Consider the following 57,671-nt stretch of genomic DNA (forward strand, 5'->3'; position numbering starts at 1 on the left):
TATTGCTTTGATACGCTGCTGGAAGGTCATTAAACTTTTGCACTTGGCCGCCACTGTATTGGGTTGTGATCAAACCATAAGTAGGGAAACTGGCGCTGGCTGTTTTTAATGGCGTACCACCCACCGTTGGATACCAAATTTCAGGATTGGTATCACGCGTGTTATAGAACTGAATTGCTTGCAGTAAGGACGTAATGACCCCATTGTGGAAGAAGACATTCCGTGTCGCGACGTTACGTAAAGTCGGCGTTTTAAACATGCCGCAAAATGCGTCAGGTGCATTGGCTGATGCGGGTAAGTGGTCTGTCCGGAATGGACCACAGATCCCCTGATCCATGTACTTCGGGTCTTGGTTTGCTGCAATGGCATTATTGCGTGGCACACCAATCGCTTCGTAAGAAAAATCTGTAAATAAGCCCGATGTACCACCAAAACCAGCTCCCTGATAATGGCACGATGCGCAATTTCCGGTGTTCGGGTCGGCAAATATCGTCAAGCCGCGCTCTTCTGCTGGTGTGAGGGTGCCCCCGATTTTGTTGGAGATGTGTAAATCAAATTTGCTGGTGTAGGGATGGAAGCTGGGATCTTCCATTTGAAATGCTTGTAGAGCCGCAGTGGCGTTGGTAAATGCAGCATTACTATCAGCGAAGGCATTCGCTCCAAATGCTTGAATGAATAGTGGTGCGTAACTCGCTGCTTTAATTTTTGAGACCACGTCAGCAGCGCTGGTATTGGCCATTTCGATAGGGCTCAGCAGTGGAATTGCTGCTTGTTGTGCCAGCGTATCGACTCGACCGTCGGCGGTAAAGCCACCACCCGGACCCGGAGCACTCACGCCATCCGGATTGTCGAGCAAATCTGCATAGGCAGGCGTGACGTTCTTGTAACGCAGTGAGGGTACCGCGCGTGTCCCTGGCAAATTAAGACCGGGACCGCCTAATTGCACCGCCAGATTGTTCGATGGCGCATAAGCGGAATTGGGATCGTGGCATGTCGCACAGGACATTTTTCCAGATCCAGATAAATTCTGATCGAAGAACAACTTTTGTCCCACTTGGGCAGCCAGACTGAGCGTTGTCGCAGGCGTCGATGTCCCTGTTGTTGGGCCAGGCTGAGATGGGCCTGTTGTCGTTGATGTCGTTGTTGACGAACTTGAGCTGCTATTCGGACCACCGCAAGCAGCCAATGTCAGTGCGAGAAGACTGACGGCAAAACGTATATTCAGATGCATATATTGACCAATTTTCTAAGCAAACCTAAACAACCTCTGAAACAAGGGCGGGGTGGTTCCTAAGGAACGCCCCCGCCAGGTCATTGCTACCTTATTTTGCTACTTACTTGACTGCCCAAACGTTAGTCTGTGTCGCATCAGCACCCACTTGTGCAGGTGTTGTCACGTCAGCAGATTGTTTCTGGACATAAGTCTTCGGAATCACAAAGGCGTGATTGATAGGACGTACAGAGTCAAAGTGCGTATCAGCGCTGCCAGCATATTCCGGCAAGTTCAGGATGTTTGCAGAGATGAATTTTTCTGTGTACTTAGAACGATTCATGTAGCTCGAATCAACGGCAGGATCCGCCAATTGGAACATATCTTGCAGCGTACGAACGAATGAGAAGTGGCTGTAAGAATCGCTATCTGACACGCCTTTTGGACCACTTGTGTTTGTCAGAATACCGAAGATACTTTGACCGTGACCACGGTTGCCGTTGGCGTAGTTGTTGACGCTACTATCTGGAGACCAGCTGCCATCCGCATTTTGTTTCAACGGCTTCGCAACAGTGCTATTAGCGACGTTCCAACCACAGCAAGAGTTCAAGCCGCTTCTTGCGTTACCTTCGTCAAACATCAACACGATAGCAACACGTTTTTGCGGATTTTTCCAGAGCGGTGACGCCTGAATTTTTTGAACAATTTTGTCAACGTAGTTGTCACCGCGAGTGATAATCGCGCCACCTGTGGCGACTGCGACGTTATTGGCAACGCTGGAACAGTCACTTGCCGTTGTCACGACACCATTGACAGTACCAGTAATGGTGATGCCATGCATATCGTCGCATTGGTCTGGCATCAAGAAGTTGATGTTGCCGACAGTGCCTGCGGCCAGATCAGTGCTAAATTGGTCGTAGTCATAGCCTGATGGAATCGTGTAAGCAGTACTCTTAGACAGTGCTGCATCCCACTGACCGCCACCCAGTGTACGGTTGCTGAATTTCCACTCAGGAGCGCTACGAACGTTTTGGTAAGCCATACCAGGGTGATGCTTCGTTTTGTACAGGCTTGCTGGCAATGTCAAATTCAATTGTGCATTACCGATGGTAGTGGTGTTGCCACCTGCAGTACCCGGCGCGTAGACATTGTCCTTTGCAACAACGGCCGCATCAGCGACGCTGTCAGTACGGAAGTCTTGACCTGGGTTCATGGACTCCGAGTAGGTTCTCCATGTCAAACCTGCACTTGTTAATGCATTGAACAAGTTTGGTTTGCCCACGATATTGTGGTTGACTGCCGCTGCTTGTGTGCACGTTGCTGCAAATGGTGAGCTGGCGAGACCAGGTTGTGTTTTGTCTGGAACAGGCAAATCTTGTACTGCATTTGCACCTGTTGCATCACAGTTCCATTGGCTGTCGTCAGTAATACCGAAATCATCAGCACCGCCCAATGCAGTGTAGTTTGGCTCACTTGGATAGCCTGTCGCGTAGTAGCTAGTCAGCTGATTACCCGCTTTCAGATAGCCGTTGATTTTCGGTGCAAATGGCGAATTCAGAATAGACGATGTCGCTTTGTTTTCCAGCATAACGATAAAAATATGATCGTAACGTGGGATACCTTCGACGTTGAATGCTGCTTGTTGCGCTTGTAAGAAAGTGATCGGTGTACGTGTATCTGCCGTTGTTGCTGTTAAGGCAGTGACGTTTGTCAAACCTGTCAAACGTGGGTCGCCACCTGGAACTGCCAGTGCATCTGGGTACAGATCACCACGATCCAGCTTGGTGATCGCGTATGCAAAGCGGTTGCTCAGTGCATTGGCTTCGGTCAGCATCGCAGCTTGCGTTGTACCTGTTGCTGTATTGACGTCGGTCAGTAGTGTTGCGACAGGAACGCCAATACGTGTTGCCAGATTTTGTTTTTCTGTGGCGTAGGTACTGCTATTTGCTTCCGTCAAACGCGCAACTTCGGAAGACAATGGGCTCAGAACGATCGTACCGCCAACTTGTTCATTGACTTGATCAATCGTCGCGCGGAAGACGTTACGCGTTGTTACTTTCTGACCTGTCGCGGTATTTGTAGCTGAGGTACCAATGTCAGCGATCAAAGGTGCCGTTGCGCTAATCGCGATCGCAAATTTGCCATTGCTATCGGTGGTAACTGGGTTTTCACTTGGATCACATTTACCATTGTTATTGGCATCGACGCACACCATCGCGCCTTGATAATAACCTGCTTTGATCGTTGGGTTTGTTGCTGATCCTGGTACAAAACCACTGGCGGAGACGACACCATTAAGCGTGATATTGTTTGGAGAGGAGCTGCCAGAACAAGCAGATAAAATCGTTGCAGCCGCAGCGATCGCACTCAATGAAAAGTGCATCGATGCGTTTTTCGAAATCGACATGGGGAATCCTGTAGAGATAGTGGGTTCTTCGTTGAGGAAAAAAGTGAAGTTGCAGCACGTGTTTTTCCGCGCTAAAAATCACAGTCCGCAAGCATGTCAGAAAAGTAATGTCAAAATATGAATTTTTAATGACATTTTAAGTTTCGACGCCACTCTCAATTGTCTCCATGCACCAATCATGTGCATGCGCGCTGGTTCGGTGTCAGCGCATTGTCATCCTAGTCTGATAACGATGACCGCGTGATCAAGGACGGGAGGTAAACATGCCGCTCACGAGCTGATTGCTTCCCATGTGTTCCATTAAAAATTCAATGAAGCTTCGCGCTTTGGTGGTGAGGTAGCGGCGACTTGGGTAAGCAACAACGAGCTCTAGACCGGGTGCTTCGTACTCTTCTAAAACGCGAGTGAGGCGTCCGCTGCTTAATAAGTGCCGTGCCAGCACCGAGGTGAATCGTGTCACGCCAAGGTCTGTGAGCGCACATTGATAGGTCATCGCCGCTGTGTTACAGATAATGCTCGGCTTGATGGGCACGAGATGTGCAACCCCCTGCGTATCAAGCAATTCCCAGCAGTCATTGGCACCGGTGTAAGTCGAGAGAGCGATGCATTGATGATGAATCAAATCACCAATGTCATTGAGTGGTGGTGCTTGTAATAGATACGTTGGTGTCGCGCAAAGAATCATCTTATTGGATGCGAGACTACGTGTCACAGTATCGACATTGAGTACGCTTGGGGCAAAGGTGATCGCCAGATCCAAGCCCCGCGCAACCAGATCAACGGGTTCATCAAGGACCATGACGTCAAAGATAATGTCGGGGTACATTTCTTGATACCGGTGCATAATCGCCGGCATAAAATGCAAGCCAAAATTGGTGGTGACAGCTAATTTGATTGGACCAGAATGCGCTTTGTTTGCTGAACTGACCAAGGCTTCAGTGCGTTCAATATCCTCTAAAATCTGCCGAGTGCGCTCAAGGTAAATTTCTCCTCTCTCGGTTAGCGATAAACTACGGGTCGTCCGCAGTAAGAGCTGTGATCCCAGCTCTGTTTCAAGTGCCGCAATATGGCGAGTGACGACGGAAGCCGCCATGTCCAGATGCTCCGCCGCCCGCGCGAAGCTGCCGAATTTAACAACTTCGTTAAATACCCGCATGGCAATGAGTTTATCCATAGTCACAAGCCCTTTTGTCTGTTTGAGGGGTATTGTGCCATTGTTCATTATTTTTTTCCTAGAGGACTATTTTGCGGCGGTTTGCCAGCCGCCACCGAGGGCTAAAAATAAACTAATCTGATCGTTGGCGAGCATCGCGTCAGAGGCTGCGAGCGCATTATCTGCGCTGATCACAGCGCGTTTGGCATCGAGCATGGCAAAAAAGTCGATGCGCCCGAATCGAAATAAACGCTCCGCCTGCGAGGCAGAGAGTTTGTTTTGATCTCGCATCAAGCTTAATTGCTGGTGTTTGTCCAGCTCACGGGCATAGACGGTGAGCGCACTGTCGGCCTCTTTCAGTGCGCCAAGTACCGTCGCGTCAAACCGTGCTAAAGCCGCTTCACTGCCTGCTGTGGCATAGGCAATTTTGATGTGGGCGTTGCTGGTGGCGGGAAACGACCACGATACCAAAGGACCCACTTCCCAACGGAACGCGCCTGCATCACCAAATCCTGGCAACAAGCCGGTACTGCCGACAGAAGCGCCAAATTGGATTTGTGGATACAAGTCCGCGGTGGCAACACCGATTTTTGCCGTGGCACTGGCGAGCGAACGTTCTGCTCTACGGATATCAGGGCGACGTTGCATTAATTGTTGTCCATTGCCTACGGGAATAACACTGGTCACGCGGGGCACCTGATCACACCTTAGCTCTTCTGTTGTCGCGGACCCCGGTGCTTCTCCGAGCAGCGCGGCAAGACGGTATCTGGCGACTTGTTGCTGTGCTTTGAGGGCGGGTAAAAGCGACCGAATCTGCGCTAGCTGTGCTTGCGCATGGCTCATGTCTAAGGCAGTACCACGACCAATACGAATTCGGTCAGACAGCGACTGGGTATAGCGTTCTTGAAGCGCGAGCGCTGCTTGTTGTACGTTCATTTGCTGACCAGCGGCGCATAAGTCAGTATAAGCACGTGCTGTATCTGCTGCTACCGTAATCTTAACGGCATCATACGTAGCAGCGACCGCCTCGTCGTCTGCCTTGGCGGCTTCAATGGCTCGGGCGATCTTGCCAAAAAGATCAACCTGATACGACATTTTCAGGCCCATATCGTAATTGCCTGAATCAGGTAAGGTGATCGGCAATCCCATCTCTACTGCGGAGGGCCGCCCGTAACCCGGAGCGACGCTCGCCCCCATCTTCGGTTTCTTTTCATGTTCATTTTCAGCGACGACCGCACGCGAAGCGCGCAGGTTCGCTGCAGCTACGCGTAAGTCGGCATTGGCAGTGAATGCTTTTTCTATCAGCGTATCGAGCACAGGATCCTGATAGAGACGCCACCAATCGGCGGGTAGGTCTTGTTGACTGAATGCTTTTTCCTGCGACGCCACCAGTGGTTGTTGTACCTCATCATGGTTGATCATCGCTTCTTTGGGGACATGATAATCTGGCCCCACAGTGGTACACGCACTGATACTGAGGCTCACGATGATTCCCGCGATCAACGAGAGAGGAGTGCGACCCTGGGTTTGATGGGTGTTCATCGGGCACCTCCATGCTGGTCGTTGGGATGAATCGCGGTGTCGATCGAGACAGTGGCGGTTTCGCCTGCGATCAATCGCGTCTCTTTTGGCAACGGTGCGAGATGAATACGCACTGGAATACGTTGTGCGAGACGTACCCAGTTAAATGTCGGATTGACGTTGGGTAGTAAGTTAGCGCCAGTGCTACGATCGCGATCAACAATCCCCGCTGCAAGACTATCGACCGTGCCAGTGAGTGCCTGTTGTGACCCCATCAGCGTGATCGATGCTTTATCGTTCACATGGATGAATGGTAGCTTTGTTTCTTCAAAGTAGGCTTCAACATAAAATGAATTATTTTCTACCAAGGCCATCACGGGACGACTTGCTGTGACATAAGCGCCGACGCGCAGATCAAGATTCGTGATACTGCCATCAACGGCGGCATAAACACGCGTTCTCTCCAGATTGAGTTTTGCAAGGTCGACCGCAATTTGGGCTTGTTCCACAGCGGCTTTCGCTTGATCAAGACGTGTTTGGCCTTGTTCTTTGGATTCTTGCGCGACTAATTCACGTAACTCCGCATTGCGGCGAGCTTCTTTCGTTGCTTGATCAAGGTTGATTCGCGCTATTTTGACTTGCGCTTCTGCCTGACGTAAGGCAATTTCATAGCGTGCACGATCAATTTCAAAGAGTAACTGTCCTTTGATGACTTGTTGATTGTCATGAACCGCTAACTGAGTGACTTCGCCACTCAGATCAGGCGCAATCTGAACAATATTCGCCTTGATGCGTGCATCGCGCGTCCATGGGGCAACCTCGTAATGTAGCCATAACCATTTTCCACACAGCAGTGCCAATGCCACGATGGCAATCGTGATTGCCACTCGAACGACGTTGACCAGTATTTTTTTGATTGTCATATTAGGTCCAATTAAAAGCAAAATGCGTCAATGCCGACGTGCAAGCAGTCAACACAACAATAAACAAAGAAAAATCGAACAGTGCTGGGTGCCAGACCCAGCGATAGAGACCCAAACGGGCAAGAAGAAAGACCACCAGTTTGGTCAGAAAAAAAGCAGCAATCGCCAACAGTAAGAGCGTTGGGAAATACATGCCATCCAGATTGATTTCGGCGATCATGATTTAGACATCCGCAGGGGCAATAGTGTGGTTGGTCGAAGTGATGGGTGCATAGGCGACCGCGTCAGGAAAGAGATCACGTCTGATCGCCGTCAGTGCAGTCAATGCGGTCAACGCTGTCGAGGCTGCCGTCGATGCTTCCTGAGCCGATGAGATCTCATCGGCTTGCGTAGATGCAGCGACTATTTTGCTTGAGGCTATCTCGCGAATACTGTCATCGATGCACGTGAGTAATCGTTGCCCATCGTGAGTGGATGTCGAAAGAAAGACACCCAACTCTCGGAACAAAGGTTTGAATGAGCCGATCTCTTCTTTCAACGATGAGCGGAAACGCAAGAGTTGAACCACATTTAAGCTAAGACGGAAATCAAGCAGCGCATCGATATCTTGTGATGCTGACGCGGTCGATGTCTGTGGTAAGGCTGATAGGCGTGGCGCAAGTTGTGCGACGCGGTCCATCATTTTTGCCGCGATGGTCGCGATCTGCGGAGCGCTCGTGCTGTGAACGAGATCGACCAAGTCTTGACGACCAGCGGCGATTAAGCGGCGTGCTCGCCAATCGCTGTTCACGGCGCTGATCAAGCCTGTGATGATGAGGGCAACGATGACGCCGATTGTTTGCGCGATGGTTGCATTCATGAAGACGCCCACGTCGACCCCAATATTGTCTTGTAATGCAAAACTACCGAGGACGCCCAATGTCATGGAGAGCGATTTTAATCCGTGTTGTGGTCGCGCTAGATAGACGCCGAGAATGAATAATAAGGGAGCAACGCAGAGCGCCATCGTTTCAAAACTGTGGGTCGTTGGGAGAATCCACAAGACATAAAGCGCGGAAAGTGGGACCGACAGTAAGGTGAAATATAAAAAGGTCTTCAGACTCGGAACAGGATTATCTTGTACCGCAAATAAGCAGCAAAAAACCGCTGCCATCATGGCTGAGACGCCACCGGACGGCCATCCTGTTTCTATCCAAAATACGCAGCACCCGAGGATGGCCACAATCGCGGCGGTGGCTGACATCGTTGCCATCCAATAATCATGATGTAAAGGGGTCAGCAAATGTCCTTGTTTGGCGGGCATCGTCTGCGAGGACGGGAATGCACCGCTCGCACTCGATTCGATGGCGGTATAGAGTGTGAGCACATCGTCCATAACACGCACTAATTCTGTTAAGCGACGTACCAAGTTAAGTTGTAATAGATCGAACCAAGTTGCCTTCGCATCGATGGTGGGCATGAGAGCATTGATGGCTTCTTCGATCAACCGTTTTTCTTCGCTGCGCTGTGGGTTGTGTTGGGTGGTATGACTTTGCATCGACCATTGCTGAATGCGGAGAAGCAGGGCGTCCCACTTATCGATGGTAGATGGAGGGACATCGGATGGTTTGGCGGCGCGACATTGCTCTAAACGGTCACGGACACCAGAGAGTAACGGTAAGAGCACAGAGAGGCGCTCGTGCATCGCGTAAATGGCATCTGCAGTCCAGCGTAGATGCGAGGTATCAAATGGCAAATGGATAGCGAGCGCTCTGAGCTCGGCGATATCCGACGCTAGCATTCGTTTATCGTTTTGTAGCCGTTGTCGATCTGCGCCAGCAAAGACGTCGCGTAATGTTTGCTGAATATCACCAACAACGCGGCGAATGCGGCCAAACATGACTGGGCCCCAACTCTGAGGAAAAACCAATCCATGCACCACAGAGCCGCAAACGATCCCGATACTGATTTCTTCTACCCGTGCTAAGGCGACATCAAAGACCACAGAAGGATCATTGACCGATGGAAATCCGATCAGCGCAGCCGTATATCCTGCCAGTAAAAAGATGTAAGAACGCGGCGTCCGATCCAGCAACGAGATGAACAAACAGAGTCCTACCCACAACGCCAACGCAAGCGAGAGTAACTCAGGCGCATTCGCCAGTTGCGGTACGAGAATGACGGTAGTGATTGATCCTAAGACCGTGCCCATCACCCGAAAGACCGCTTTAGACCGCACCGGGCCCGAGAAAGGGTTAGCGATGATATAGCATGTCATCATTGCCCAAAACGGACGTGGCAATGCGAACGCCAAGGCCACATACAGCGCAAGCAACGAAGCAGCGAGGCATTTGAGCGAAAACAGTATTTCGGATGTGGTGGGAAGTTTCACAGTGCGATCGATCTAGTGCTATGCGTTATTGACGTAACAACGTACAGAAAAATGAAACACCGGCAAGGCTCCAAGGTATCTGAATTGCTGCCGGTGTTTTTGAGAGCTACGATAACGTGACCACAGTCACGTCACCATTAAGGATTACGGTACATGGGATCAGGTGTAATGTAAGCGACCACTTTTTGGTTGATCAGACCTGCTGGTGCGACTTGGCCTAATTCAAATGCGCTTACAGTCATTGCCACATCGAAACGCCATGCAAAGCTTTTTTCACCGACGATAAATTTTACTGTCTCGCCTCCGGTGACGCTGACATATTTTGTATCTGGCGTGATGACAATCGTGCGCTGTGCTTCAGAAACCGCAGCAGGGTCGCCTAATAAATCAAGACGTTGAGTTGATGATGTGTCTTGTGCAGAAGCAATATTTGTGGTGATTGCGATGACACCAGCCATAACGGCCAATAACAATGAATTAGTTTTCATGATGCACTCCTCAAGTTTCAAAAAAACGTTCCAGTTGAACCAGGTGCTGAAAATCGATGCAGGTGGAGCCAAGCGGATCGCTGATCCATCAGCGTGTTGTTGTTCTGATGGTGACGGAGTGAAGTGTAGTGACTGGCGGGCGAGGGATAAAGATGATCGGCAGCAATTCATTATTGCTGCAATGAGAATAATCCCCTCAACTCATCCCTCGTTGAGAGGGGATGTGAATACGCCTTCATGCGAAGACGCTTCTTTTTTGAGGGGAGGAGAGGGCGGCTTACTTAACCGGTTGAGCGAAAACAGGCAGACTGACTGCACCAGATTGCCCGATTGCAGCGACACCAAAGACATAGTTATCTTTCGATATACCCTTGAGTACATCATGGTCTATCAGTCCGACATCTTTTGAATGTTGCCAAGTCAGTGCGTTGGGTTCGCGCCAGAGGATCCGGTATCCCTTGACTGATGGATCAACGGGGGCTGACCACACCAGACTCGTATCATTGCTCAGATCAACCACTTTCATCCCCACATCGCGGGGTGCCTGCGGTGCCAATGCGAGATTGCCCATCCCAGCAGCATTGGCGCGAGCAACCCGAGCGATGTAATTGACATCGATAAACTCAGATAAGTCTCCCTGCTGAACGCCATGTTCAATGCGGATATTTTGGTGTTGATGAGAAAAGTTTTCGAAGGGTTCGGTAAACCGGACAGCAGAATAACCGCGCTCCAAAAATGGCATGTGATCGCCGCCCCGCAAAAAGCGGTCTCGGCGGTAAATCAAATTGACATGAAAGCCCGGTAGGTACGCTTCTGCTGTCTCTTTCAAGTAGCGACCGAGCTGATGGGTTGGCGTATCATCGATACCGCCGCTTCGTACGATGGTATCGATGATCTTGCGTGCCTCTTCTGGTGAGCGTGTTGACGTTGTCGAGGATGTCGATGCAGTCCCTTTTTGTGCATCAAGCACATTTTTCAATAGAGGTGTAAAGCCATCCGCAAACAGTCTGACCTGCATGTCATCGCGTTGCCCATCGTCACCGACGGGAGAGCCAATGATGTCGTTATTGAGCATCGCAATGATCGGACGATGTGATTGTGCTGCCACTTCAGCGACATGCTCTGCACCCAGTAATCCTTGTTCCTCACCAGCCACGTTCATAAAGACCAGAGTTGCAGGCCACTCATACGGCGCGAATGCACACGCCATTGCCAACACCGCGGCACTACCAGACGCATCATCGTTCGCACCAGGTGCATCACTCACAATATCAAGCACATCACTCGCCCGTGAATCATAGTGACCACTAACAATGATCACGCGTTCCGGTGTCGCAGTGCCTTTGAGTGTGGCGACTACATTGACGATATTGGTGGGTTGCGGCACCCGTCGACCGACGGGTTCAATGTGCTCATTCAGTGACACCGTCAACCGACCATGGCTCGTTGCCGCACACTTATTCATTTCAGCCGCAATCCACCGCCGCGCCGCCCCAATACCTCGGGTTTCCGAGACGGTATCCGATAGCGTATTGCGCGTGCCAAACGCCACCAAATGGTCGTCATAATACTGAATCTGCGAAGCGGTAATGGCACGCATTACCGCTTCTACTTGCGGGTTGCGGATGACAACAGTGTCTTGTGCAGAAGCGTTGAGTGAAGCAAAAGTCATCAATATTCCGGTCAGAAGTCGCCGCATTGTGTCGTTCTCCATGTTTTCTTTGAATGATGCTACAAAATAGGGAAGCCTAGTTTCCTAGAAAAGAAAAGGCGTTTGTGGGTTGATCCAGTATTTCGATTTAATCTCGATATCTTGTGGTGTGACATGGATGTTTTTGAGACGGATCGACTGACGCTTTTCTAGTTGAAGGCTTTTCAGACCGGCGAACTCCGGATGCGAGAGAAAGAGGTCTCGATACGATCCATCTTCGTATGCTTTTTTAAATCCCATCTCAATCGCCTCATGCAATATCTTATTCTCTTTATTCACAAAAAAGAAAAAGTCATAGTAAGGATAAACAATGACCACATGTTGATCGATCATGAGCGCTGGATTATCTTCGGCATACTGTTTGACATAGCCATGAACACTTCCCGCACCAAACGGAATGTAGTCCATGCGTCCAGAAATCGTCATTTTAAAGAGGGACTCAAACGTACCAACCGCAGTGACCGGGAGGGCGTTATCATCCCAAGCGGTGGCGATGGGCCAACCGACACCCAGACAAGCTTGAAACTTTTGTAGATCGGCGAGTGTTTTTACTTGGTTGAACCTGCTTTGCAGGTCAGTGCGAATCACAGGAATGCGATAGCCTAACAAGCCTCGTGATATGGGTATCATGATCGGCCACAATTGCGATTCGACTTCCGCTGAATTACCGAGCCACGCGACGTCGATATTTTTATTCATGATCTCGACGATCGCACGCGCATCCGTCATCGACTGTGAAGACTTCACAAGTTCAACGTCGAGACCAGATTTCTCTAATGCAAGATTTAAGACCGCAAAACTAAATTGGCGTTGAGGATCTCTACCTTGTAAATTGGCATAAACCACCTTCAGAGGCGTCGCGACAGAAAGACAGGAGAACGACGACAGCAAAAAAGCGAAGAGGATTTTTTTCATGAACAAAAGAGACAAGGGTGATCGACACGTGTACAGCGCGACTATACAGTAGTTGACCTTGCTACACGCGCAGCTGTATTTTCACCGAAGCGATTCAGTTTGACTTATCTCTATTTGACAAAAGACTTTTTATTTTTAATGAATGAAGAAGGGATGATGGATGTGGGTCATTCCTACCACATTAAAAAAACGTGGTAGGAATGCGCGCCCGCTGTAGGTGAAAACCTTTTGTTTGATTTACTCAGGTCTCACATCAAACGGGCGCTGGCGATCTCAATTACCCGCAAGCACCAACATAACCGCAGGAGACACAACGGCTGCAGCCATCAATTTTTTGCAGCGCGTGGGCGCCGCAATCGGGGCATTTTTTGCCTGTTGGGATGTAACTGATCGGCGCACTATCGGCTTCGTAGGCGAGGTCATCTAGGCTGTATTGTTGCATGCGGGCTTTGAATTTTTCTGCCAGAACATGCACTGGAATTTGATTGCCAGAGGCGTCGAGATAGCCGCGTTTCATGAGGATGCGTTGCAATGCGTAGCCAATGGCAGCAACTTCCGATTCGTGGAACAGCGGTGCTTGTGTACCATCATCTTTGGTAATGGTGCCACAGCGAACAGTCCCTTTATCCCATACCACTTCGCGCATATCCGCGAGTGCTTTGGCGATGGAGCCACCAGAACGAGCTGCCATCGATAACAAGCGCATACTTGCTGAAATCCATTGCTGACCGTCATTCTTTTGGCCTGCTGGCATGAAGAACTCAAACGGACGTTCTATCGTGACGCGTTCACCACCGACCATGCCTTGAACGTGGATAAAGCTTACCGTTAGGTACACGGTTTTCTTGCCCTCGTAGGTCATGTATTGAATCTTAGACGTCACCGATTCCAGATCGCCGAATGGACGACCATCGAATTGCTTCCGCAGCAGATCTTCATCCGGCACCACTTTGATTTCTGGTGCTGTTTCTGGTGTGCTCGTGCCGACAGACAAGACGCTACCTAAAATGCTATTCGGACGATACGTTGCCAAACCTTTGAGTCCAGCACGCCATGCGTCGAGATACAGATTCTGGAAGTCGGCGTACGGATAATCTGCAGGTACATTCACGGTTTTAGAAATCGCAGAATCAATGTAAGGCTGTACGACTTGCAGCATCTTCATATGATCGCTGGCAGACATATTGAGCGCGGTAACGAACTGGTGTGGCAATTTGCTGTCGTCAGATACGTCGTTGCCCATTGCGCGGTACAGACGCCATGCGTGATCTGCCACTTCGTAAATGCGTGCGTCACCAACGGCCATGCGTTTTTTACGGTTATAGACCCAAGAGAACGCTGGTTCGATACCGTTGGAGGCGTTATCTGCAAACGCTAAGGTGATCGTGCCCGTTGGCGCGATGGATAACAAGTGAGAATTGCGCAGTCCATTTTTCTTGATGAGAGCGCGCACCTGTTTTGGTAAGCGCTGAGCAAAACTACCTGCGAGGTAATCTTTACTATTGAAGAGTGGGAACGCGCCTTTTTCTTTCGCCAATTCAGCAGAGGCAACGTAGGATGCATCACGCATGGTTTCGGAAACCTGGCGGGCGAATTCACGACCTTCTTCAGAATCATATCGGATGCCCAGCATCACCAGCGCGCTACCCAGACCCAAGAAGCCCAAGCCAACGCGGCGTTTAGACATGGCTTCTGCCTGCTGTTGCGGCAACGGCCATGCGGTGGCATCCAACACGTTGTCGAGCATGCGTGTCGCGACGGTGACGACTTCTTGGAAGGCGTTGAAGTCAAAGTGGCTGACTGCGCTAAATGGGTTTTTGATGAAGCGGGTCAGATTGACAGAGCCAAGGCAGCAGCAACCGTAATCCGGCAGAGGTTGTTCTGCGCAGGGATTGGTGGCTTCGATTTTTTCGCAATAGTAGAGGTTGTTCTCTGCATTCATGCGCGACAAGAATAAAATGCCAGGTTCTGCGTGGTCGTAGGTGGACTTCATCACCACATCCCACAGATCACGTGCACGGACGGTTTCATAGACCCAAATACCGTCTTCACGCTGGTAGGCACCATTGGCTTTTTTGTCTTCGCTTGGCTCTGCTTTATGAACTAGGCAGAAATCGCCGTCGTTCGCCACCGCATGCATAAATTCGTCGGTTACACCGATTGAAATATTGAAGTTCGTTAAGCCGCCTTCGTCTTTCGAGCGGATAAACTCGAGAATGTCTGGATGATCGCCGCGCAATACACCCATCTGCGCACCACGGCGTGCCCCTGCGGATTCGACGGTCGAACAAGAGGCGTTAAATACCTGCATAAACGAGACTGGACCCGACGCACGGGAGCGCGTACCACGGACCAAAGCATCTTTGGGACGGATACTAGAAAAATCGTAACCCACGCCACCACCACGACGCATGGTTTCCGCTGCGTCCGCTAAGGCGGCGTAAATACCTGGCTTGCCATCGGTTGGGCTCGATACAGAGTCACCTACGGGTTGCACGAAGCAGTTGATCAGGGTGGCATGCAAATCCATCCCCGCTGCAGAATTAATGCGACCGGCAGGGACAAAACCATTCTTTTGTGCCCACAGAAATTTTTCTTCATAGTAAGCCTGGGCATCAGCTTGTTCGACGCTGGCTAGGGCTTTGGCAACACGTGCCTGCACATCGTGGATGCTCGCTTCGTTGCCTTTGGCATATTTTTCTAGCAAGACATCAAGGGAGATTTCTTGGGGAGCCATGTCAGTGATTCCTAGGATTTTTTCGTTGGCGTTCATGTTGTGCTTGAGTTGTACTGTGTTTAATCAGAGAGAGTCGTTGGTCTTTTGATGTCGCCGGTCGTGATCATGTCAGACGATGGGCAGTCTGACCGTATCAGTATAGACGGCGAAGACCCCGGCATCTTGACTCTCATCAAGGTGCCGGAATCGGGAGAAATCGGGTGTTTAGATATTGCGTATGAGTAATTGTGCGTTGCTATACATATGACCACCATTGCTGTTGTTACTGCACTTACGCATGATAGCGCGCCGATAAAAACACGACGGCGGTGACATCATAACGACGATTATATGTTCTTGCTTGCCCTAGTGGATGAAGGGTTTCAACACATCCATCGTGCGCGATGTGGCGCCTTGATGTTGTAAAAAGAAAGCGTAGGCGCTGTCGCCCATCTGCTGACGTTGACTTTCATCATCCAATAAAGCCAGTGCTTCTCGTAGCATACTACGGGCACCATCGACCCGCAAAGCCGCTTGTGCAGCAATTGCCTGATCGGTAATTTCAGAAAAATTAAAGGTATGTAATCCTGTCAAAACAGGTTTGCCCATGGCACATGCTTCGATCAGGTTATGGCCGCCTAATGGCACCAGACTTCCGCCGACAAACGCAACGTCCGACATGGCGTAATACATGTACATTTCGCCCATGCTGTCCCCGAGCACCACTTGAACAGAGTTTGAAACGGACGTCACAATATCGTGGTCAAGCGCAGAACGCCTGATGTACGAAATGCCACGTTCTTCGATCATTTGTGCGACCTGATCAAAGCGTTGTGGGTGGCGAGGGGTGATCATTAAGAGTGGTGCATTCTCTAGCATCGGTATTTTTTCGAGGAACGCATCCAAAATCAGTTCTTCTTCACCGTCTCTTGTACTAGCACACAACACCACCGGACGTGCGCCGAGGCTGCGCCGAAGGGCAATGCCGCGTTCTTTCATGCTAGCGGGTGGCGTGACATCGAATTTGATATTACCCGTAATCAACGGATGGGCGATGCCGAGTGCTGTGAGACGTTCGGCATCGGGTGTTGATTGTGCGGCAACAGCACTAATGGCATGGGCAGCAGGCAGGATCAGCGATGCCATTCGTTGTGCTTTATGGAGTGATTTTTCTGATAATCGCGCGTTGACCAGTGTCACTGGTACCTGATGCACTTGGCATTGAGCGATCAGGTTAGGCCAGACTTCGGTTTCAATTAACACGCACAATTGTGGTGAGAAATGCCGCAAGAAACGGCGCATCATCCAATTGATGTCGTACGGCAAATAAGACTGATGCAAACGGTCTTGGACATCGGCAAAGAGTTTTCCGCCCGTTTCACGTCCCGTCGCCGTCATGTGCGTAAGCACAAGATGATGCTGCGGATAGGTTGTCAATAATGCGCGGATTAAGGGTTCTGCCGCGCGGGTTTCGCCCGCAGAGACGGCATGGACCCAGATCGTTGCTGTGCCGGTGTAGCGAGGAAAAAAACTGAGGCGCTCAGCAATATGCTGCCGGTAGCCGGGTTCCTTGCGGCCACGCCACCACAAACGACATAACGCAAAGGGCAGGGATAAGCCCCAGATCAAGGAATAAAGAAGGCGCATTAACAAAATTCTAAAAAGAAGTCAGTGATATTGTTCATTTTTTAGCGTTCACCAGCACGATACCACCGAGTACCATGATCGCACCAATAGCAAAACGTGGGCTGATCGCATCATGCATCAGGATCATGCCTGCCGCTACACCAAACAGTGGTGTCAGGAACGAAAAAACAGATAAACGTGACACCAGATAGCGACGCATGAGCCAGAACCATGCCAGGTAACTCGCGAACGCCACGATCACGCTCTGAAAAAACATGCTGATCCATGTGATGTGATCCCATGCTGCCCATGGTTCGCCACGCCACAGCACGATGCCAGTTAACAACACGGCGGCCCCCGCCAACTGATAAAACAGCGTGGTGGTTGGCTCCGCCTCAGAGAGACTCGAAAACCGGATCGTCAATGTCGTCGCCGACCAGAGCAATGCTGCCAACACCCCCAAACCGTCCCCCATCAGCATCGACTGCAGTGCCCCTGTTGGGAGTGCCATCGCGCCCGAAAAAGCGATAGCGATCCCGACAAACGCTGCAAGCACACCCATCCATTGCCATGCACGAAGGCGTTCTCCGGGGATGGTTGTATGGAGCCCGATGACGGTAAAAATCGGTGCCGTATATAAAAACACGGACATATGCGACGCTGTGGTCAGTGTCAGCCCATAAGAGACACACAAAAATTCTAAGGCAAAGAATAATCCTGCCAATAATCCTGGGAGCACATGCCGGTCACGGAGAGAAAATGGAATCTGTTTCCATCGAATCAGAGCGAGTACTAACATCGCTGCGATGCCAGATCGCAAGCCTAACTGTAAGGTGGCGCTGATGACAGGTGTTGCTAGTTTGACAGCGACTTGCTGCAATCCCCAGCATACGCACAGGAGCAGCATGATACAAATCGCATTGGCGTCAAGATGTTGTCGTGTAGTCATTCAAAGAGCGTTCTCAAATCAGGACGACGGAATATACCTGAAATTGCAGCTCTCGGTGCTGTTGAAAGCCATTGGCAGGCGGAAGATTGGCAAAAAAATGCCGAAATCGTGTGTAAATAACAAGACCCCTGTGCAGTCGACCGCCGAGGATGCATTAATTTGATGACAAATTGGACATGCTGTGGTGTGGTCGACAGGTTAGTGAGGGGTTACCTTCGTCTGCGCCATCAATTGCTTCACGGCAGTGATGACCTCCTCGGCTGACGGCGGTACACCTGCATCACCTAGATTGATGATCTTGTCAGACCAGTTCCCTTCCGTTTTCCATTTGGGCGATGCGCAATAGATTTCGACGGTCGGTGTTTCATATGCCGCAGCGATATGGGTTAGACCAGTATCAACGCCAACGGTCAAGGCAGCAGACTGCGCGAGCAGCGTTGCTTCTTGCATCGATAAAGCGGGAAGGACCGTCGCATTGGGCATGGCCAACGCCATGGCTTCTGCTTCAGCCTTTTCAGCGGCGTTGCCCCATGGAAGAAGCACCGGCAAATCATCACGTGCTAATGCAGCTGCTACCTGAATCCAGTGAGCACGTGCCCACTTCTTTGCTGCACCCGCCGTGCCATGAAAAAACACGGCATACGGTTGTGTCGGTAACCACGTTGGGTGACCCCCTGGTGCGAGCAGACCAAAACTCGCAGGGGTTTCCACGGCATAGCCAGCCGCTGCCGCGGCGACCAAGCGTCCGCGGAGAACAGCATGGGTGCGGCGGTCTACCGGCACACTTAGGTCATGAAATAGGCGTGAAATGCCCTCGTAACCCGATCCTTCTGTGCCATTGGCGAGTCCGACTTTCTTTCCTCCGGCAACAACCCGCGCCATTCCCATGATGATGCCTGTCTTTAACAAGCCTTGGGTTTCGATCACGAGGTCGTATTCTTCTGCACGCACTTGCTGATAAAACTGTTTCATCTCCGCTCGGGTGCCAGCTGAGAACAGGCTTTTACGCCAGCGTCGGAGTCCAAAGGGAATAATTTTTCGTACGCCAGGATGCAAACGTACGAGATTGACGTAGCCTTCCTCTACGACCCAATCAATCTGCGCTCCTTTGCAATGACGATGTAAATCATCAACAACGGGCATGTTATGCAAGACATCGCCGAGGGAAGAGACGCGGATGAGAAGAATTTTCACGAGAAGAGGAAATCAGTTAAGAGGTTAGCGATGACAGTGATGACGGCGTCGATAATGGCGCATCGGAGACATGGTGTCATTAAAAATATACTCCCCGGTGTATGCTTAAAAACGACCCATTTTGTCCTTGCAGATAAATGGGGGTTTAAAAATACTAGGGGGAGTATCTAAATTGCCGTTGTTAGAACGGCAATTGTGCGTCTGGTTTCACGGCAACAATCGCTTCTTTCAACGCACCTTGAATACGTGCCAGCGCCGCCGGTGTTTCTGCTTCAAAACGCATCACGATCACTGGGGTGGTGTTGGAAGAACGAGCCAAGCCAAAACCATCAGGATATTCGACACGCAGGCCGTCGATGGTGATGACTTCATCCGCGCCAGGGAAATTCGCATTGGCTTGCATCGCAGCGATGATGCGGAAATTTTCACCTTCTGTCAGTTGCAATTGCAATTCTGGTGTGGAGGCGGATTGTGGCAATTGATTCAGTGTCGCGGTCATATCGGCAACGCGGCTCAAAATTTCCAGCAAACGTGCACCTGCATACAAGCCATCGTCAAATCCATACCAGCGATCTTTAAAGAAAATATGGCCACTCATTTCGCCACCGAGTGGTGAGCCTGTTTCACGTAATTTGGCTTTCACCAGTGAGTGACCTGTTTTCCACATCAATGGCACACCACCGCGTGCTTTTACCCATGCAGAGATATGACGAGTACATTTCACGTCATACAAAATCTGTGCACCTGGGTTACGTGTCAGCACGTCTTCTGCGAACAACATCAATTGACGATCTGGGTAGATGATCTGTCCGTCTTTGGTCACGACACCTAAGCGATCGCCGTCACCGTCAAATGCCAAGCCAATTTCGGCGTCGGTTGTTTGCAGGCAGCGAATTAAGTCTTGTAAGTTCTCTGGGTGGGCGGGATCTGGGTGATGGTTAGGGAATGTGCCATCCACTTCGCAGAATAATTCAATGACTTCGCAGCCCATGCCACGATACAAATCTGCTGCATAGGCACCGGCAACGCCATTACCGCAATCGACCGCAATCTTGATTGGACGTGTCAGTTTTACGTCGCCAATAATGCGTTCCAAATAAGTGGCTTTGATATCGTGCGTGCGATAACTGCCTGCACCCGTCACGAACGCTTTATTCAGGATCGCTTGATACAGACCTTGAATCGCGTCGCCGTAAATCGCTTCACCTGCCAGTACCATTTTGAACCCATTGTAATCAGGTGGGTTATGGCTACCAGTGACCATGATACCGGAGGCTGCACCCAACACGTTCGTGCCGAAATACACCATCGGAGTGACCACAACGCCGAGGTCAATGACATCAACGCCTGTCGATTGCAACCCTTTTGCCAGTGCAGCGATCAGTTCAGGGCCAGAAAGACGACCATCACGGCCGATCACGACAGCTTTTTCACCTTTTGCCAATGCGGCGGTGCCAAAGGCTTGGCCGATTTGATAGGCGACATCGGCGTCGAGCGTTTTACCAATAATGCCCCGGATATCGTAGGCTTTAAAAATGCTAGGAGAGAGGAGGGACATAGCGACCTTAAAAATGTTGAATCGTTAGTAAGTGAGTAAATAGAAAGGGTAAAAGCATGAAATCCAGAATTCTTTTTAAGATAACAGACGCAGTTTGCGTTTTTCGGCACCGTCCTCTTGCGCTGATGTAGCGAGGTGATCGACTGTTTTCCCTTCAGTGGCTTGCCAGATAAAATCTTCAATACCGCACTGAGGTTGATATTCTGCCACTATTTTCATGAGCAAAGTACGAATTTCAGTATAGTTAAACGTATCGCATGCTTGTTCTAGTTCTTGTAGGAAATGTTCAAGCTGATCCCATGGGATACTCTTCTCTTGGGCACGCATAATGAGTGGATGACTGGTTCCCTCGACATTGTCGCCTATGAGCAGTTCCTCAAAGAGTTTTTCACCAGGACGCAGGCCAACGTGCTGAATCTCAATCGTGCCATCGGGATTGCTATCGTTTTTAATTTCCAATCCACTCAAATGCACCATGCGGCGTGCCAGATCGATGATTTTGACCGGTTCACCCATGTCAAGGACAAACACCTCGCCGCCTTCCCCCATGGCACCTGCCTGCAAGACCAATTGTGCAGCTTCCGGAATCGTCATGAAGTAACGGGTGATTTCAGGATGCGTGAGGGTGATCGGTCCACCTTCCATGATTTGCTTGCGGAAGAGTGGCACCACCGAGCCAGAGGAGCCCAACACATTACCAAAGCGCACCATGCAAAAACGGGTCGTTTGTTGTTTGTTGGCGCAGGCCTGCAAGATTAACTCAGCAAGACGTTTGGTGGTGCCCATGACGTTGGTAGGGCGGACTGCTTTGTCAGTTGAAATCAACACAACATTGCGCACTTGCGCTCGCATCGCGGCCTGTGCAACTTGCAACGTGCCAAAGACGTTGTTGCGGATGCCTTCGATGGGGTTGTGTTCGACGAGTGGCACATGCTTATAGGCCGCGGCGTGGTATAGCGTATCAACGTGGTAGGCAGAAAAAATTCTGTCGAGCTTTGCTGCATCGAGTACCGTTCCTAAAAAGGGAATAATCTCCGTTTCAAGAGCGAGTTGATTGCGTAGGGTAGTGAGCTCTTGCTCAATGGTGTACAACGCGTATTCAGACATTTCCAGCAAAATGAGTCTCGCAGGGCGCTGGCAGATAATCTGGCGACATAATTCCGAGCCAATCGACCCACCCGCACCCGTCACCATGACGTGTTTGTGTGTGATGCAGGCAGCAAGCAAGCGGCTATCCGGCGCAACCTGATCACGTCCCAATAGATCTTCAATTTCAACATCACGGATGTCCTGCACCCGTAGTTCGCCATTGACCAAACTCTGAATGGAGGGCGTTACCTTAATCTTCAGTTTCAAGTGTTCCAGTTGATCCAGAATTTGCTTTTGACGATTACGGGAAATCGAAGGGAGCGCTAAGAGAATTTGTTTAATGTCACGCTTAGTCACAAGCCAGTCAAGGTCGGTCGGGCTGTAGACTTTGATGCCGGCAATCGTTGAGCCTTGAATGTGTTTGTTATCGTCAACGAATGCGACGCAATAGTACTCGCCGCCAGTTTTTAATGCAGCGGCCAAGAGCGCACCTGCTTTGCCGCCACCGTAGATGCAGACTGGAATCGCATTGTCAGACATGCCCGCATTAATCAGCCAACCCCGCACCATAAAACGGCTCGCAGACAGATAGATCATTGCCCCCGCCCAGTAATAACCGAAAATGGCGCGCGAAATAGGGAGAATATGCAACATGATCCCAACGAACGTCAGTAAGAAAACCGTCGTGCTGACGCCAATCAAAATCGTACTGATGATCTTTTGATCGATAAACCGTAATACAGCGCGATATAAGCCAATACGCATAAAGACGGGGACTGAGATTAACGGCGTCGCGACGATCAGTCCTAGATAATGATGGAATAATTCGGCATTAAAACCTTCATATCGCAATGAGATCGCCAGTATAAAAATGACCGGCAAACACACCGCATCCAGACTGGCGGACAGCACTTGTTTCTGCAGACGGGACATGCTGAGGAGGGACGTGCTCAGGAGGGAGTGAAGCATCGGTTGTCTACTTTCTCGCGAAGGCCATGGACATCGGGGATTTAATGCGTGATACCGTCACGCCGTACGACTTTAAAAAACGTCATCCACAAAATTCGGATGTCGAGCCATAAGGACTGATGTTGCAGGTAATACGCGTCCAATTCAACTTTGACCGGAATCGGCAACTCATCTCTGCCATTCACTTGCGCCCAACCCGTTAATCCCGGTGGGATGGTATGTACTTGTTTTTCAGTGCGCATCGCGATCAGATCATCCTGATTAAAAAGCGCCGGACGCGGCCCGACAAAGCTCATGTCACCAGTCAGAATACTCCACAATTGTGGCAGTTCATCGAGGCTTGATTTGCGAATGAACGAACCAATTGGCGTGAGGTATTGATCTGGATTCGTCAACAGATGCGTTGCGACCGCAGGCGTGTCGATTTGCATACTGCGAAACTTTGGCATCTTAAAAATGACATTATTTTTGCCGACCCGATTTGACCAATAAACGATGGGCCCTCGTGAGGTCAATTTGACGCATAGCGCCGTCAGTATCAACGGTATCGCTAAAATCACGGTCGCGATGAGTGCCAAAAAAAGATCAAAAAAACGTTTTATCATGACGCGACTGTTTTAAGTTGAGCTGGCGTATGCAACGCTTCAACGGTGGCGCGCAAACCTTCTTCGACTGAATAGGGTGGCGTCCAACCGAGCAATTGTTGTGCTTTACGAATGTCCACTTGCAACGACCCACACAACCGATCGGAGACAGCTTGTTTCCCAACGAGAGCCGCAAGCAGTATTAACAAGCGAGGAGGAAAGGGCAATAGGCGCGCTTGCGTGTTCATTGCTTGGGCGCTGAGTTGCAACAACTCTGGCGTTGATAAATCGTGATTGTCTGAGACCAAAAATACCTGCTGGGCGGCTTGCGGGTGATGCATACAACAGAGAATCAAGCTGACGAGATTACCGAGATAAACCAAGCTACGTTTGTTGCGGATACGACCGAACGGCAACGGCACGCCCTTACGCACCCATTGCAGCATACTGGCAAAGTTCGCCTTGACGCCCGGACCATAAATCAATGGAGGGCGGATAATCGTGACACGCAATCCAGTCCTTTCGCCCAGCGCTAAGAGCGCCTGTTCTGCTTCATATTTAGATACACCGTAGGGATCTGTAGCCGCTGGTGCAGAGGCCTCGGAATAAGGGTGTCCCAATTGCGTTCCATCGCCATTGACTTTCACCGAGCTAAGATAAATGAACTGTTTAACCCCTGCTTGCGCTGCTTGTTCTGCTAGCTGCAGGGTTGCGGCCACATTTACCTGCCGGAACAAGGCGAGGGGATGTGCCGTAGTTTCATGCATCACATGCACGCGAGCGGCGCAATGGATGACCACGTCAACACCCTGCAGGTGGGGTGACCAATCGGTTGTCGGCGATAACTCTCCAGTCTGCGGATTGGCCACATCAGGTGCTAGCCAGTCTAGAGGACGTCGGCTTGGACAGACTAAGCGCTCACCGCGGTCAAGAAGCGCGTTGTAGATTGCTCGACCCACAAAGCCGCTGGCGCCAGTTAATAAAACCCTATGCTGCTGCATGCCTGTTACCACGATAGACAAAATATTTACGGAAGATAAATTTGATAAAGCTACGAATAAACCAGTTCGCATGACGCGAGGCGACATTACGATTTTTTCTCGCTGCGCTATGTAATGCTTTTAATTGCGGATAAAAACGGACACCTTTGCCAGTCAATAAGCGCGAGCGATAACACAAATCGACGTCTTCAAAATACATGAAGTAGCGGTCGTCAAAGCCTTGTAGGCGTTGATAGTGCTCAGCCTCAAATGCTAAAAATGCACCGGAGGCCCAGTCACTCCATCCTGCAGTCGGGTAGGTGGCTTTGTCGTAGGGCTCGGTTAACGAGCGAACCCACGCCATCCTCACGGGCGACAAAAAGTCTGGGAAACGACGAATATTCGCGTCAGGTGTTTGGTATTGTGGGTCGCGATACAAGTTCAGCGTCGCAAGCGGCACCGCATCCTGACGCATGTGTTCGATGAGTGCCAGAATGGTCGCTTGATCGGTGCAGACATCGGGGTTCATGACGATAAAAAAGTCGCCTTTTTCGATTCCCACACTATTTTTAATCTGCGAAAACAAGAAATTATTATTAGCACCAAAGCCTAAGCCCGGCGATGCATCGGTGTACGAGACCCGATGGTGTTGGCAATGCGCTTTGAGTGCGGCCGATGGTTGATTATCTTTAATCCAGACGTGAATATCATCCCCCGCGTCCTGTAGTCCACCTACGGCGCTGCCGATCAACAGGTCTTCGTGACCATGGCTGACAATGGCAATATGAATCATGCGGGTACTTCCATCGCAAACTGTAGTGTAATCATCCAGATTTTTCTTATGAGTGAAGCCAGGTTAGTGCTTTTTGGCAATATTCCTTGGGTGTGCCGAATCAACAATGATGCACGGTGACCAGTGATGGTGCGAGTCCGTAGGATGAGAAAAGATCGCTTGATCGCTCACATTGTGACCGCCTTGCAGCCAACCCGTCTGATCGCGATTTTACTGGAGTTTGGAGGAAATACGCCAGAAATGAGGGGGTTTTCGGTATCACAGAGTCCAAAATCGGTCATCTTGGGCAGTCAGGTGATGCGGATGAAGGGCCGAAGCCCTTCCAAAAGGGGGAAATGACCGTCAGTCAGCTTGCCCATTTGCTCATTTAAACATGACAGGACCTAGTTGCCTTCGATTCGCGATAAGCAAATCCAGACAGTGGCAACAATCGTGTAAGTAATTAACAGAACGGTAATGATTGCGAGCCTCATACTGTCCTCCTTTGTGTCCAACAGATGGGGTGTGATGAACATTCAGGATAGGAGTTGAGCACCCGTTTGTTGGTATGGTTTTGTTTTTAAGTTGTGACGAAATGTAAAGAAAAACCCAGGGCACTAATGCGCTACTTCAATAGTGATACGCGTCGATGAATAATTTTGAACACAGACACTTGAAAATTTTCAAAGCGTCACCAAGTACGGCTGCGACATGTAATTGACCGGAGGGTAAGAATGCAACATCAAGAAAATACGCAACCAGAAACTGATTCCACCACAGCGGCAGCGGCTGACACAACAGTAGACGCAGCGCCAGAAGTTGAAGCAGTTGCTGCTGAGGAAGTAGTTGATTTGGCAGCAAAAAATGCCCAAATCATCGCCGAACTCGAAGCAAAAGTTGCAGAATTGCAAGATGCTTTCATGCGTGCGAAAGCGGACGGTGAAAATATTCGTCGCCGTGCACAAGAAGACATTAGCAAAGCACACAAATTCGCGATCGAAGGCTTTGCTGAAGCCATGGTGCCAGTCAAAGACAGCCTGGAAATGGCATTGAAAGTAGAAACACCCTCGATTGATTCCTTAAAAGAAGGTGTTGAAATGACACTCAAGCAATTGAGTGCTGCATTTGAAAAGAACCGTTTGCTGGAAATTAACCCAGTGCAAGGCGAAAAGCTTGATCCAATGAAACATCAAGCAATTTCGATGGTTCCTGCTGAACAGGATGCCAATACCGTGGTTACTGTTTTGCAAAAAGGCTATAACATCGCAGACCGCCTGTTACGCCCTGCTTTAGTGACAGTTGCACAAGGGAAGTAAAAAAAAGCGTAAAAAACCAGCAAAAAACGCTTGAAAAGCAGGTTTTTTACCTAATATCCGATACAGACGAGTGAATTACCAGAAGATGTGATGACTTTGATGGCTAAAAACCAAGAAAGTTCAACTATTCGGCGTCACTCACATATATTGACAAATAAATAAAATCTAAATTCTGAGGGAAAATCATGGGAAAAATGATTGGTATTGATTTGGGTACAACCAACTCTTGCGTCGCTATCATGGAAGGCGGCCAGCCTAAAGTTATCGAAAACGCTGAAGGCGCGCGTACCACGCCATCTATCATTGCTTATCAAGAAGATGGCGAAATTCTGGTTGGCGCATCTGCGAAACGCCAGGCTGTCACTAACCCAAAAAACACACTGTTCGCGGTAAAACGTTTGATCGGTCGTAAATTCGAAGAAAAAGAAGTACAAAAAGATATCGGCCTGATGCCTTACACCATTTCTAAAGCAGACAATGGCGATGCATGGGTATCCGTACGCGACAAACGTTTGGCTCCACCACAAATTTCCGCAGAAGTGCTGCGTAAAATGAAGAAAACCGCTGAAGACTACCTCGGCGAAGAAGTGACTGAAGCCGTTATTACTGTTCCAGCGTACTTCAACGATGCACAACGTCAAGCAACGAAAGATGCAGGCCGTATCGCTGGTCTGGACGTTAAACGTATCATTAACGAACCAACTGCAGCGGCGTTGGCGTTCGGTCTGGACAAAAAAGAAAAAGGCGATCGTAAGATTGCGGTCTACGATTTGGGTGGTGGTACATTCGACGTGTCGATCATTGAAATCGCTGACGTTGATGGCGAAATGCAATTTGAAGTATTGTCCACAAACGGCGATACCTTCCTTGGTGGTGAAGACTTCGATCAACGCGTCATCGACTACATCATCGGCGAATTCAAAAACATCAACGGTCTGGACCTGTCCAAAGACCCAATCGCTCTGCAACGTATCAAAGCGTCCGCAGAACGTGCAAAAATTGAACTGTCTAGCTCACAGCAAACAGAAATCAATGAGCCATACATTGCCATGGCAAACGGCGCACCAGTGCATTTGAACTTGAAAATCACGCGCGCTAAACTCGAAGCATTGGTCGAAGAACTGATCCAAAAAACGATCGACCCATGCCGTCTGGCGATTAAAGATGCAGGCGTGAAGACATCCGATATCGACGACATCATCCTCGTTGGTGGTATGACACGTATGCCAAAAGTGCAAGAAGTGGTGAAAGACTTCTTCGGCAAAGAACCACGTAAAGACGTGAACCCAGACGAGGCAGTTGCTGTTGGTGCTGCGATCCAAGGTTCTGTTTTGTCTGGTGATCGTAAAGACTTGTTGCTGTTGGACGTGACACCACTGTCCTTGGGTATCGAAACCCTGGGCGGCGTCATGACAAAAATGATCCAGAAAAACACAACGATCCCAACAAAATTCAGCCAAGTGTTCTCGACTGCGGATGACAATCAGCCAGCGGTAACAATCAAAGTGTACCAAGGTGAGCGTGAAATCGCTGCCGGTAACAAAGGCTTGGGCGAATTCAATCTGGAAGGTATCCCACCAGCACCACGTGGCACACCGCAGATCGAAGTGACTTTCGATATCGACGCGAACGGTATTTTGCATGTAGGCGCAAAAGACAAAGCAACTGGTAAAGAAAACAAAATCACGATCAAAGCGAACTCTGGTCTGACGGAAGAAGAAATCCAGAAGATGGTGAAAGATGCTGAATTGAACGCGGAAGAAGACAAAAAAGTCAAAGAATTGGCTGAGTCCCGCAATCAAGGCGACGCATTGGTTCACTCCACCAAGAAAGCCCTGGCTGAACATGGTGACAAGTTAGACGCTGGCGAAAAAGAGAAGATCGAAGCTGCCATCAAGGATCTGGAAGATGTACTGAAATCTGGCGACAAAGCAGAGATCGACACAAAACTGGGCGCACTCTCCACTGCTTCTCAAAAGCTGGGTGAAAAAGTGTACGCAGACATGCAAGCACAACAAGCTGCTGCTGGTGCAGCGGGTGGTGCAGCAGGCGGTGCTGAATCTGCTGCAAAAGATGATGACGTTGTTGATGCTGACTTTAAAGAAGTCAAAGACAGCAAATAATCCCGTTCTCTAGTATCCAGAAAACGGCAACAAAAAACGCAGAAGCGTGAAGGCGCAGAGGTCGCAGAGCATTTCAAGATGATCTCTGCGAACTCTGCGCTTTTGTAGTAACTGTTGTTGAACTTTTAAAATGACACAGCACGTACCCTGTACGCAGACTGTGAATTAAAAAAACAAGGTGTAATCGAGATGGCGAAGCGTGATTTTTACGAAATTCTCGGAGTCGGTAAAAACGCCTCAGAAGATGAAATCAAAAAGGCTTATCGTAAGCTGGCGATGAAATACCATCCGGATCGTAATCCGGATAATAAATCCGCAGAAGAAAAATTCAAGGAAGCCAAAGAGGCTTACGAGATGTTGTCGGATAGCCAGAAACGCGAAGCATACGACCGCTATGGTCATGCTGGTGTCGATCCAAATATGGGCGGCGGCGGTGGCGGCGGCGCGGGCGGCTTTGCGGATGCCTTTGGTGATATTTTCGGTGATATTTTTGGTGGCGGCGGACGTCGTAGTTCCGGTCCTCAAGTTTATCGTGGTGCAGATCTGCGCTACAACCTTGAAATTACGTTAGAACAGGCAGCAAACGGCTTCGACACAACAATTCGCGTTCCAAGCTGGGACTCTTGCGAGACTTGCCATGGCTCTGGCGCGAAACCAGGCACATCACCAGTCACATGTACGACCTGCGCTGGTCACGGTCAGGTACGGATGCAACAAGGCTTATTCAGTATTCAGCAAACCTGTCCGAAATGTCACGGTACCGGTAAGATGATTCCTGACCCATGCCCAAGTTGCTCAGGCGTTGGTCGCATCAAACGTAACAAAACACTCGAAGTCAAAATCCCAGCAGGGATTGATGATGGCATGCGCATCCGGTCTTCTGGTAATGGTGAGCCCGGTGTCAACGGTGGTCCTCCAGGTGATTTGTATGTGGAAATTCACATCAAACAACACCCAGTGTTCCAACGTGAAGGGGATGATTTACATTGCGAAATTCCCATTTCCTTCGTTAAGGCAGCCTTGGGCGGTGACATCGAGGTACCAACCTTAAGCGGTAAAGCATCGTTTACGGTTCCTGAAGGCACGCAATCCGGAAAAACATTCCGTCTGCGTAGTAAGGGTGTGAAAGGTGTTCGTTCAGGCTACGCGGGAGACTTGTTCTGCCACGTTGTCATTGAGACGCCAGTGAAATTGACTGAAAAACAAAAAGATTTGCTGCGTGAATTTGAGCAATTGACCGTTGAAGGCGGCTCAAAACATAACCCACAAAGCAAAACATGGATGGATAAGGTCAAGAAATTTTTTGAGTAAGTAACAAAGCATTCATCTAAAAATGCCCTGTTGATGTTTGAACAGGGCATTTTTTATGGAGCAACTAATCACACCCTATGTAATTTAGACGTGTCAATCCCAAAAAAGGGGATGGATTGCACCGTTTTGTGCATTAAGCTTGTTGACCATTTAAATAAAACCAAAAAACAGAATGGGGAATTGTCGGGTATGATTTCTTACTGACAAATATAACCACCCAACTCGACATGAAATGATTGTTCTGAGGAGACAAAATGCGTTTTACCACCTATAAGTCCTGGATTGCAGGCGTTAGCTTCATGATCGGTGCCGCGTTGAGCACCAATGTCATCGCTACGGAGGTCGCCGGAGTCAAACTCGACGATACCATCCAATTAGCCAATACCGAGCTCAAACTCAATGGTGCCGGTATTCGATACAAAGCCATTTTTAAAGTCTACGTTGCTGGACTCTACATCAAAGAAAAAAAGACGACGGTTCACGACATCTTGAATGTGGACGGTCCCCGCCGTGTTTCCATCGTTATGTTGCGTGATTTAAGCAGCGAAGACTTCAGCCGTGGCTTTATGCAAGGGATTCAAAAAAATACTGACAAAACAGATAAAGCAAAACTGACTTCCCAGTTTCTCCGTTTTGGTGAGTTATTTGCGTCCGTTCCAGAGCTGAAAAAAGGCGATATCATGACGACCGACTGGGTACCTGGCGTTGGCACTGTCGTTGCGTTGAACGGTAAAAAACTGGGCGAGCCTTATCCTGATATTCTGTTCTACAACACCTTGCTCCGTATTTGGTTGGGTGACAATCCAGTCGATACCGGATTGAAAAAAGCGATGTTGGGTGAAGGTGAAACACGCGGCATGTTTCACTAAATAACAAGCAATCTGTTCAGGGCGGGGATAACCCGCCCTGATGTTCATTGGTGCACAATCAATGCTTATCCCAAGCGGAATTGATTCTCCGTCTTTGCAGAAGTCGCGAGGTGAACGCCTCTTTAAGTCCCTTTTCAACGCTTTCCATTCCATGGCAATTTCATGAATGAGCGGCGTCATCGTACAACGGAGATCAAGGAGTTAGCAGCGAGATAGACGCAGTTATGACATAACACGATCTAACTTCGCTTTTTTGCTGCTAACGTTCAACAGTGTCATTCCTTGGCTCGTGTGGCTCCATCTCACGCATGAAAATAATGCGCTATTCTGTCCACCGCAGAAGCGGTTAAAATCATGCCTGTTTCACATTCAGGGCATGATGATGGTAGACCAAATCCGAACAGAATTGACCCCAGCGCAGTTGTTTGAAAACAATCGCCGTTGGGCCCAAGCGATATGCGACAAAGACGCTGACTTTTTTAAAAAGCTCGCCGCCCAGCAAAATCCTGAGTACCTCTGGATTGGCTGTTCCGATAGTCGCGTTCCTGCAAACGAATTACTCGGCTTATTGCCTGGCGAATTATTCGTACACCGCAATATCGCTAACGTCGTGGTGCACTCCGACTTAAATTGTCTCTCTGTGCTACAGTTTGCCGTTGATGTACTGGGCGTGAAGCACATTATTATCTGCGGTCATTATGGCTGCTCCGGTGTTCACGCAGCGATGACGGGTGGCCGTGTTGGATTGGCGGACAACTGGTTGCGTCACGTGCAAGACGTACATCAAAAGTATGATCGCTATATGGGCGAAACGTTGAACCTGAAGCAACGTGGTGACCGGTTATGTGAATTGAACGTGATTGAGCAGGTCGTTAATGTATGTAAGACAACGGTGATCCAGGATGCCTGGGAACGTGGACAACCTGTGACGGTGCATGGCTGGGTCTACGGTTTACAGGATGGATTGTTGAGTGAGCTGGGCATGACAGTCAGCTCTCCCGAGACACTGGCACAGCATGTAGAACAAAGTCTTGCACGATACGACGTCACATAACGCATGAGAGCGTGGGTGTCTGACTCCGCTTCTCTGTCACCTCCTGGCATAAACAGTGTACGCAACAACTTGCGGCGCGGTGACTATAAGGTAGTGATATGAATCAGATACAGCCCAAAAAATTGTTGATGTCCAAATGGACAGCAACGGAAATCGTTGCAAAACAAAAGCATTTCATTGTGACGAAGTTAATCGAACAGATCGATCCGACACAGCCCATTGAAATGATTGAAATGGAAGCCGTTTTTAGTAAAGCGGTACGCCAGTTGCCATGGCGTGAGTTATGTGATGACACAAAGTGGAAGCGAGGCTGGCAATGACAGTCGCACTGCATCTGGATTCGTTTCCGTCACCACTTCGCGCGCTTGTTATTGGCGCATCGGGCGGCATTGGTGCCGCATTTGTCCGCGCATTACGCCTTGCCTCATCGGACAACCATGTCGAAGAACTGCATCGGCACTCTATCCCGCCGGTTGATTTCAGTGAAGAAACCAGCATCGAGCGCGCGGCAGAGCAACTCGCCGCTCGTGGACCTTTTCATCTGATCATTAACGCGACAGGCGTTTTGCATGGCAATGACTTCATGCCAGAGAAGAAATTAAGTGACTTGCAGTACGATCACTTAAAAACGGTCTTTGAAATTAACACCTTCGGCCCCGCGCTAGTGATGCGCCATTTTGCACCGTTACTCGATAGCCAACGCGGCGTGATGGTGATGCTGTCTGCTAAAGTCGGCAGTATCGAAGATAATCGACTTGGCGGATGGTATAGCTATCGCGCATCAAAAGCCGCGTTGAATATGCTCGTGAAAACTGCAGCAATTGAACTCAAACGCAGCCAGAAAAACGCGGTGCTGTTGGCACTGCATCCGGGGACAGTACAGACCGGTTTGTCGCAGCCATTTAGAGGCGGTAGCGTGGCACGCAATGCGGATGAGGCCGTGATCGATATGCTCAACGTCATCAATCAGAAAATGCCTGAGCAATCCGGTCATTTTTATACCTATGGGGATGAGCAGTTGCCTTGGTGACTGTATTTCACTGTGTTCGAGAGCGATTGCGCAGACAACAACGCACCTCCGCTTCGTCATTCTCCGCGAAAGCGGAGAATCCAGTGCGCGCCAGCGCTTTGCATGGGCACTCTCGTGCCACTGGATCACCCGCCTGCGCGGGTGATGACGATGGTGGGAGTGCGGATATTTTCACCAATAACGCACCTCAATGTCGACAACAAAGTCCCTCAATGTCGTCAACAACGAACCTCTACGTCGTCAACAACGAACCTCTACGCCGTTAACAACGCACCTCTGCGCCGTCAACAACGCACCTCCGCTTCGTCATTCTCCGCGAAAGCGGAGAATCCAGTGCGCGCCAGCGCTTTGCATGGGCACTCTCGTGCCACTGGATCACCCGCCTGCGCGGGTGATGACGATGGTGGGAGTGCGGATATTTTCACCAATAACGCACCTCAATGTCGTCAACAACGAACCTCTACGTCGTCAACAACGAACCTCTACGCCGTTAACAACGCACCTCTGCGCCGTCAACAACGCACCTCCGCTTCGTCATTCTCCGCGAAAGCGGAGAATCCAGTGCGCGCCAGCGCTTTGCTTGGGCACTCTCGTGCCACTGGATCACCCGCCTGCGCGGGTGATGACGGGGGGGATCGACCTATTGTTAATTACACCGACAACGAACCAAAGCTAAAACCGAAACCGAAACCGAACCAAAGCCAAAGTCAAAACCAAAACCAAAACCAAAACCAAAACCAAAACCAAAACCAAAACCAAAACCAAAACCAAAACCAAAACCAAAACCAAAACCAAAACCAAAACCAAAACCAAAACCAAAACCAAAACCACCCATCATCTCAACGCCGGCATCCCAACGTTAATTTCCCAGAGTAAGGCCACATAAAATTTCAACACAGCATTTTCATCCAACCTCAACAAAGAAGAAAATGTAGTAAAAAAACCTTACATCACCAGCCGATAACCAACGCCCGTTTCAGTAATAAAGTGCTTCGGTTGGGCCGGTTCGCGTTCGAGTTTTTGGCGTAGGTTTGCCATGTAAATACGGAGATAATGGCTACTTTCAGAATGGTTCGGGCCCCAGACTTCTTTCAGTAGTTGCTGATGGGTCATGACCTTGCCGACATTTCTGGCGAGTACGGATAACAAGCGGTACTCAAGGGGGCTGAGATGAATGGCTTCATCGCCTCGGGTGACGGTCCGTAAGCCGAAATTGATACTCACATCACCAAATTGAAACATCGCATCCGCTTGGGCGTTGGATGGTTGTCGACGTCGTAGATGTGCGCGGATGCGGGCGATGAGCTCAGCGGCGCCAAAGGGCTTGCTCAAGTAATCGTCTGCGCCAGCGTCAAGTGCGGCGACTTTTTCGTGTTCTTGGGTGCGTGCGGATAAAACGATGATGGGGACTTCACTCCAGCTACGTACATCGCGGATCACCTCTAAACCGTTGATATCGGGGAGGCCGAGATCAACGATCAATAAATCAGGCTTGCGGGTGGCGCAGGTAATTAAACCTTGTTTACCTGTCTCGCTTTCATAGACAACCATATCCTCTGCCTCTAGCGCAGCAGTCAGAAAGCGGCGAATTTGTTTTTCGTCTTCAATCAGGACGATATGAATTTTACTGTCGCTCATGGTAATTCCGACTCGATTACAGGTGGCATTGCGGGGGCGACACCCACTGGCAGAGAAAACGTAAATTGTGCGCCGCCTTCGTCGAGTGTCTCAGCCCAGATTTTACCATTGTGCGCACCGATAATGGCTTCGCAAATGGCTAATCCCAAGCCAACGCCTGGGCTGGCGGCTTCCACATCGCCGCGAGTAAATTTTTCAAAAATATTGATACCGACAGGTAAGCCAGGGCCGTTGTCTTTGACAATGACCCAGACGTCATCTTGATGTCTGATGGCACTGAGCGTGATTTGACCTGCACCATATTTGGCGGCGTTTTCAAGTAAATTGCAGAGAACGCGTTCAATCAGCACGGCATCAAACGATAAGAGCGGAAGATCGCTCGCGAGGTGAGTTTCCAATTGATAGCCGATCAGGCTATGACTACAGGCCCGTAACGCACTACCAACAACTTCTTCGATGGGCTGCCATTGCAGATTAAGATTAATTTTGCCGGATTGTAAGCGAGCCATATCGAGTAAATTGGCCACCAGTCCGCTCATACGCAACGCTTCTTCATGAATGGCATGACTGAGCTCATGGCGTTTTTCTACTTGCAACTCAGGTTGTTGATCTAAGGTGCTAGCGAGTCCGACAATAGCGGTTAATGGTGTGCGTAAATCATGTGAAATCGCAGACAGTAGCGAGTTACGCAAACGCTCTGCCTCCATGTTGATTAAGGCATCTTGTGCCACATCAACGTAGTGAACGCGCTCTAAGGCGAGTGCGATTTGGGAAGCGAAGGTGTCGAGTAATTGTTGCTGCTCTGGCTGAAATACTTGATGTGGATCATGCGGTGCGATGGCTAACACTCCCCGTGTCCGCATGGGAGCTTGTAATGGGATGTATAACACGGCATTTGAGGGCAGGGTATTGGTGCCTAATCCTGCTTTTTGTGCATTGTCATAAACCCACTGCGCAACATCGTTATCCAAGTCTTGTAAGGTCGCTTTAGCATCGCCGCCAGAAACGGGAGGGCGGACTTTTTCGTGGCTATCAGGTAGTAATACGGCGACTTTAGCTTGGAAAACCGGCGCGACATGCTCTGTACTGATTTCAATGATCTGTTCGATCATCAGCGCACCGGATAAGGATTTGGTCATCGTGTAGAGCGCGTCGGCGCGACGTTCGCGATAATGGGCGATCCGTGCTTGGAACCGTAAATTCGCCATCAGGTTACTGATGATCAGCGACACAGCGAGCATAATGGCAAATGTGAACAAATACTGACTATCGCTCACACTGAATGAAAATCGCGGCGGTACAAAGAAAAAATCAAAACTTGCCACACTGAGAAACGAGGCCAATACTGAGGCACCACGTCCAAAACGGATAGCAATAAAGACGACGGCGAGAAGATACAGCATGACCACGTTGGCGAGATCAAATATCTGCGTCAGCCCTGCGCTGATCAAGGTGGCACCCATACATACGACTGCCGTCCAGATGTATTCGGAGGTGGTGGTTTTCTTCGTTTGCTCGGTGCTGAGATGGCTTCTACGGGGAAGCATGGACCTTTCGGCATTTGCATCAAGATCATGACCCACCATCACAATGTCGATGTCTTTGGTGCGATTGGCGAGTTCATCGGCAAGACTGTTTCGCAGAAGGCGTTCCCATGCCGGACGTAATGATTTGCCGATAACGATTTTGGATACGTTGCGGCTCTGTGCGTAGCTCAGTAATAAGCTGGGCAAACTTTCGCCTGCCAGTGTTGTCGTTTCTGCGCCAAGTTCTTGCGCGAGTTTCAGCGTTTTCATAATTGCTTCACGCTGTTCGCTGCTGAGATTTTGGAGCTTTGGCGTCTCCACGTAGACGGCGATCCAGTCCGCACGTAAGCTCGCTGCCAAACGTGCTGCGCCTCGCACCAGTTTGCTGGCGCTCTGGTCTGGTCCGACGCAGACGAGCAGTCGTTCTTTCGCCTGCCAGACGGTATTGATGGACTGGTCAGCGCGATAGTCGCGCATTTGCACATCCACCTGATCCGCTGTTCGGCGCAATGCTAATTCCCGCAAAGCGATCAGATTCCCTTTACGGAAAAAATTCTTTGCGGCGCGTTGTGCCTGGTGTTCAAGATAGACTTTGCCCTCCTTTAACCGCCGCAGGAGTTCATCTGGTGGTAGGTCAACGAGGGTGATTTCATCTGCTTGATCGAACACTTTATCTGGCACGGTTTCCCACACGCGAATACCGGTGATCTGACCGACGACGTCGTTGAGCGTTTCGAGATGCTGGACGTTGACGGTGGTGTAGACATTGATACCCGCTGCGAGTAACTCTTCGATATCTTGCCAGCGCTTTGCATGGCGTGAACCGGCGACATTGGAGTGCGCCAGTTCATCCATGAGGATTAGTTCAGGATGGCGCTTTAAGGCCTCGTCAAGATCGAATTCGGACAAGACGCGGTCTTTGTATTGTATTTTTTTGGCAGGTAAGACATCCAAATTTTGACTAATCTGGACCGTGTCATGGCGACCATGTGTTTCGACGACACCGACCAAGACATCGACGCCATTTGCTTTCTGTGCGTGGGCGGCATTGAGCATGGCGTACGTTTTACCGACGCCGGCGCAGGCACCAAAAAATATCTTCAGACGACCACGCTGTTGCTTCTGATCTTCGCGCTGAATTTTATCTAACAAGGCATCAGGATCGGGGCGGTTGGTGTTCATGGTGTCAATCGTCAAATAGCCCGGCATGGCCGGGCGGGGTTATGATGCTATGCTGCACGATCTCCGTTGGACGATCGTTGCTTCATGAGGCGCTTAGTGCAACTGATCCAATGCCAAATTGAGTTCCAACACATTTACGCGTGCTTCACCAAAAAGGCCTAATTGCGGCTCTTGGGTGTGTTGAGCAATTAGATCACGGACTTGTTCTGTTTTCAATCCGCGCGCTTTGGCAACCCGTTGTAGCTGATAATTGGCTGCAGCAGGGCTGATCTCAGGATCGAGACCGCTGCCGGAAGCCGTGACGAGATCTACAGGGATCGCTGCTGTATTCTCAGGATCCGCATCATGTAAGGCTTTGATGCGATCTTCGATGGCTGCTTTCAGCGCGGGATTGGTTGGCCCTTGGTTGGAGCCTCCTGAGGCTAAGCCATTGTACTCAAAGGTACCCGCTCCGGAGGGTCTACCCCAAAAGTGCTTAGGATCAGAAAAATGTTGACCGATGAGTGTTGATCCTAAGACCTTGCCATCTTTTTCAATCAGGCTACCGTTGACTTGGTGGCTAAAGGCGACTTTACCGACGCCAGTGACTACCAATGGATAGACCACACCTGTCACTGCGGTCAACAGGACGAAGGAAGCGATGAGGGGACGTATTATTTTCATGATGAGCTTTCCGCTTGTCGGGTTAGACCAGACCTAAAATAGTGAGGATGATGTCGATCAGCTTAATGCCAATAAATGGAACGATCAGCCCACCTAAACCATAGACCAGTAAATTACGGCGCAATAAAACATCGGCACCTAAAGCGCGGTATTTCACCCCTTTTAATGCCAGTGGAATCAGGAACACGATGATCAGCGCATTGAAGATCACCGCCGACATGATTGCGCTTGATGGACTTGTTAAATGCATCAAATTGAGCGCATTGAGTTGCGGGTAGGTCGTTGCAAACATCGCAGGAATAATCGCAAAGTATTTGGCAACGTCATTCGCGATACTGAAGGTCGTGAGTGAGCCACGTGTCATCAGCATTTGTTTGCCAATTTCGACGATCTCAATGAGCTTGGTGGGATTGGAATCCAGATCCACCATGTTACCGGCTTCTTTGGCAGCTTGTGTGCCGCTATTCATGGCAACCGCGACGTCCGCTTGCGCTAAGGCCGGTGCGTCGTTCGTGCCATCGCCCGTCATGGCAACCAATTTGCCTTCAGCTTGATGAGAGCGAATCAACTTCAATTTATCTTCTGGTGTTGCTTCTGCCAGAAAATCATCGACACCCGCTTCTGCGGCAATGGCAGCGGCGGTGAGACGGTTATCGCCGGTGATCATGATGGTTTTGATCCCCATCTGACGTAATTCAGCAAAGCGCTCTTTGATGCCACCTTTGACGATATCTTTGAGCTCAATGACGCCCATGACGCGTTGATCATCAATGACGACGAGTGGCGTACTTCCTTGACGTGAGACCTGTTCGACGGTATCGATCACAGATGGCGGGAAGCTGTTGCCCAACTCAGTGAAATATTTGCGTGTTGCATCGACAGAGCCTTTGCGGATTTTACGCACGACACCAGCTTGCGTTAGATCGACACCACTCATACGAGTTTGCGCGGTGAAGGGAATAAATTCTGCTCCCAGCGCTTGGATATCACGTTCACGTAATTGGAACAGCTGTTTTGCCAGAATAACGATACTCCGACCTTCAGGTGTTTCATCCGCAAGAGACGACAGCTGTGCGGCATCCGCCAATTGTTCTTCGGTGATCCCAGGTGCAGGATAGAACTTGGAAGCCTGACGATTGCCGAGCGTAATCGTGCCTGTTTTATCGAGCAATAACACATCGACGTCACCAGCCGCTTCAACCGCACGACCTGATGTGGCAATTACATTCGCTTGCATCATACGACTCATACCCGCGACCCCAATCGCTGACAACAAGCCGCCAATGGTCGTCGGAATCAGGCACACCAACAACGCAACGAGAACGGTAATCGTGACCGGTGTGCCGGCACCCGATGCCTCGACACTAAACTGCGAGAAGGGCAATAGGGTCACGGTTGCCAACAAGAAGACAATCGTTAATGCGACCAATAAAATGGTTAATGCAATTTCATTCGGGGTTTTTTGACGCTTCGCGCCTTCTACCATAGCAATCATACGATCTAAGAATGCTTCGCCAGGATTGACGGTGACACGCACAATGATCCAATCGGACAACACGCGTGTACCACCTGTTACTGCGCTGAAGTCACCACCTGATTCACGAATGACTGGTGCCGATTCACCAGTAATGGCAGATTCATCGACAGAGGCAACGCCTTCAATGACCTCACCATCTGCAGGGACGACATCGCCCGCTTCGATGAGGATGATATCGCCTTTACGCAGCGTTGATCCACTGACCAACATCTGAGGTGAACCACGTTTTGCCGTTGTTAGTTTCTTCGCGCGCACATCTTGCTTTGCGCCACGCAGCGATTCTGCTTGTGCTTTACTGCGTCCTTCTGCCAATGCTTCGGCAAAGTTCGCAAACAAGACGGTAAACCATAACCAGAGTGCGACGGCGAGGATAAAGCCAGCAGGTGCTTCGCCTTGACTGGTGTATGCCTGGATAGTTAATGCGGTTGTCAGAATACTTCCCACATACACCACAAACATGACCGGATTTTTCATCTGGATCTGGGGTTGCAGTTTGCGGAACGCATCAAGAATCGCTGGTTTGACGATGCTGGAATTCAGCAACGATAATTCAACTTTATGGCTCATTTTCTTCTTTCTTTTATTGGGCGATCATCGTCAGATGTTCAACAAGTGGACCGAGCGCCAATGCGGGGATGTAGGTCAGCGCACCAACGATCACCACCGTTCCCAGTAACAAAGCGACAAACAACGGACCATGCGTCGGCAAGGTGCCTGCAGTCGCTGCTAATCGTTTTTTGCGTGCCATGGCACCTGCGACAGCGAGGATAGGGATAATGATGAAGAAGCGACCAAACCACATAGCAACGGCTAACATCGTGTTATAGAAAGGCGTATTTGCATTGAGGCCTGCAAAGGCGCTACCGTTGTTATTAGCAGCGGATACAAAGGCATACAAAATTTCCGTAAAGCCATGGGCGCCAGGATTCGAGATGCCTGCTTTACCATCCGTAACCATGACGGATACTGCCGTACCAACCAACACAAGCAATGGTCCGATCAAGATCGTGATGGCAATCATTTTCATTTCAAAGGCTTCGATCTTTTTGCCGAGATATTCTGGTGTACGACCAATCATCAAGCCTGCAATAAACACGGCCATGATCGCAAAAATCAACATGCCATACATACCCGCACCTACGCCACCAAAGACCACTTCACCGAGTTTCATGAGTACGAGAGGTACCATGCCGCCGATCGGAGTAAATGAATCATGCATCGCATTGACTGCACCGCAGGATGCTGCCGTCGTGATGGTTGCAAATAATCCGGACGCAGCGATACCAAAGCGTGTTTCTTTGCCTTCCATGTTGCCACCCGCTTGTGACATGGCGGGAGTGCTGCTCATCGCTTGATCAAGTCCCAATTTGCTGAACATCGGATTGCCTTGTTGCTCGGCGACAATCGCAATACCGGCGAATATCACAAACAGAATGGCCATGACAGCAAAAATCGCCCAACCTTGACGCTTGTCGCCGACCATCTTGCCGAAGGTCACACACAAGGCGGCAGGAATCAGGAAGATCGCAATCATCTGTAAAAAGTTAGAGAAAGGGGTAGGGTTCTCAAATGGGTGGGCAGAGTTTGCATTAAAGAAACCACCACCATTGGTACCAACCATTTTGATTGCTTCCTGAGAAGCGACTGGGCCCATTGGTAATGTTTGCGTTGTCGTGCTTTGTGCTTCCATGACCGGTTTGCCGGCAGCATCATTGACTGGCGCACCAGCGGCGTCGACTTTGGGAACGCTGTAATCGAGTTTTTCAACTAACTGCGCTGTTTTGTAGGCGTCAAAATTCTGAATCACACCTTGGCTCATCAAGCCAATAGCGAAGACGAAAGAGAGTGGCAGCAATATGTATAAGGTGCTTCGTGTCAGATCGACCCAGAAGTTACCGATACTTTGGGCAGTGTGACGTGCAAAGCCACGAATCAATGCGACTGCCACAGCCAAGCCTGTTGCTGCAGAGAAGAAGTTTTGAACGCTCAAGCCAGTCATTTGCGTGAAATAACTCATCGTTGTTTCAGGCGTATAGCTCTGCCAGTTGGTATTAGTGACGAAACTAATTGCCGTATTGAAAGAGGAATCTGGACCGACACCAGGCAAGGCCTGTGGATTAAGCGGTAAGGCCAATTGAAAGCGCTGCAGAGCATAGACGACCACGACGCCCAGTACATTGAAGGCCATCAGTGTGATCGCATAGTGCTTCCAGGACATTTCTTCAGCAGCATCGATGCCAAAGAGTTTGTAGAAGAATTTTTCTACGGGTTGGAGTAACCATGACAAGGGGTTTTTTTCGCCAGTCATGACTTTGTTGATATAAAGACCCAAAGGCACGGCAAGCGTCGTCAATACGACCATATACAGTGCAATTTGGAAAAAGGCTGAGTGATTCATCAGAATGCCTCCGGTTTCAAGAGCGCATAGACCAGATAGACGAGTAAGAGGGCCGCAACGACCGCAGAAATGATTTGAAACAGACTCATAAACCGCCTCCAAGATGGCTGCAACCCTTGATCAGGGCGAATGAACATACTGCAAATAGCAGTACATATCCCACGTAAATAAACTCCATATGACCTCCAGTGAAATCCTTTGATGACAGGTAAGACAATAGGGAAAAAGGGATAAAGATGTCGTATAGCTTCATTGGTCGCGTGTAAAAATTGTGTAAACACCGCTCAAACCACGCTTCATCAGTTGCCGAGGAGTCATTTTCGGTATGGTTGAGGTCCTTCTCCATTTGACGCGTAAAGCGTCAGTGAGGATGAAGTTAATCCGTCAAAATTGACTGTTCACTCCTTCAAACCTGCAGTTGGTCGCAATGATCCTTCGTGATCAAGATGGCATGTCTATGATTCAACCTGTCATTCGATGTGGTGTCGCGAAACTGCCAGAGAATGACAAACCATATCGCTTTGTCGTTACGCAGAGCGACCGAATTGTTGTTCGGAATTTGTTATTTCTACGCAGATAAAAAAGGAAACGATCATGTCAAAACTTGTTGCTTTCATCGCTGGTGCATGCGCTTTGGTATTCACACAGCAGGCAGTATTTGCCGCCGATACATCGTCATCTGAGTCGGCGATACAAACCATCGAATTACCTGTGCATGCAAGGCCGATGGATATCGACACGGCATTACGGTTCGTTGGTGTGTATGAGTTATCGAATGGTGAGGCGTTGAAGATTGTCAAAAGAGGACAATCATTCTTTGCGAGTGTTGGAGGTGACGACACACTGCACTACGTGGTTGCTACAAGCAAAAATACGATTGTCTCGACAGACCGACATTTGAAAATTCATCTGGAGCACGATCGTGATGGCAATGTCAGTGGAGAAGTGTACATTGCGCGTAAAGCGAATGACATTCCTGTCATGGCAGCGATTCGTTGATGCCAATGGGGCGGACTACTCCATATTGTCCGTACAGCGTGGTGCTGCCACACAAAGAAAAACCTTCAGCAGAACATAAGATCTGCTGAAGGTTTTGATGATGCGTATCCGTCTTCAGAAACGACGAACTTAGAATGTTTTTGTAGCGATCAGCACAGCGCTGTTTTTACCCAAAAATTTTCCGTTTGCAGGTGAGGCGTAAAACGTTTCGTTGGCGTTGGTGCCAATGACTGCCAGACTGACAGTGATGTCCGCAAATTGTTTAAACTCTTTGCTGATTCCCACTTTGTAGTCGGTGTAGGTAGCGGCACTGGCGTTGACGCCTTGCACTTTTTGGTATCCCACATGCAGATTTAGCGTGAGTCCTTCGCTGATCTCGATATTCGCACCAGCATCAAGATAGCCGCTGTTTTTACTACCCACAATACCGAACAAAGGAGTGAGTGCATGGGAGTATTTGAGATAGGCAGGACCGTAGCCTAGCTGACCATATATTTCCAAGGTATTGGCATCTTTCATGCCGACGTTGGTGAGATCGTTGTTGACATACACGTAGGCAAGTGCGCCTACATCATACGAAACATCTTTCGTGATTTCTCCGCGCTTACCAGCGTAGATATCCCACTCTGCCGGTGTACTGCCTGCACCTGGTGTATCAGAGATCCATTTGATCGTTGATAACCATGTGCCTGCGTAAAGGCCTGTTGGATTGTTGGTGTAGTCGGCACCGCCTTGTAATGCAGGTTCTAGGCGGGTTTGTGAGATACCACGATAGCGGTAATCGCTAGCGAGGCTCGCGTTGAAACTGACTTCGTTGTCTGGTTTTGCTTCGTCGGCAAAAGCAGCTCCGGATGAAATCAGCGTTGCAATGACACTTAAAACAGGATATTTTTCTTCATGTGATCTTCCTTTTTCCTCGTCGCCAACATGGCAACTTGATAGTGGTGAGAATAACGTTGAAGGTATAAAAATAGTGCAAAGATAGTCTAGGCGAATGTATAGATGACGTAAACCTGCGTTTGCATCAGTGGTCTACATACGACAGAAATGGGACATTCTCTGCACGATGTTTTGGTCTATCCTGTTTTTTATTGAGGTTCTTTTGCTTACAATTAAAAACAATGTTCCGGTGCAGGAAATGATTGATCTTTGACCGCAGCAACATAGGCTGAGACCGCTGCATCAATCGTCGTTTGGCCGTCCATAAAGTTTTTAACGAAACGCGCTTTGCGTCCAGGGAAAACACCCAGCAAATCGTGCATGACTAATACCTGACCAGAACAATCAACGCCAGCACCAATACCAATCGTTGGAATATGCAACGACTCAGTAACTTCTTTTCCTAAACTAGCAGGAATCGCTTCGAGAACCAGCAAGCTAGCGCCTGCTTGCTGTACCGCTAATGCTTCTGTTTTGAGTAGCTCCGCTGCGGCATCGGTTTTTCCTTGGACTTTATAGCCGCCTAATGTGTTAACGGATTGCGGTGTTAAGCCAAGATGGGCGCATACGGGGATAGAGCGTTCGGTCAAAAATTTGATGACGGGTAAGAGCCATGTCCCACCTTCTAATTTGACCATGTGCGCGCCAGCCTGCACCAGTTGTACGGCGTTCTGAAAAGCGGATTCGGGTGTGGCGTAACTACCAAATGGCATATCTGCAACAACAAGTGCTTTTTTGTTTCCACGTGCAACAGAAGCAGTGTGATACGCAATATCGGCGATGGTGACTGGTAAGGTGGACTCATGTCCTTGGCAGACCATACCCAATGAATCGCCAATGAGTAACACCTCAACGCCGCAACGGTCCATCAGTGCAGCAAAGCTTGCATCGTAGCAGGTGAGCATCGTGATTTTTTCTCCCTGAGCGCGCATGGTTTGCAAGCTAGGAACGCTAACAGCTTTACGATCTTGTAAATATTCAGCCATTCTTTTCTCCAAAGGTAATGCCGTCATTTCACTTTTTTTGACAGCTGGTTTTGGTCTCCACCAAGATCCCAGATGAAATAGTTCTTTTTTATTTGATACCCATCGCCGGGGTAATCGTTTTAATTGTTTTAACTGTTCTACGTGTTCTACGCGCTCAATGTGCTCTCTGTGCTACATCGTCTTTGTCGACGGAGTGTATCTCAATAGGGCATCAAGCGCTGTTCATACTATTCGGCAACAGAAAGCATTGTAATTGCTTGATCTGCAACCAGCGGTAGCCAATCACTGATTGTTCCTTTACCCGGAATAACCAGTGCCGGTGCGAGTTGCGCCAGCGGTAGCAAGACGAAAGCACGTTCTGTCATGCGCGGATGCGGAACCGTGAGCGTGGCGGTGTCAATGATCGCGTCGCCATAGAGCAATACATCGAGGTCTAAAGTTCTCGGCGCATTGCGGTAGGGACGTTCGCGTCCAAATGCGAGTTCAATGGCTTGTAGCGCCTCAAGCAATGCTTGTGCTGTTAAGTGTGTCTGCAATTGCACAACAGCATTCACGTAGTCATCACCGCTCGAATCGATGGGGGCACTGCTAAATAAAGCCGACGCGACAACCTCCTGACAGCCCGCTATCGACGATAACCGATGCACGGCTTGCAGTACTGTGTCGCGGGCATCGCCAAGATTTGCGCCAATGCCAATGAACGCCTGAATCATTCTTCTGCCTTTGGCTTCGCCGGGCTGCGACGACGTGGCTTGCGCTTCTTCGCTGCCGGTGCGCCGCTTTGTTTTGGCTTGCTATTGATCAGTTTCTCGCGTTGTTCTGCATCACCGTTGATAAAGTCCGTCCACCACTCGCCAATCTCCGTATCAATCTCACCACTGGCACAGCGTAAAAGCAAGAAGTCATAGCCAGCACGCAGACGTTGGTGCTCCAAGACTTTGTAGGGCGTCTTACCGATACGTTTTTCAAAGCGGGGCTGCATCGCCCAGATATCACGCATATCGGCACCGATTTTGCGTTGAATCGCTAACGCATCAGTTTGTGCGTTCAAGACGTCATCTGCTGCCAGATGTAAGGCCGGAATGGGAAATTCACCTGCTGCTTTGTAGGCGTCCCACTTTTCGACAACCTGATGCCACAACAATGAAGCGAACAAGAAACTTGGTGAAACAGGTTTTCCTTGTTGAACGCGCTCATCGGTATTGGCCAGCGCCAGCGTGACAAATTTCTCACCCAAAGGCTGTTCAAGTACAACGTCTAATAACGGCATCAATCCATGATGCAGACCTTCTTTGCGCAATTGCTGCAAGCACGCCATGGCATGACCGCTTGTGAGCAATTTCAGCATTTCATCAAATACCCGAGCTGCAGGCACATTGTTGATCAACGGCGCCATGACAGCGATCGGTGCACGCGTTGCGGCGTCAATCTCAAACTGCAATTTCGCTGCAAAACGAACGACGCGTAACATCCGTACGGGGTCTTCACGATAACGTGCTTCAGGTACGCCGATAATACGCAAGATTTTTTTACGGATATCTTTGATCCCGCCGTGGTAATCCAGAACCGTTTGCGATGCAGGATCGTAGTACATCGCATTGATCGTGAAATCGCGACGGGCAGCGTCTTCATGTTGTTCGCCAAAGGTGTTATCACGTAAAACGCGACCGTGTTCGTCTTTGGGGGCGGCATCATTAGACGGGCCACGGAAAGTCGTGACTTCGAGCAAATCCTGACCGAACATGACATGGACGATCTGGAAGCGACGACCAATGATGAAAGCACGTCTGAACAAGCGCTTTACTTGCTCTGGCGTGGCATTGGTCGCAATATCAAAATCTTTTGGTTTGACACCTGTGAGCAAATCGCGAACCGCCCCACCAACGATAAACGCTTTAAAGCCGTTGTCCTGCAAGGTCTGCGTGACTCGAATGGCGTTTGCTGACACCAGCTTGGGATTGATGCCGTGTTCTTTGGCGGTCAATAGCGTCGGCTTGGGATTCGCTTTGCCTGACTCGGCTGTATTTTTAACGCCGAGTATTTTGCGGATAAATTTCTTAATCATTGCTCACGCATCATTGCTGATGAAACAGGTTAATCTGAGGCCATCCGCGCGCCAGCGCATGGGCGCTCAGTGTTGCGTTTGGATTGGTAGCGACCGGATGCGTCACCACCTCAAGTAAAGGAATATCGTTGTGGGAATCACTATAAAAATAACTCTGACTGAAATCGCTTAGTTGTTGACCGCGACGTTGTAACCAGTCGTGCAAATGGATCACTTTCCCGGGACCCGAGGTAGGAACACCCAGCAACTTGCCAGTGATATTGCGATGGGCATCGATTTCCGGTTCGGCCGCCAGTAAATGTTCGACACCCAGTGCAGCGGCGATAGGTGTCGTGACAAAACGGTTGGTCGCCGTGATGATGGCGATCAGGTCATCCTGATCTTGGTGCTTTTTGAGCAGATCGAAAGCAGCAGGCAATAATGCAGGCTGAATCACTTCATGCATGAATTGCGCGTGGTACTCATCGAGTTGATCTCGTTTAAATTGGGCCAATGTGCCGAGCGCAAATTCAAGATATTCAACGGGATCTAAGGTTCCCGCCTGATATTGTGCAAAAAAATCGGCATTGCGTCGGGCAAATGCATCGGCATCGACGGCACCGATACGGCACAAAAATTGACCCCATTCGTAATCCGAATCGATAGGAATCAGTGTGTGGTCGAGATCAAATAAAGCTAATTGACGCATGGATAATGTAAATAAGTGATCTGAATAGGTTGATTCAGTAAGTTCAATTGTATGTCTTTTTAAAATCGTTGCTGCAACATCAGTTCCCGCAGCAAAGGTAAGGTAATCGGACGCTTCGTCACCAAGGAATAATGGTCAAGCTGATCGAGCATATCCGTCAGCGAGCTCATATCACGTTGATAGTGCGTGATCAGATAGGGTAACACGCCAGCCGATAGCTGAATCCCTCTCGCACTGGCAGCGCGCTCTAAGGCATCAATTTTATCTTCATCGGTTAAACCGTGAAGTTGGTAAATCAAGCCCCAGCCAAAGCGCGTGCGTAAATCATCACGGACATTCAGAATCATCGGAGGATGATTTCCTGTGGCAACCAAAAAGCCCCCATTGGCTCTTGCTTCGTTAAACAGGTTAAACGCGGCGATTTGATTGAGGGGCGAGAGCAATTGACAGTCATCGAGCAAATACAAACTGACTGCTTCACTGAAGTCAAAAGCGCTCTCAGGCGCGTTCGCAGGAATGTAGCGAGACTCGCTATGGTCGGCGAGTGCATGTAAAAGGTGTGTCTTACCTGCGCCTGCCTCACCCCAGATATACACTGAGCGTTCGCCATATTGACTGGCAATCCGCTGTGAAAACAATCCCAGTAATTGGGCTAATTCCGCATTTTGACCGACGACAAACGTGGCGAGTGATGGCAATTTTTGCGCATCAAGATCTAAAAGTAATTGCCTCATGGTTGTCGATAAAAAGGACTATTAAAATACGAGGCACGTAAATGTTTTACGGCCACCGACACGACCGCCGAAGCGGGAAGGGCAACCAGAATGCCGATAAAGCCAAATAACTGACCAAATGCCATTAAAGCAAAAATGACAGTGAGTGGCTGCAAACCGATACGCTCACCGACAAGACGCGGTGTCAGAAAAAAAGATTCCAGGGTTTGGCCGATACCGTAAATGACGGCGACAGCGATCAATCCATGCGCCCCATTGAATTGCAACACAGCGCCAATGAGCGCCAGTGTCAGCCCAAGCCCGAATCCCAGATAGGGGATAAATACCAGAAATCCGGTAATGATACCGACTGGTAATGCCAGATCAAAGCGCGCAATGCTCAGTGCGGTTGAGTAATACACCGCCAGTGCGAGCATCACAAGTAATTGTCCACGCAGATACTGCGCCAGAATGTCATCGACTTCTGTCATTGCGGTCGTTGCCATGGCTACCCAGCGACGGGGGATGAACTGTGCGGCGCGTGCAATCAAAGAATGCCAATCTAGTAATAAATAGAATAAAACGATGGGAATTAACAACAAATTTGCAACCATCCCTAGTACGGCGGTACCGCCGACACGCACAGAGGACAAGATTGCCTTACCGATCACATCGCCGCTACCCGCTAACTGATCAGACAACAGAGACTTGATCCCAACGCTATCAAGTTTGACGTTATAGCCGTAATCGGCCAGTTTTGGACTCACGAATTGGTCAAATTTATCCAAAAACTGCGGAATTTCATCCTGCAACTGTGGAATTTCGCGCTTTAAAATAGGAATGATCACCAAGATGAGCGCCAAGACGACCGCCATCAAAAGCACAATCAAGAGCGTCGCCGCGACCGAACGTGGCATGTTGAAACGTCCCATCTGAAGCGCACACAAGCGGTCAACCCACGGATTGAGCACATAGGCGAGCGTTGCCGAGACAATGAATGGCATTAAAACCGGCCCCAGCATAGCAAATAACACCAGCAATCCACAGCCGGTTGCCACCCATAACATGGTTTGTTTTTGCTCAGGCGAGAAGGAGAGTGACATGGTCAGGGGCGATCGTTATCAAAAAGTGAATATGCTAGTCGAATTTTTGCGCGTTTTATAATGTATTGTCCAAAAATAGGTCAAGCCGCAGCCATTTTGTTAAAATAGCGTTTTTGCCGATGTTTTCTGGCAATTCCTCTATTTTACCGCCTCAAGCCCCTACTGACGAATATCATGAGCACTCCTACCCCTGTTTCTCTCTCTTACGCCGACGCTGGTGTCGATATGGTTGCTGGCGACGCCCTCGTCGATGCCATCAAACCTTTTGCTAAACGGACCATGCGCGAAGGCGTGATGGCTGGTATTGGTGGTTTCGGTGCCATGTTCGAAGTGAGCAAAAAATACAAAGAACCAGTGCTCGTGTCCGGTACGGATGGTGTTGGTACCAAGTTAAAACTGGCATTTCATCTCAATAAACACGACACCGTTGGTATCGATTTGGTCGCGATGAGTGTGAATGACATCTTGGTACAAGGTGCCGAGCCGCTGTTTTTCTTGGATTATTTCGCTTGCGGTAAGCTGGATGTCGCAACGGCAACAGACGTGATCAAAGGCGTGGCTGCTGGTTGCGAGCAAGCTGGTTGCGCACTGATTGGTGGCGAAACCGCTGAAATGCCTTCCATGTACCCAGACGGTGAATATGACCTGGCAGGTTTTGCGGTCGGCGCTGTTGAAAAGTCGAAGATTATCGATGGTAGCAAAATCAAACCAGGTGACGTGATTTTGGGATTGGCATCTTCTGGTATCCACTCCAATGGTTTTTCTTTGGTACGTAAAATTATCGACGTCGCGAAACCTGATCTGAATGCAGATTTCCATGGACGTACGCTGGGCGATGCCTTGATGGCACCGACGCGTATCTACGTCAAGCCATTGTTGGCATTGATGGAATCCATCGAAGTCAAAGGCATGGCGCATATCACTGGTGGCGGTTTGGTTGAAAACGTACCACGCGTGTTGGGTGACACATTAACAGCCGTCTTGCACAAAGATAGTTGGGTGATGCCACCGCTGTTCACTTGGTTGCAACAACATGGCGGCGTCGCAGATGCGGAAATGCACCGTGTATTTAACTGCGGGATCGGTATGGTGGTGATTGTCTCGGCAGAAAATGCTGATGCTGCGATCGCGCATTTGGCAGCATCGGGTGAAACTGTTTCCCGCATCGGCGAAATTCGTGCACGTGAAGGCAACGAGCATCCAACGATCGTTGTGTAAGCTTGCAATGCCATGCGTCCCGTCGAGGGGCGCTGACTTTTCAGAAAATACAGAAAAACGTCACATTCAGTGTGGCGTTTTTTTTTTGCGTTGAACCGAGCAACAATAGCTCGAAATGAATGACCGCCAGCACAAGCGAGAGGCGCATTGTTTCTCATCGTCAAACTTGCTGTAACCAAGCAGGCAACGTTGTTGGAATGAGGGCACGCGCTATCGACTTTTCATTCAATTCTGAAACAATGAATACAACGTTCTGATCTACAATACGATAAGCCTTATCGTGGTGATTCATTGGTATTCATTTAACTCAAACCATCTCGTTCCAGTTATGAAAAAAATCCTGACTTTGAGTGTCGTTGCTCTCTTAAGCGCTTGCGGTGGCGGCGGAGGTAGTTCGACAAGTACGCCCGTTTTTACGAGTTCATCGGCAAATATGTGCGCTAATCCGCGTCCTAATACGGTGGATCAGCAGGGAACAGTCAGTGATGAAAAGTCGTATATCGCGTCGTTCGTGAACCAAACTTATCTGTGGTACCAGCAACTCCCCACCAACCTCAATGCTGCCAATTATGCTAACGCGCAGGATTATTTTGCGGTGTTGAAAACGACCGCATTAGATGCGAAGGGCGTGCCTGTGGATCAGTTTCATTGGTCGCAAACGACGGCGTCTTGGAATGCAGAGTCGAGTGGTAATCCGCTTGACTTTGGTATTCAATGGGCGGCGTTGAATAGTTCTCCACCGCGTAACTGGATCGTTGCTGATGTTGCACCCGGCTCGCCGGCAGCGCTTGCGGGTATTCAACGTGGCGCAAAACTGACATCGATCGATGGGATCGATTTTGTGAATGATGCGGTTGCCGCTGACGTGAATGCGCTCAATGCCGCTTTGTTGCCCGGCCCTGCGGCCACCCATACCTTTGGGTTTAACGGTAAGGCGGCGATCACCATGACCAGTGCTGCGTATCCTGAAGTGACAGTCAAAAATGTCAAAATTATCCCCACGACTAACGGCAATGTGGGGTACTTCATTTTTGATACACAGATTGCGCAATCGGAGACGGAGTTAACCAATGCCATCAATCAGTTGAAAGCAGCGGGTGTCACCGATCTTATTATTGATCTGCGCTACAACGGTGGTGGATTGCTCTACATTGCCAGTGAGTTGGCCTATATGATCGCTGGGCCGACGAATACATCGAATCATCATTTTGAAACGTTGACCTACAACGACAAGCTCACATCGCAAAATACGAGTTATCCATTTTATTCTATCGGTACTGCCAACCAAACTTTGCCCACCTTGGGTTTAAATCACGTCAGTTTGTTGGTGACTTTTGGCACCGCTTCTGCAAGCGAGTCAGTCATTAACGGTTTGCGTGGTGTTAATGTGGCCGTGGACTTGATTGGCGCAACAACGCGAGGTAAGCCGTATGGTTTTGTGCCTCAGGATAATTGCGGCTGGACGTATTTTTCTATCCAATTCAAAGGCGTCAACGACAAAGGGTTTGGTGACTATGCGGATGGCTTTGCGCCGACGTGTCAGGTGCCTGACGACTTCACGCATCAACGCGGCGACACCACTGAGACCATGCTCAGCGCAGCACTGAGCTACCGCACGACAGGGGTTTGTCCGGCAACAGCCAGCCTGCCAGCGTTTGTAGGGGCAGGGAATAGCGACACCAGCTATCAACTTGTCCGGACACCTTCTAAAGAAATGCGTATTGTTACACCCATGTCTCGTGGCATGTAAATAGCGTCGTCAGTGATGGCAAGGTGATCATCCTTGCCATCCGGTCTCATTGGGATGTCCTTTGCTGAGTTCCGGTCATCCTCCCCTCCCAAAAAAACACCTTCCAAATCACGATACAGCCTGGCAACGTTGTGTGATTGTTTCAATACGAAGTGGTATGTTACAGTATGTAATATTGTGTTTCTTAGCGATGCGCGAATGATTGATGAGATTTAAACTTTCAGAGAAAATTTTGCTCGAGGAAGTTATTAATGCGGTCAATTCAAACACAGCCACGTAGCTATGTTCACTCATCTTATTTACGACGCACGTATTCGCAGTTGCTTGCGAGAAATATTGATGTGCAACGCGTCTTTGACGCGGCCAATCTTCGGCTTGAAGAAATTCATATTCCTGATGCCTTAATTGATATCCAGGTTTGTAAAAAAATCGTCAGCGAAGCCAAGAAAATATTGTGTTGTCCTTGGTTGGGCTTAGAGTTCGGACACGACAATACGGCGGTCATCCATGGCGTTGTGGGGCTCGCCGCAACCGCTTGCCCAACGATTCGTGCAGCCCTGCAAACCATTGCACGGTACGCGCACTTGCGCACCAATGCTTGTACTTTTGAGTACACCGAAGATGTGTATGGCGGCAAGTTCATTGTGTCGAAAGAGGGGGGCTTGGATGAGTTCAATCAATTTTTATTAGAATCGATTTTTGCGTCGATGGTGGTGTTTTTTCAGACATCGGTGGTATCGCATCTCGATTGGGTTGTGGTTGATCTGCCATTTGTTCAGGAAGAGTGCTTTGATATTTACCGTCATTTCAGCCCCTGCAAAATTCGATTTGGCCTGCCGAGACTGACGTTTTATTTACCACCTGAGATGCTAAACAAAACCTGCATCACCGCCGATGCAGAGGTGATGCAAACATCACTCTACGAGTGTGAAAAAAAACGACAGCGACTCGCAGGGCGTAAGCCGTCGTTCGCCTCTCGGGTCATCGATGTCTTGAAAAGAATCGACGCCATGACTGAAGGGCTGCCAGGATTGTCGTATGTGGCATCCCAGCTATGCGTATCGAGCAGAACACTCATGCGCAATTTAAAAGAAGAAGGAACCAGTTTTCAGGACCTCGTCGATAGTTGCAATAAGGAGCTGGCAAGTTGGTATCTCAAAAATACCTCCGATACGATTGAGGTCATTGCGCTACGTCTTGGATATCAAGACCCCAGAAACTTTAGTCGAACCTTTCGTCGCTGGTACGATACGACGCCAAGTCAATTTCGGCGGCATAGTCAATTATTGGTGAGCCCGTATGCAGGTGCGCCACTACCAAGCTACATCCATGTCATCTGAGTTTGTGCTGCTCGTCAGATGACATGGCATCATCGATCGCTTAGAAAGACCACGTACCAGATGCAAAAAGGTGGTGGACGCCACAGGTGTCGGAGGTCGTATTTCCCTTCGCATAATCCACATCCAAAACCATATTTTTTGCTCTGATTGTCATCCCGATGCTGGCGCTACGTGCGAATAGTTTATCGTGGTGATGTCCGCTATTCCATACTTGACCGATATCAAAACCAATCCGAGGGGTAAGGTGAACCGACGAGGATGGCAATGGCATCGATAACGTATGATGAAACACAAATCCTGTGTCGCCTGATATATCCCAGTCTGACATGCCGCGAATATAAGGAGCATCAGAAATACTCAGTTGCTCTCTACCATACAACGCATGTGTGGCGTATTGACCGAAGAATTGATGTTCGTAGTTCAGTGTACGGTGATCCACAGTGAAGCTTCCGCTCCAGTTGCCTGAAAGGAGAAATTTATTAAATTGTGCATGCGGATCATCGCTGTCTTTTGTCGGTAAATCTCTGGTGGCATTAAGTTGCTCGAGCCCGCGTTGCCATTCCAGATCGGTTTTCAGGCTTGCATTGCCGAAGAGAGCGGTATGATGGATGCCGAGTAATGATTTGGTAATGACGGGGCTTTGCGCCTCGTTCATCGCACCATCAAGCGTCTTTTGAACATTGGCACGCGATAATTGGCCTGACAGACTGGTAATGCTCGCTTTGTTTCGCTCAAGAACACGTTCAAGCTGAATGGCAACATAGTGTGTCAGCGCGCGTCGTTGGCCCGAGGTGGTAGCGAACGGCGACCTATATTTTTTATCGGTGTCGCTTGCAGTACCACTCAACAACCAATAACCATACGGCATGTTGTAAGACGTGCTGATGGATTCCATGCCAGATGATCGACTGCCACCTGCGGAGATGAAATCGGATAATCCAAATGGGCTGTCAAGCGAGACACTCGCTTGTGTGACGACTTTCCCAGTGATTTTTTCACCCGTGTTGGTAAAGCCAAGACTGCCGTGAAAGCGGGACTTGTCTTGATTCTTCATTTTTATCAGCACCATACCTTCTGAGACAGATTCAATATCGATTTCAACATGATTGCTGCTCAAACGATTCAATTGATCTAAGCCTTCTTCTAGATCGCTTAAGTAAAGGTAGGGATGCGCCTTGTAGCCTGGAAAAATAACATTTGGATTCATCGTTTGACTAGCACCGACAATATCTGCGATACGAACAGGTTCAATATCAAGCTGGACGTTCTCGTTGGACAGCGATGATTGATCTTTCAGATGGATATGAAAATATCCTTCTCTCGCGAACGATGCGGTCATCCATTTTGAAATGGCGTTGAGATTTTTTTGTTCCAGACAAAGTGGAATGCGATCCATTATTTTTTCTTGCGCTTCTTTCGATAGAAGATCCAGTCCCGAGACAATCACGGTCTTCCTATCGTGACATGGCGGCGTTGGTCCTTCCGCTTGGTTGCTCTCGGTGGATGGGGGTGACGAGCTCGCTATCTGTTGATTCTCAGATGCATGTACTGAGAGTGCCGTGCCGCTATACACCAGTAGAGCAGTGAGACTGAGATGAGAAAGGATGTTCCTATTGTTGAATTTTATGGATAACATACAACTCCCTTAAAAAGGCTGACGCAAAAAAATAGTGGGGTGATTTCGATGGCGACATCCTTTGGCTGACAAACATTGGGTGAACGCTTGATAGTTCCGAGTCGGACTTTGCACATCGTGCACCGATTGTATGAACCGGCATCCAAGTCAAACACCGCTAAAGGTGACAATTCATCGTCGAAAACTGCCAATCTGAACAAGGGAGTCTCCCTCTTGTTGATGACAAGAAAGTGAGAGGTAGGTGGCGCTCGATGGACGTCTCATGGGCGTCTAATAGGTGTCTGAGAAGTGCTCAGTGAATGCGTGTTGGAGTCGTAAAATTTCCGGCGTACAATACAACGTCGCTCCGTCTCCATTCCTCAGTCACGATCTCGCGCTATGCAAAAAAAACGCTGCAGCTGGGCTAATCCAGCCAATCCGCTGTATCTCGATTACCATGATCATGAGTGGGGTGTCCCGTGCCATGATGAGCAGCGTTTATTTGAGATGCTGAATCTCGAAGGTGCGCAAGCTGGGTTGAGTTGGGAAACAGTATTGAATAAACGAGATAATTACCGCCGCCTATTCGACGATTGGGATGCGCACAAAATTGCTTGTTACGATGAGGAAAAAGTTGCCGCACTATTGGCTGATCCGGGGATTATCCGAAATCGCTTAAAGGTCGCAGCAGCAATCACGAACGCGAAAGCGTATTTGCGTTTGGTTGAAGAAGAGGGGAGCTTAGACGCGTATTTGTGGGCTTATGTCGATGGTAAGCCGATTCACAATACAGGCGAACGCATTATCACCACACCCTTGTCAGACGAGATCTCTAAGGATTTGCGCCGACGTGGTTTCAAGTTTGTGGGATCAACGATTATTTATGCTTACATGCAAGCAATCGGCATGGTGAATGATCACGCTGCCGATTGCGATTGGCATCAACCGGTCTCGGTCGAGTAAAGTGAGCACGGTAGGGTGTCGCCGCTGTACTGATTGATTACTGCTTGAGTGGGTTTAGTGTTGTTTGCCAGACGTCGTTTGGCTCGCAAATGACTGAATTTCACCCGAGGATGTTTTGCTATCAAAGTTACGTGGATGCGCAACCAATACCGGTGTATTGCGAGTACCTGACTGAGACAGGATCGCAGAACTCGTTGATTGCGTATTCTTTTCCAGCGTCACGTTGGCATCCCAAATCGGCGCTTCAATGCCTTCAAAAACCGCTTTTAACTGCTGACCCCATGTGTTGCGGATCATTTGGAAATACTGGTTTTTTTCATCGATCGTGACAAAGCGAGTTACTGCGAGGCGATTGTTTTCATACACCAATAAATCAAGCGGTAACCCAACTGAGACGTTGGAACGCAAAGTTGAATCCATCGAGATCAGCGCACATTTGGCAGCTTCATCGAGGTTCGTCGTTGGATTGATAACGCGATCTAAAATCGGTTTACCATATTTAGCTTCGCCGATCTGGAAGTAGGTATTTTCGTCGTGTGCCTCGATAAAATTACCAGCGGCATAAATCTGGAATAAACGACAACGCTCTTCACCGATCTGACCGCCAAACATGAGACTGACATTAAAATCAATGCCGAAATCTGCTAATGCTTTGGCATCGCGCTGGTGAACTGTGCGTACGGCAGAACCCAGAATTCGCGCAGCTTCGTACATGTTCGGCACATTCCAGATGCTATTGCCGTTTTCATCTTTAAAATCGGCTAATAATTCACGTACGGATTGTGAAATAGACAAATTTCCGGCCGTCATCAACACCATCATACGATCGCCAGGATTTTCAAAGACGGACATTTTGCGAAATGTTCCGACCTGATCTACCCCTGCATTGGTGCGGGAATCTGACAAAAAAACCAGCCCGGCGTTCAGGCGGATGCCAACACAGTAAGTCATAATTCAATAAAGCATTTAAGATCGAAATTGGATTCTACCTCATCCCGTCTGAGACGAGGTAGTTGAAATGTGGCAATGACGATCAACGAGGGGTCACGTGCACACTGACTTCCAAGGTTTCATTTCCGCCGCCACGTCGTACGCCTCTGACTGGCGCTGCAGAATCGTAGTCACGACCGATAGCAAGTCGACAATACGCGTCGGTCATAAGACATGCATGTGTGACGTCAATACTGACCCAACCATGGTAATCACTGTCTTGCACCCACACATCAATCCAAGCGTGGCTATCGGCGTGATCACTTGTTTCGGGATCGATATAGCCGGACACATAGCGTGCTGGAATGCCACGCACATGGCAGCATGCCAAAAATAAATGCGCATGGTCTTGGCAAACCCCAAGGCCCATACTCAAGGCATCATCGGCGGTGCTCGTCACAATAGTCGAGCCACTGCGATAAGCAATGGCCATTTGAATCTGGGTTGCTAATTGCAATAGTTCTGTTGTTGACGCTACACCATCCCGAGGAAGATGTCGGTACGCAAAGTCAGAAATCG

At 49.4% G+C, this 57,671-nt stretch carries 49 protein-coding genes (2 of these 49 cut by a window edge); 13 read left to right on the forward strand and 36 right to left on the reverse strand.

Translation table 11 applies throughout. From position 1 onward, the window contains the following. The 19 genes from ACO0K2_RS01050 to ACO0K2_RS01140 all read right to left on the reverse strand — a co-directional run. Positions 1 to 1,231, reverse strand: the 5' portion of a protein-coding gene (locus ACO0K2_RS01050) for a cytochrome-c peroxidase (RefSeq protein WP_423014845.1). 152 nt of this gene lie to the left of the window's left edge; 1,231 of the gene's 1,383 nt are visible here — the first part of the coding sequence; it begins with the start codon at positions 1,229 to 1,231; its stop codon lies beyond the left edge, outside the window. A 103-nt stretch (positions 1,232 to 1,334) separates the two neighbouring features. After that, positions 1,335 to 3,617 (reverse strand): phosphoesterase, encoded by a 2,283-nt coding sequence (locus ACO0K2_RS01055; protein ID WP_423014847.1) that lies wholly within the window; start codon positions 3,615 to 3,617, stop codon positions 1,335 to 1,337. Between the two features lie 244 nt (positions 3,618 to 3,861). Continuing rightward, entirely contained in the window at positions 3,862 to 4,839 is a 978-nt protein-coding gene (locus ACO0K2_RS01060) for a LysR family transcriptional regulator (RefSeq protein WP_423014849.1), read from the reverse strand. Positions 4,840 to 4,857: 18 nt separating this feature from the next. After that, positions 4,858 to 6,312 (reverse strand): efflux transporter outer membrane subunit, encoded by a 1,455-nt coding sequence (locus tag ACO0K2_RS01065; protein ID WP_423014851.1) that lies wholly within the window; start codon positions 6,310 to 6,312, stop codon positions 4,858 to 4,860. Continuing rightward, positions 6,309 to 7,214: an efflux RND transporter periplasmic adaptor subunit gene (locus ACO0K2_RS01070; protein ID WP_423014853.1), complete on the reverse strand. Its 906-nt coding sequence runs from the start codon at positions 7,212 to 7,214 to the stop codon at positions 6,309 to 6,311. Before ACO0K2_RS01070 ends, ACO0K2_RS01065 begins: the two co-directional genes overlap by 4 nt. Before the next feature lies 1 nt (position 7,215). After that, the gene (locus ACO0K2_RS01075; protein WP_423014855.1) at positions 7,216 to 7,434 is read right to left on the reverse strand and encodes a DUF1656 domain-containing protein; all 219 of its coding nucleotides are present in this window, start codon (positions 7,432 to 7,434) and stop codon (positions 7,216 to 7,218) included. A 3-nt stretch (positions 7,435 to 7,437) separates the two neighbouring features. Continuing rightward, positions 7,438 to 9,585: an FUSC family protein gene (locus tag ACO0K2_RS01080; RefSeq protein ID WP_423014857.1), complete on the reverse strand. Its 2,148-nt coding sequence runs from the start codon at positions 9,583 to 9,585 to the stop codon at positions 7,438 to 7,440. Positions 9,586 to 9,722: 137 nt separating this feature from the next. Then, positions 9,723 to 10,073, reverse strand: coding sequence for a CzcE family metal-binding protein (locus tag ACO0K2_RS01085; RefSeq protein WP_423014859.1), 351 nt, complete (start codon positions 10,071 to 10,073; stop codon positions 9,723 to 9,725). Positions 10,074 to 10,350: 277 nt separating this feature from the next. After that, positions 10,351 to 11,745 (reverse strand): M28 family metallopeptidase, encoded by a 1,395-nt coding sequence (locus ACO0K2_RS01090; protein ID WP_423014861.1) that lies wholly within the window; start codon positions 11,743 to 11,745, stop codon positions 10,351 to 10,353. An 84-nt stretch (positions 11,746 to 11,829) separates the two neighbouring features. Then, positions 11,830 to 12,699 carry a hypothetical protein gene (locus tag ACO0K2_RS01095; protein ID WP_423014863.1) on the reverse strand — a complete coding sequence of 290 codons (870 nt, stop codon included), beginning with the start codon at positions 12,697 to 12,699 and terminating at the stop codon, positions 11,830 to 11,832. Positions 12,700 to 12,976: 277 nt separating this feature from the next. Then, positions 12,977 to 15,472 (reverse strand): adenosylcobalamin-dependent ribonucleoside-diphosphate reductase, encoded by a 2,496-nt coding sequence (locus ACO0K2_RS01100; RefSeq protein ID WP_423014865.1) that lies wholly within the window; start codon positions 15,470 to 15,472, stop codon positions 12,977 to 12,979. Positions 15,473 to 15,781: 309 nt separating this feature from the next. Further along, the gene (gene waaA, locus ACO0K2_RS01105) at positions 15,782 to 17,062 is read right to left on the reverse strand and encodes a lipid IV(A) 3-deoxy-D-manno-octulosonic acid transferase (RefSeq protein ID WP_423014867.1); all 1,281 of its coding nucleotides are present in this window, start codon (positions 17,060 to 17,062) and stop codon (positions 15,782 to 15,784) included. Between the two features lie 34 nt (positions 17,063 to 17,096). Beyond that, on the reverse strand, positions 17,097 to 17,990 hold the full coding sequence (locus tag ACO0K2_RS01110) for a DMT family transporter (RefSeq protein WP_423014869.1): 894 nt from the start codon (positions 17,988 to 17,990) through the stop codon (positions 17,097 to 17,099). A gap of 198 nt (positions 17,991 to 18,188) precedes the next feature. Further along, positions 18,189 to 19,184: a lipopolysaccharide heptosyltransferase I gene (waaC, locus tag ACO0K2_RS01115; protein ID WP_423014871.1), complete on the reverse strand. Its 996-nt coding sequence runs from the start codon at positions 19,182 to 19,184 to the stop codon at positions 18,189 to 18,191. A 181-nt stretch (positions 19,185 to 19,365) separates the two neighbouring features. Then, entirely contained in the window at positions 19,366 to 20,742 is a 1,377-nt protein-coding gene (locus ACO0K2_RS01120; RefSeq protein ID WP_423014873.1) for a phosphomannomutase/phosphoglucomutase, read from the reverse strand. Between the two features lie 75 nt (positions 20,743 to 20,817). Further along, positions 20,818 to 22,800 (reverse strand): polysaccharide biosynthesis protein, encoded by a 1,983-nt coding sequence (locus tag ACO0K2_RS01125; RefSeq protein ID WP_423014875.1) that lies wholly within the window; start codon positions 22,798 to 22,800, stop codon positions 20,818 to 20,820. A gap of 41 nt (positions 22,801 to 22,841) precedes the next feature. Continuing rightward, positions 22,842 to 23,402 carry a sugar transferase gene (locus ACO0K2_RS01130; protein WP_423016119.1) on the reverse strand — a complete coding sequence of 187 codons (561 nt, stop codon included), beginning with the start codon at positions 23,400 to 23,402 and terminating at the stop codon, positions 22,842 to 22,844. Beyond that, positions 23,402 to 24,385, reverse strand: coding sequence for a UDP-glucose 4-epimerase family protein (locus ACO0K2_RS01135; RefSeq protein WP_423014877.1), 984 nt, complete (start codon positions 24,383 to 24,385; stop codon positions 23,402 to 23,404). The genes ACO0K2_RS01130 and ACO0K2_RS01135 overlap by 1 nt, the downstream gene beginning before the upstream one ends. Further along, the gene (locus ACO0K2_RS01140) at positions 24,372 to 25,157 is read right to left on the reverse strand and encodes a hypothetical protein (protein ID WP_423014879.1); all 786 of its coding nucleotides are present in this window, start codon (positions 25,155 to 25,157) and stop codon (positions 24,372 to 24,374) included. Before ACO0K2_RS01140 ends, ACO0K2_RS01135 begins: the two co-directional genes overlap by 14 nt. Positions 25,158 to 25,870: 713 nt before the next feature. Between ACO0K2_RS01140 and grpE the strand changes: the two genes are divergently transcribed. The 8 genes from grpE (at position 25,871) to ACO0K2_RS01180 (ending at position 33,105) form a co-directional block, all read left to right on the forward strand. Beyond that, the gene (gene grpE, locus ACO0K2_RS01145) at positions 25,871 to 26,452 is read left to right on the forward strand and encodes a nucleotide exchange factor GrpE (RefSeq protein WP_423014881.1); all 582 of its coding nucleotides are present in this window, start codon (positions 25,871 to 25,873) and stop codon (positions 26,450 to 26,452) included. Between the two features lie 185 nt (positions 26,453 to 26,637). Continuing rightward, on the forward strand, positions 26,638 to 28,575 hold the full coding sequence (gene dnaK, locus ACO0K2_RS01150) for a molecular chaperone DnaK (protein WP_423014883.1): 1,938 nt from the start codon (positions 26,638 to 26,640) through the stop codon (positions 28,573 to 28,575). A 189-nt stretch (positions 28,576 to 28,764) separates the two neighbouring features. Next, positions 28,765 to 29,886 carry a molecular chaperone DnaJ gene (gene dnaJ / locus ACO0K2_RS01155; protein WP_423014885.1) on the forward strand — a complete coding sequence of 374 codons (1,122 nt, stop codon included), beginning with the start codon at positions 28,765 to 28,767 and terminating at the stop codon, positions 29,884 to 29,886. A 254-nt stretch (positions 29,887 to 30,140) separates the two neighbouring features. Further along, on the forward strand, positions 30,141 to 30,755 hold the full coding sequence (locus tag ACO0K2_RS01160) for a chalcone isomerase family protein (RefSeq protein WP_423014887.1): 615 nt from the start codon (positions 30,141 to 30,143) through the stop codon (positions 30,753 to 30,755). Positions 30,756 to 31,137: 382 nt separating this feature from the next. After that, positions 31,138 to 31,809 (forward strand): carbonate dehydratase, encoded by a 672-nt coding sequence (gene can / locus ACO0K2_RS01165; RefSeq protein WP_423014889.1) that lies wholly within the window; start codon positions 31,138 to 31,140, stop codon positions 31,807 to 31,809. Positions 31,810 to 31,907: 98 nt separating this feature from the next. After that, positions 31,908 to 32,129: a TIGR02450 family Trp-rich protein gene (locus tag ACO0K2_RS01170; RefSeq protein WP_423014891.1), complete on the forward strand. Its 222-nt coding sequence runs from the start codon at positions 31,908 to 31,910 to the stop codon at positions 32,127 to 32,129. Further along, positions 32,126 to 32,839: an SDR family NAD(P)-dependent oxidoreductase gene (locus ACO0K2_RS01175; RefSeq protein WP_423014893.1), complete on the forward strand. Its 714-nt coding sequence runs from the start codon at positions 32,126 to 32,128 to the stop codon at positions 32,837 to 32,839. The genes ACO0K2_RS01170 and ACO0K2_RS01175 overlap by 4 nt, the downstream gene beginning before the upstream one ends. A 26-nt stretch (positions 32,840 to 32,865) precedes the next feature. Then, positions 32,866 to 33,105 carry a hypothetical protein gene (locus ACO0K2_RS01180; protein ID WP_423014895.1) on the forward strand — a complete coding sequence of 80 codons (240 nt, stop codon included), beginning with the start codon at positions 32,866 to 32,868 and terminating at the stop codon, positions 33,103 to 33,105. Between the two features lie 380 nt (positions 33,106 to 33,485). Here ACO0K2_RS01180 and ACO0K2_RS01185 read toward each other — a convergent pair whose 3' ends face one another. The 7 genes from ACO0K2_RS01185 to kdpF all read right to left on the reverse strand — a co-directional run bounded on the left by ACO0K2_RS01185 (position 33,486) and on the right by kdpF (position 41,872). Continuing rightward, complete coding sequence (locus tag ACO0K2_RS01185) at positions 33,486 to 33,677, reverse strand: hypothetical protein (RefSeq protein ID WP_423014897.1); 192 nt, start codon at positions 33,675 to 33,677, stop codon at positions 33,486 to 33,488. Positions 33,678 to 33,784: 107 nt separating this feature from the next. Beyond that, positions 33,785 to 34,477 carry a two-component system response regulator KdpE gene (gene kdpE / locus ACO0K2_RS01190; protein ID WP_423014899.1) on the reverse strand — a complete coding sequence of 231 codons (693 nt, stop codon included), beginning with the start codon at positions 34,475 to 34,477 and terminating at the stop codon, positions 33,785 to 33,787. Then, positions 34,474 to 37,185 (reverse strand): DUF4118 domain-containing protein, encoded by a 2,712-nt coding sequence (locus ACO0K2_RS01195; RefSeq protein ID WP_423014901.1) that lies wholly within the window; start codon positions 37,183 to 37,185, stop codon positions 34,474 to 34,476. Before ACO0K2_RS01195 ends, kdpE begins: the two co-directional genes overlap by 4 nt. A 93-nt stretch (positions 37,186 to 37,278) precedes the next feature. Continuing rightward, positions 37,279 to 37,848 carry a potassium-transporting ATPase subunit KdpC gene (kdpC, locus tag ACO0K2_RS01200; protein ID WP_423014903.1) on the reverse strand — a complete coding sequence of 190 codons (570 nt, stop codon included), beginning with the start codon at positions 37,846 to 37,848 and terminating at the stop codon, positions 37,279 to 37,281. A gap of 22 nt (positions 37,849 to 37,870) precedes the next feature. Further along, positions 37,871 to 39,952 (reverse strand): potassium-transporting ATPase subunit KdpB, encoded by a 2,082-nt coding sequence (gene kdpB, locus ACO0K2_RS01205; protein WP_423014905.1) that lies wholly within the window; start codon positions 39,950 to 39,952, stop codon positions 37,871 to 37,873. A 13-nt stretch (positions 39,953 to 39,965) separates the two neighbouring features. Further along, positions 39,966 to 41,783 carry a potassium-transporting ATPase subunit KdpA gene (gene kdpA / locus ACO0K2_RS01210; protein ID WP_423014907.1) on the reverse strand — a complete coding sequence of 606 codons (1,818 nt, stop codon included), beginning with the start codon at positions 41,781 to 41,783 and terminating at the stop codon, positions 39,966 to 39,968. Then, on the reverse strand, positions 41,783 to 41,872 hold the full coding sequence (gene kdpF / locus ACO0K2_RS01215) for a K(+)-transporting ATPase subunit F (RefSeq protein WP_423014909.1): 90 nt from the start codon (positions 41,870 to 41,872) through the stop codon (positions 41,783 to 41,785). Before kdpF ends, kdpA begins: the two co-directional genes overlap by 1 nt. A 505-nt stretch (positions 41,873 to 42,377) precedes the next feature. On the opposite strand from kdpF, the gene ACO0K2_RS01220 reads away from it, so the two are divergent. Further along, entirely contained in the window at positions 42,378 to 42,782 is a 405-nt protein-coding gene (locus ACO0K2_RS01220; protein WP_423014911.1) for a hypothetical protein, read from the forward strand. 129 nt (positions 42,783 to 42,911) lie between these two features. Here the strand turns inward: ACO0K2_RS01220 and ACO0K2_RS01225 are convergent, their stop codons facing one another. From ACO0K2_RS01225 to ACO0K2_RS01255, 7 genes are all read right to left on the reverse strand, one after another. Beyond that, complete coding sequence (locus ACO0K2_RS01225; RefSeq protein WP_423016121.1) at positions 42,912 to 43,652, reverse strand: TorF family putative porin; 741 nt, start codon at positions 43,650 to 43,652, stop codon at positions 42,912 to 42,914. Between the two features lie 242 nt (positions 43,653 to 43,894). Next, positions 43,895 to 44,707, reverse strand: coding sequence for a 3-methyl-2-oxobutanoate hydroxymethyltransferase (panB, locus tag ACO0K2_RS01230; protein ID WP_423014913.1), 813 nt, complete (start codon positions 44,705 to 44,707; stop codon positions 43,895 to 43,897). Positions 44,708 to 44,934: 227 nt separating this feature from the next. Then, complete coding sequence (gene folK / locus ACO0K2_RS01235) at positions 44,935 to 45,420, reverse strand: 2-amino-4-hydroxy-6-hydroxymethyldihydropteridine diphosphokinase (RefSeq protein ID WP_423014915.1); 486 nt, start codon at positions 45,418 to 45,420, stop codon at positions 44,935 to 44,937. After that, on the reverse strand, positions 45,417 to 46,772 hold the full coding sequence (pcnB, locus tag ACO0K2_RS01240; protein ID WP_423014917.1) for a polynucleotide adenylyltransferase PcnB: 1,356 nt from the start codon (positions 46,770 to 46,772) through the stop codon (positions 45,417 to 45,419). The genes folK and pcnB overlap by 4 nt, the downstream gene beginning before the upstream one ends. 10 nt (positions 46,773 to 46,782) lie before the next feature. Then, positions 46,783 to 47,460 (reverse strand): HAD family hydrolase, encoded by a 678-nt coding sequence (locus ACO0K2_RS01245; RefSeq protein ID WP_423014919.1) that lies wholly within the window; start codon positions 47,458 to 47,460, stop codon positions 46,783 to 46,785. Positions 47,461 to 47,519: 59 nt separating this feature from the next. Continuing rightward, positions 47,520 to 48,194 carry a DnaA regulatory inactivator Hda gene (gene hda / locus ACO0K2_RS01250; RefSeq protein WP_423014921.1) on the reverse strand — a complete coding sequence of 225 codons (675 nt, stop codon included), beginning with the start codon at positions 48,192 to 48,194 and terminating at the stop codon, positions 47,520 to 47,522. After that, positions 48,191 to 49,276 (reverse strand): AI-2E family transporter, encoded by a 1,086-nt coding sequence (locus ACO0K2_RS01255; protein WP_423014923.1) that lies wholly within the window; start codon positions 49,274 to 49,276, stop codon positions 48,191 to 48,193. Before ACO0K2_RS01255 ends, hda begins: the two co-directional genes overlap by 4 nt. A 174-nt stretch (positions 49,277 to 49,450) precedes the next feature. Between ACO0K2_RS01255 and purM the strand changes: the two genes are divergently transcribed. The 3 genes from purM (at position 49,451) to ACO0K2_RS01270 (ending at position 53,584) form a co-directional block, all read left to right on the forward strand. After that, positions 49,451 to 50,494, forward strand: coding sequence for a phosphoribosylformylglycinamidine cyclo-ligase (gene purM / locus ACO0K2_RS01260; RefSeq protein ID WP_423014925.1), 1,044 nt, complete (start codon positions 49,451 to 49,453; stop codon positions 50,492 to 50,494). Positions 50,495 to 50,822: 328 nt separating this feature from the next. Further along, the gene (locus tag ACO0K2_RS01265; protein WP_423014927.1) at positions 50,823 to 52,244 is read left to right on the forward strand and encodes a S41 family peptidase; all 1,422 of its coding nucleotides are present in this window, start codon (positions 50,823 to 50,825) and stop codon (positions 52,242 to 52,244) included. 251 nt (positions 52,245 to 52,495) lie between these two features. Continuing rightward, on the forward strand, positions 52,496 to 53,584 hold the full coding sequence (locus ACO0K2_RS01270; protein ID WP_423014929.1) for a helix-turn-helix domain-containing protein: 1,089 nt from the start codon (positions 52,496 to 52,498) through the stop codon (positions 53,582 to 53,584). A gap of 40 nt (positions 53,585 to 53,624) precedes the next feature. On the opposite strand, the gene ACO0K2_RS01275 is transcribed toward ACO0K2_RS01270, so the two are convergent. After that, positions 53,625 to 55,220, reverse strand: a complete 1,596-nt coding sequence (locus ACO0K2_RS01275; RefSeq protein ID WP_423014931.1) for a ShlB/FhaC/HecB family hemolysin secretion/activation protein — start codon at positions 55,218 to 55,220, stop codon at positions 53,625 to 53,627. A 378-nt stretch (positions 55,221 to 55,598) separates the two neighbouring features. Between ACO0K2_RS01275 and ACO0K2_RS01280 the strand changes: the two genes are divergently transcribed. Next, the gene (locus ACO0K2_RS01280) at positions 55,599 to 56,162 is read left to right on the forward strand and encodes a DNA-3-methyladenine glycosylase I (RefSeq protein ID WP_423014933.1); all 564 of its coding nucleotides are present in this window, start codon (positions 55,599 to 55,601) and stop codon (positions 56,160 to 56,162) included. A gap of 54 nt (positions 56,163 to 56,216) precedes the next feature. Here ACO0K2_RS01280 and ACO0K2_RS01285 read toward each other — a convergent pair whose 3' ends face one another. Both ACO0K2_RS01285 and ACO0K2_RS01290 read right to left on the reverse strand, forming a co-directional pair. Further along, the gene (locus ACO0K2_RS01285; protein WP_423014935.1) at positions 56,217 to 57,113 is read right to left on the reverse strand and encodes a peptidase; all 897 of its coding nucleotides are present in this window, start codon (positions 57,111 to 57,113) and stop codon (positions 56,217 to 56,219) included. An 82-nt stretch (positions 57,114 to 57,195) separates the two neighbouring features. After that, a protein-coding gene (locus tag ACO0K2_RS01290) for a transglutaminase family protein (RefSeq protein ID WP_423014937.1) crosses the window boundary here: on the reverse strand, positions 57,196 to 57,671 show its 3' portion. 331 nt of this gene lie beyond the right edge of the window; only the last 476 of its 807 coding nucleotides appear in the window; its start codon lies off the right edge, out of view; it ends in the stop codon at positions 57,196 to 57,198.

It is taken from the genome of Undibacterium sp. MH2W, assembly GCF_049340215.1.
Lineage (GTDB): Bacteria > Pseudomonadota > Gammaproteobacteria > Burkholderiales > Burkholderiaceae_D > Undibacterium.

Coding starts and splice junctions, on each gene's coding strand:
- ACO0K2_RS01055 (WP_423014847.1), bottom strand. CDS start 3,617: ATGTCGATTTCGAAAAACGCATCGATGCACTTTTCATTGAGTGCGATC.
- ACO0K2_RS01060 (WP_423014849.1), bottom strand. CDS start 4,839: ATGAACAATGGCACAATACCCCTCAAACAGACAAAAGGGCTTGTGACT.
- ACO0K2_RS01065 (WP_423014851.1), bottom strand. CDS start 6,312: ATGAACACCCATCAAACCCAGGGTCGCACTCCTCTCTCGTTGATCGCG.
- ACO0K2_RS01070 (WP_423014853.1), bottom strand. CDS start 7,214: ATGACAATCAAAAAAATACTGGTCAACGTCGTTCGAGTGGCAATCACG.
- ACO0K2_RS01075 (WP_423014855.1), bottom strand. CDS start 7,434: ATGATCGCCGAAATCAATCTGGATGGCATGTATTTCCCAACGCTCTTA.
- ACO0K2_RS01085 (WP_423014859.1), bottom strand. CDS start 10,073: ATGAAAACTAATTCATTGTTATTGGCCGTTATGGCTGGTGTCATCGCA.
- ACO0K2_RS01090 (WP_423014861.1), bottom strand. CDS start 11,745: ATGACTTTTGCTTCACTCAACGCTTCTGCACAAGACACTGTTGTCATC.
- ACO0K2_RS01095 (WP_423014863.1), bottom strand. CDS start 12,699: ATGAAAAAAATCCTCTTCGCTTTTTTGCTGTCGTCGTTCTCCTGTCTT.
- ACO0K2_RS01100 (WP_423014865.1), bottom strand. CDS start 15,472: ATGAACGCCAACGAAAAAATCCTAGGAATCACTGACATGGCTCCCCAA.
- waaA (WP_423014867.1), bottom strand. CDS start 17,062: ATGCGCCTTCTTTATTCCTTGATCTGGGGCTTATCCCTGCCCTTTGCG.
- ACO0K2_RS01110 (WP_423014869.1), bottom strand. CDS start 17,990: ATGACTACACGACAACATCTTGACGCCAATGCGATTTGTATCATGCTG.
- ACO0K2_RS01120 (WP_423014873.1), bottom strand. CDS start 20,742: ATGTCCCTCCTCTCTCCTAGCATTTTTAAAGCCTACGATATCCGGGGC.
- ACO0K2_RS01125 (WP_423014875.1), bottom strand. CDS start 22,800: ATGCTTCACTCCCTCCTGAGCACGTCCCTCCTCAGCATGTCCCGTCTG.
- ACO0K2_RS01135 (WP_423014877.1), bottom strand. CDS start 24,385: ATGCAGCAGCATAGGGTTTTATTAACTGGCGCCAGCGGCTTTGTGGGT.
- ACO0K2_RS01140 (WP_423014879.1), bottom strand. CDS start 25,157: ATGATTCATATTGCCATTGTCAGCCATGGTCACGAAGACCTGTTGATC.
- grpE (WP_423014881.1), top strand. CDS start 25,871: ATGCAACATCAAGAAAATACGCAACCAGAAACTGATTCCACCACAGCG.
- dnaK (WP_423014883.1), top strand. CDS start 26,638: ATGGGAAAAATGATTGGTATTGATTTGGGTACAACCAACTCTTGCGTC.
- dnaJ (WP_423014885.1), top strand. CDS start 28,765: ATGGCGAAGCGTGATTTTTACGAAATTCTCGGAGTCGGTAAAAACGCC.
- ACO0K2_RS01160 (WP_423014887.1), top strand. CDS start 30,141: ATGCGTTTTACCACCTATAAGTCCTGGATTGCAGGCGTTAGCTTCATG.
- can (WP_423014889.1), top strand. CDS start 31,138: ATGGTAGACCAAATCCGAACAGAATTGACCCCAGCGCAGTTGTTTGAA.
- ACO0K2_RS01170 (WP_423014891.1), top strand. CDS start 31,908: ATGAATCAGATACAGCCCAAAAAATTGTTGATGTCCAAATGGACAGCA.
- ACO0K2_RS01175 (WP_423014893.1), top strand. CDS start 32,126: ATGACAGTCGCACTGCATCTGGATTCGTTTCCGTCACCACTTCGCGCG.
- ACO0K2_RS01185 (WP_423014897.1), bottom strand. CDS start 33,677: ATGATGGGTGGTTTTGGTTTTGGTTTTGGTTTTGGTTTTGGTTTTGGT.
- kdpE (WP_423014899.1), bottom strand. CDS start 34,477: ATGAGCGACAGTAAAATTCATATCGTCCTGATTGAAGACGAAAAACAA.
- ACO0K2_RS01195 (WP_423014901.1), bottom strand. CDS start 37,185: ATGAACACCAACCGCCCCGATCCTGATGCCTTGTTAGATAAAATTCAG.
- kdpC (WP_423014903.1), bottom strand. CDS start 37,848: ATGAAAATAATACGTCCCCTCATCGCTTCCTTCGTCCTGTTGACCGCA.
- kdpB (WP_423014905.1), bottom strand. CDS start 39,952: ATGAGCCATAAAGTTGAATTATCGTTGCTGAATTCCAGCATCGTCAAA.
- kdpA (WP_423014907.1), bottom strand. CDS start 41,783: ATGAATCACTCAGCCTTTTTCCAAATTGCACTGTATATGGTCGTATTG.
- kdpF (WP_423014909.1), bottom strand. CDS start 41,872: ATGAGTCTGTTTCAAATCATTTCTGCGGTCGTTGCGGCCCTCTTACTC.
- ACO0K2_RS01220 (WP_423014911.1), top strand. CDS start 42,378: ATGTCAAAACTTGTTGCTTTCATCGCTGGTGCATGCGCTTTGGTATTC.
- panB (WP_423014913.1), bottom strand. CDS start 44,707: ATGGCTGAATATTTACAAGATCGTAAAGCTGTTAGCGTTCCTAGCTTG.
- folK (WP_423014915.1), bottom strand. CDS start 45,420: ATGATTCAGGCGTTCATTGGCATTGGCGCAAATCTTGGCGATGCCCGC.
- pcnB (WP_423014917.1), bottom strand. CDS start 46,772: ATGATTAAGAAATTTATCCGCAAAATACTCGGCGTTAAAAATACAGCC.
- ACO0K2_RS01245 (WP_423014919.1), bottom strand. CDS start 47,460: ATGCGTCAATTAGCTTTATTTGATCTCGACCACACACTGATTCCTATC.
- hda (WP_423014921.1), bottom strand. CDS start 48,194: ATGAGGCAATTACTTTTAGATCTTGATGCGCAAAAATTGCCATCACTC.
- ACO0K2_RS01255 (WP_423014923.1), bottom strand. CDS start 49,276: ATGTCACTCTCCTTCTCGCCTGAGCAAAAACAAACCATGTTATGGGTG.
- purM (WP_423014925.1), top strand. CDS start 49,451: ATGAGCACTCCTACCCCTGTTTCTCTCTCTTACGCCGACGCTGGTGTC.
- ACO0K2_RS01265 (WP_423014927.1), top strand. CDS start 50,823: ATGAAAAAAATCCTGACTTTGAGTGTCGTTGCTCTCTTAAGCGCTTGC.
- ACO0K2_RS01270 (WP_423014929.1), top strand. CDS start 52,496: ATGCGGTCAATTCAAACACAGCCACGTAGCTATGTTCACTCATCTTAT.
- ACO0K2_RS01275 (WP_423014931.1), bottom strand. CDS start 55,220: ATGTTATCCATAAAATTCAACAATAGGAACATCCTTTCTCATCTCAGT.
- ACO0K2_RS01280 (WP_423014933.1), top strand. CDS start 55,599: ATGCAAAAAAAACGCTGCAGCTGGGCTAATCCAGCCAATCCGCTGTAT.
- ACO0K2_RS01285 (WP_423014935.1), bottom strand. CDS start 57,113: ATGACTTACTGTGTTGGCATCCGCCTGAACGCCGGGCTGGTTTTTTTG.